This is a genomic window from Sphingomonas sp. S6 (assembly GCF_043498045.1).
Classification (GTDB): Bacteria; Pseudomonadota; Alphaproteobacteria; order Sphingomonadales; family Sphingomonadaceae; genus Sphingomonas.
Genome location: NZ_JBIEOE010000001.1, coordinates 1 through 56,397, shown reverse-complemented (window position 1 = coordinate 56,397; position 56,397 = coordinate 1). Strand labels below are relative to the sequence as shown.

52 protein-coding genes and 2 pseudogenes are annotated in these 56,397 nt (G+C 67.2%); 32 read left to right on the top strand and 22 right to left on the bottom strand.

Annotated features, from left to right (window positions below; genetic code table 11):
* The first annotated feature begins 46 nt into the window (after nt 1-46).
* The gene (locus tag ACGVWT_RS00270; RefSeq protein WP_286165186.1) at nt 47-514 is read left to right on the top strand and encodes a hypothetical protein; all 468 of its coding nucleotides are present in this window, start codon (nt 47-49) and stop codon (nt 512-514) included.
* A gap of 91 nt (nt 515-605) precedes the next feature.
* Here ACGVWT_RS00270 and ACGVWT_RS00265 read toward each other — a convergent pair whose 3' ends face one another.
* The 3 genes from ACGVWT_RS00265 to ACGVWT_RS00255 all read right to left on the bottom strand — a co-directional run bounded on the left by ACGVWT_RS00265 (nt 606) and on the right by ACGVWT_RS00255 (nt 3,920).
* The gene (locus ACGVWT_RS00265; protein ID WP_315462264.1) at nt 606-1,739 is read right to left on the bottom strand and encodes a glycosyltransferase; all 1,134 of its coding nucleotides are present in this window, start codon (nt 1,737-1,739) and stop codon (nt 606-608) included.
* Nucleotides 1,740-1,800: 61 nt separating this feature from the next.
* Nucleotides 1,801-3,066, bottom strand: a complete 1,266-nt coding sequence (locus tag ACGVWT_RS00260) for a DUF418 domain-containing protein (protein ID WP_315462265.1) — start codon at nt 3,064-3,066, stop codon at nt 1,801-1,803.
* Nucleotides 3,063-3,920 (bottom strand): alpha/beta fold hydrolase, encoded by an 858-nt coding sequence (locus tag ACGVWT_RS00255; protein ID WP_315462266.1) that lies wholly within the window; start codon nt 3,918-3,920, stop codon nt 3,063-3,065. The genes ACGVWT_RS00260 and ACGVWT_RS00255 overlap by 4 nt, the downstream gene beginning before the upstream one ends.
* Before the next feature lie 51 nt (nt 3,921-3,971).
* On the opposite strand from ACGVWT_RS00255, the gene ACGVWT_RS00250 reads away from it, so the two are divergent.
* Both ACGVWT_RS00250 and astD read left to right on the top strand, forming a co-directional pair.
* Nucleotides 3,972-5,330 carry a protein adenylyltransferase SelO family protein gene (locus ACGVWT_RS00250; RefSeq protein WP_315462267.1) on the top strand — a complete coding sequence of 453 codons (1,359 nt, stop codon included), beginning with the start codon at nt 3,972-3,974 and terminating at the stop codon, nt 5,328-5,330.
* Between the two features lie 66 nt (nt 5,331-5,396).
* Nucleotides 5,397-6,809, top strand: coding sequence for a succinylglutamate-semialdehyde dehydrogenase (astD, locus tag ACGVWT_RS00245; protein ID WP_017979267.1), 1,413 nt, complete (start codon nt 5,397-5,399; stop codon nt 6,807-6,809).
* A gap of 25 nt (nt 6,810-6,834) precedes the next feature.
* On the opposite strand, the gene ACGVWT_RS00240 is transcribed toward astD, so the two are convergent.
* Nucleotides 6,835-7,548 carry an EAL domain-containing protein gene (locus tag ACGVWT_RS00240; RefSeq protein WP_315462268.1) on the bottom strand — a complete coding sequence of 238 codons (714 nt, stop codon included), beginning with the start codon at nt 7,546-7,548 and terminating at the stop codon, nt 6,835-6,837.
* A 211-nt stretch (nt 7,549-7,759) separates the two neighbouring features.
* Between ACGVWT_RS00240 and cobA the strand changes: the two genes are divergently transcribed.
* The 5 genes from cobA (at nt 7,760) to ACGVWT_RS00215 (ending at nt 11,867) form a co-directional block, all read left to right on the top strand.
* The gene (gene cobA, locus ACGVWT_RS00235; protein WP_315462269.1) at nt 7,760-8,551 is read left to right on the top strand and encodes a uroporphyrinogen-III C-methyltransferase; all 792 of its coding nucleotides are present in this window, start codon (nt 7,760-7,762) and stop codon (nt 8,549-8,551) included.
* Nucleotides 8,548-8,844 carry a DUF2849 domain-containing protein gene (locus ACGVWT_RS00230; protein ID WP_315462270.1) on the top strand — a complete coding sequence of 99 codons (297 nt, stop codon included), beginning with the start codon at nt 8,548-8,550 and terminating at the stop codon, nt 8,842-8,844. The genes cobA and ACGVWT_RS00230 overlap by 4 nt, the downstream gene beginning before the upstream one ends.
* Before the next feature lie 213 nt (nt 8,845-9,057).
* A complete protein-coding gene (locus ACGVWT_RS00225; RefSeq protein ID WP_315462271.1) occupies nt 9,058-10,689 on the top strand; it encodes a nitrite/sulfite reductase in 1,632 nt (543 codons plus the stop codon).
* The gene (locus ACGVWT_RS00220; RefSeq protein ID WP_315462272.1) at nt 10,682-11,116 is read left to right on the top strand and encodes a DUF934 domain-containing protein; all 435 of its coding nucleotides are present in this window, start codon (nt 10,682-10,684) and stop codon (nt 11,114-11,116) included. Before ACGVWT_RS00225 ends, ACGVWT_RS00220 begins: the two co-directional genes overlap by 8 nt.
* Nucleotides 11,109-11,867: a phosphoadenylyl-sulfate reductase gene (locus tag ACGVWT_RS00215; RefSeq protein WP_315462273.1), complete on the top strand. Its 759-nt coding sequence runs from the start codon at nt 11,109-11,111 to the stop codon at nt 11,865-11,867. Before ACGVWT_RS00220 ends, ACGVWT_RS00215 begins: the two co-directional genes overlap by 8 nt.
* A gap of 7 nt (nt 11,868-11,874) precedes the next feature.
* On the opposite strand, the gene ACGVWT_RS00210 is transcribed toward ACGVWT_RS00215, so the two are convergent.
* The 4 genes from ACGVWT_RS00210 to katG all read right to left on the bottom strand — a co-directional run bounded on the left by ACGVWT_RS00210 (nt 11,875) and on the right by katG (nt 19,051).
* A complete protein-coding gene (locus ACGVWT_RS00210) occupies nt 11,875-13,959 on the bottom strand; it encodes a TonB-dependent siderophore receptor (RefSeq protein WP_394425024.1) in 2,085 nt (694 codons plus the stop codon).
* Between the two features lie 65 nt (nt 13,960-14,024).
* Nucleotides 14,025-16,097: a bifunctional diguanylate cyclase/phosphodiesterase gene (locus tag ACGVWT_RS00205; RefSeq protein WP_315462275.1), complete on the bottom strand. Its 2,073-nt coding sequence runs from the start codon at nt 16,095-16,097 to the stop codon at nt 14,025-14,027.
* Nucleotides 16,094-16,603, bottom strand: a complete 510-nt coding sequence (locus ACGVWT_RS00200; protein ID WP_315462276.1) for a GAF domain-containing protein — start codon at nt 16,601-16,603, stop codon at nt 16,094-16,096. The genes ACGVWT_RS00205 and ACGVWT_RS00200 overlap by 4 nt, the downstream gene beginning before the upstream one ends.
* Before the next feature lie 156 nt (nt 16,604-16,759).
* Nucleotides 16,760-19,051, bottom strand: a complete 2,292-nt coding sequence (gene katG / locus ACGVWT_RS00195; protein ID WP_315462306.1) for a catalase/peroxidase HPI — start codon at nt 19,049-19,051, stop codon at nt 16,760-16,762.
* 234 nt (nt 19,052-19,285) lie between these two features.
* Here katG and ACGVWT_RS00190 point away from each other — a divergent pair, with 234 nt between their 5' ends.
* The 6 genes from ACGVWT_RS00190 (at nt 19,286) to fghA (ending at nt 24,789) form a co-directional block, all read left to right on the top strand.
* Nucleotides 19,286-19,996 (top strand): VIT1/CCC1 transporter family protein, encoded by a 711-nt coding sequence (locus ACGVWT_RS00190; protein ID WP_394425021.1) that lies wholly within the window; start codon nt 19,286-19,288, stop codon nt 19,994-19,996.
* A gap of 87 nt (nt 19,997-20,083) precedes the next feature.
* The gene (locus ACGVWT_RS00185; protein ID WP_315462278.1) at nt 20,084-21,328 is read left to right on the top strand and encodes a CaiB/BaiF CoA-transferase family protein; all 1,245 of its coding nucleotides are present in this window, start codon (nt 20,084-20,086) and stop codon (nt 21,326-21,328) included.
* Nucleotides 21,329-21,406: 78 nt separating this feature from the next.
* Nucleotides 21,407-22,519: an S-(hydroxymethyl)glutathione dehydrogenase/class III alcohol dehydrogenase gene (locus ACGVWT_RS00180; RefSeq protein WP_017979280.1), complete on the top strand. Its 1,113-nt coding sequence runs from the start codon at nt 21,407-21,409 to the stop codon at nt 22,517-22,519.
* Between the two features lie 190 nt (nt 22,520-22,709).
* Nucleotides 22,710-23,093 (top strand): VOC family protein, encoded by a 384-nt coding sequence (locus tag ACGVWT_RS00175; protein ID WP_116462323.1) that lies wholly within the window; start codon nt 22,710-22,712, stop codon nt 23,091-23,093.
* Nucleotides 23,090-23,959: a formyltetrahydrofolate deformylase gene (purU, locus tag ACGVWT_RS00170; RefSeq protein WP_315462279.1), complete on the top strand. Its 870-nt coding sequence runs from the start codon at nt 23,090-23,092 to the stop codon at nt 23,957-23,959. Before ACGVWT_RS00175 ends, purU begins: the two co-directional genes overlap by 4 nt.
* Nucleotides 23,956-24,789 carry an S-formylglutathione hydrolase gene (gene fghA, locus ACGVWT_RS00165; protein ID WP_315462280.1) on the top strand — a complete coding sequence of 278 codons (834 nt, stop codon included), beginning with the start codon at nt 23,956-23,958 and terminating at the stop codon, nt 24,787-24,789. The genes purU and fghA overlap by 4 nt, the downstream gene beginning before the upstream one ends.
* A 129-nt stretch (nt 24,790-24,918) precedes the next feature.
* Here the strand turns inward: fghA and ACGVWT_RS00160 are convergent, their stop codons facing one another.
* Nucleotides 24,919-25,233, bottom strand: a complete 315-nt coding sequence (locus ACGVWT_RS00160; protein WP_315462281.1) for a polyhydroxyalkanoic acid system family protein — start codon at nt 25,231-25,233, stop codon at nt 24,919-24,921.
* A 19-nt stretch (nt 25,234-25,252) separates the two neighbouring features.
* Entirely contained in the window at nt 25,253-27,736 is a 2,484-nt protein-coding gene (locus tag ACGVWT_RS00155; protein ID WP_315462282.1) for a TIM-barrel domain-containing protein, read from the bottom strand.
* A 286-nt stretch (nt 27,737-28,022) separates the two neighbouring features.
* Between ACGVWT_RS00155 and purL the strand changes: the two genes are divergently transcribed.
* The 3 genes from purL to bfr all read left to right on the top strand — a co-directional run bounded on the left by purL (nt 28,023) and on the right by bfr (nt 31,269).
* Nucleotides 28,023-30,242 (top strand): phosphoribosylformylglycinamidine synthase subunit PurL, encoded by a 2,220-nt coding sequence (purL, locus tag ACGVWT_RS00150; RefSeq protein ID WP_315462283.1) that lies wholly within the window; start codon nt 28,023-28,025, stop codon nt 30,240-30,242.
* A gap of 232 nt (nt 30,243-30,474) precedes the next feature.
* On the top strand, nt 30,475-30,645 hold the full coding sequence (locus tag ACGVWT_RS00145; protein ID WP_081609139.1) for a bacterioferritin-associated ferredoxin: 171 nt from the start codon (nt 30,475-30,477) through the stop codon (nt 30,643-30,645).
* 111 nt (nt 30,646-30,756) lie between these two features.
* The gene (gene bfr / locus ACGVWT_RS00140) at nt 30,757-31,269 is read left to right on the top strand and encodes a bacterioferritin (RefSeq protein WP_116462328.1); all 513 of its coding nucleotides are present in this window, start codon (nt 30,757-30,759) and stop codon (nt 31,267-31,269) included.
* Nucleotides 31,270-31,310: 41 nt separating this feature from the next.
* On the opposite strand, the gene ACGVWT_RS00135 is transcribed toward bfr, so the two are convergent.
* Nucleotides 31,311-31,685, bottom strand: a complete 375-nt coding sequence (locus tag ACGVWT_RS00135; RefSeq protein ID WP_017979288.1) for a glycine zipper 2TM domain-containing protein — start codon at nt 31,683-31,685, stop codon at nt 31,311-31,313.
* Between the two features lie 63 nt (nt 31,686-31,748).
* A complete protein-coding gene (locus ACGVWT_RS00130; RefSeq protein WP_315462284.1) occupies nt 31,749-32,402 on the bottom strand; it encodes a peptidylprolyl isomerase in 654 nt (217 codons plus the stop codon).
* On the opposite strand from ACGVWT_RS00130, the gene ACGVWT_RS00125 reads away from it, so the two are divergent.
* The 9 genes from ACGVWT_RS00125 (at nt 32,401) to ACGVWT_RS00085 (ending at nt 39,463) form a co-directional block, all read left to right on the top strand.
* The gene (locus ACGVWT_RS00125) at nt 32,401-32,589 is read left to right on the top strand and encodes a hypothetical protein (RefSeq protein ID WP_315462285.1); all 189 of its coding nucleotides are present in this window, start codon (nt 32,401-32,403) and stop codon (nt 32,587-32,589) included. The genes ACGVWT_RS00130 and ACGVWT_RS00125 overlap by 2 nt on opposite strands.
* Before the next feature lie 203 nt (nt 32,590-32,792).
* The gene (locus ACGVWT_RS00120; RefSeq protein WP_315462286.1) at nt 32,793-33,491 is read left to right on the top strand and encodes a type 1 glutamine amidotransferase; all 699 of its coding nucleotides are present in this window, start codon (nt 32,793-32,795) and stop codon (nt 33,489-33,491) included.
* A 46-nt stretch (nt 33,492-33,537) separates the two neighbouring features.
* Complete coding sequence (locus ACGVWT_RS00115; RefSeq protein WP_315462287.1) at nt 33,538-34,071, top strand: GNAT family N-acetyltransferase; 534 nt, start codon at nt 33,538-33,540, stop codon at nt 34,069-34,071.
* Between the two features lie 59 nt (nt 34,072-34,130).
* Nucleotides 34,131-34,478, top strand: coding sequence for an ArsC family reductase (locus tag ACGVWT_RS00110; RefSeq protein ID WP_315462288.1), 348 nt, complete (start codon nt 34,131-34,133; stop codon nt 34,476-34,478).
* A gap of 54 nt (nt 34,479-34,532) precedes the next feature.
* Complete coding sequence (locus ACGVWT_RS00105) at nt 34,533-34,970, top strand: hypothetical protein (RefSeq protein WP_315462289.1); 438 nt, start codon at nt 34,533-34,535, stop codon at nt 34,968-34,970.
* Between the two features lie 25 nt (nt 34,971-34,995).
* Nucleotides 34,996-35,856 (top strand): 3-methyl-2-oxobutanoate hydroxymethyltransferase, encoded by an 861-nt coding sequence (panB, locus tag ACGVWT_RS00100; protein ID WP_116462331.1) that lies wholly within the window; start codon nt 34,996-34,998, stop codon nt 35,854-35,856.
* Nucleotides 35,857-35,961: 105 nt separating this feature from the next.
* A complete protein-coding gene (locus ACGVWT_RS00095) occupies nt 35,962-36,684 on the top strand; it encodes a tetratricopeptide repeat protein (protein WP_315462290.1) in 723 nt (240 codons plus the stop codon).
* A gap of 31 nt (nt 36,685-36,715) precedes the next feature.
* Nucleotides 36,716-38,041, top strand: a complete 1,326-nt coding sequence (locus tag ACGVWT_RS00090) for a PQQ-binding-like beta-propeller repeat protein (protein WP_116462333.1) — start codon at nt 36,716-36,718, stop codon at nt 38,039-38,041.
* A gap of 234 nt (nt 38,042-38,275) precedes the next feature.
* Nucleotides 38,276-39,463 carry a DUF2252 family protein gene (locus ACGVWT_RS00085; protein ID WP_315462291.1) on the top strand — a complete coding sequence of 396 codons (1,188 nt, stop codon included), beginning with the start codon at nt 38,276-38,278 and terminating at the stop codon, nt 39,461-39,463.
* 8 nt (nt 39,464-39,471) lie between these two features.
* On the opposite strand, the gene ACGVWT_RS00080 is transcribed toward ACGVWT_RS00085, so the two are convergent.
* Nucleotides 39,472-41,943 carry a TonB-dependent receptor domain-containing protein gene (locus ACGVWT_RS00080; protein ID WP_315462292.1) on the bottom strand — a complete coding sequence of 824 codons (2,472 nt, stop codon included), beginning with the start codon at nt 41,941-41,943 and terminating at the stop codon, nt 39,472-39,474.
* Between the two features lie 122 nt (nt 41,944-42,065).
* Here ACGVWT_RS00080 and ACGVWT_RS00075 point away from each other — a divergent pair, with 122 nt between their 5' ends.
* Both ACGVWT_RS00075 and ACGVWT_RS00070 read left to right on the top strand, forming a co-directional pair.
* Nucleotides 42,066-42,785 (top strand): response regulator, encoded by a 720-nt coding sequence (locus ACGVWT_RS00075; protein ID WP_315462293.1) that lies wholly within the window; start codon nt 42,066-42,068, stop codon nt 42,783-42,785.
* Complete coding sequence (locus ACGVWT_RS00070; protein ID WP_315462294.1) at nt 42,782-44,155, top strand: HAMP domain-containing sensor histidine kinase; 1,374 nt, start codon at nt 42,782-42,784, stop codon at nt 44,153-44,155. Before ACGVWT_RS00075 ends, ACGVWT_RS00070 begins: the two co-directional genes overlap by 4 nt.
* 124 nt (nt 44,156-44,279) lie before the next feature.
* Here ACGVWT_RS00070 and ACGVWT_RS00065 read toward each other — a convergent pair whose 3' ends face one another.
* The 6 genes from ACGVWT_RS00065 to ACGVWT_RS00040 all read right to left on the bottom strand — a co-directional run bounded on the left by ACGVWT_RS00065 (nt 44,280) and on the right by ACGVWT_RS00040 (nt 50,194).
* A complete protein-coding gene (locus ACGVWT_RS00065; RefSeq protein WP_315462295.1) occupies nt 44,280-44,675 on the bottom strand; it encodes a DUF4189 domain-containing protein in 396 nt (131 codons plus the stop codon).
* A 162-nt stretch (nt 44,676-44,837) separates the two neighbouring features.
* Complete coding sequence (locus tag ACGVWT_RS00060; protein WP_315462296.1) at nt 44,838-45,707, bottom strand: hypothetical protein; 870 nt, start codon at nt 45,705-45,707, stop codon at nt 44,838-44,840.
* Between the two features lie 121 nt (nt 45,708-45,828).
* A complete protein-coding gene (locus tag ACGVWT_RS00055; RefSeq protein ID WP_315462297.1) occupies nt 45,829-46,395 on the bottom strand; it encodes a porin family protein in 567 nt (188 codons plus the stop codon).
* A gap of 84 nt (nt 46,396-46,479) precedes the next feature.
* Nucleotides 46,480-48,753, bottom strand: coding sequence for a TonB-dependent receptor (locus ACGVWT_RS00050; protein WP_315462298.1), 2,274 nt, complete (start codon nt 48,751-48,753; stop codon nt 46,480-46,482).
* The gene (locus ACGVWT_RS00045; RefSeq protein WP_315462299.1) at nt 48,719-49,678 is read right to left on the bottom strand and encodes a FecR domain-containing protein; all 960 of its coding nucleotides are present in this window, start codon (nt 49,676-49,678) and stop codon (nt 48,719-48,721) included. Before ACGVWT_RS00045 ends, ACGVWT_RS00050 begins: the two co-directional genes overlap by 35 nt.
* 3 nt (nt 49,679-49,681) lie before the next feature.
* On the bottom strand, nt 49,682-50,194 hold the full coding sequence (locus ACGVWT_RS00040) for a sigma-70 family RNA polymerase sigma factor (RefSeq protein WP_315462300.1): 513 nt from the start codon (nt 50,192-50,194) through the stop codon (nt 49,682-49,684).
* Nucleotides 50,195-50,476: 282 nt separating this feature from the next.
* On the opposite strand from ACGVWT_RS00040, the gene ACGVWT_RS00035 reads away from it, so the two are divergent.
* Both ACGVWT_RS00035 and ACGVWT_RS00030 read left to right on the top strand, forming a co-directional pair.
* Nucleotides 50,477-51,745 carry an MFS transporter gene (locus ACGVWT_RS00035; RefSeq protein ID WP_315462301.1) on the top strand — a complete coding sequence of 423 codons (1,269 nt, stop codon included), beginning with the start codon at nt 50,477-50,479 and terminating at the stop codon, nt 51,743-51,745.
* A gap of 16 nt (nt 51,746-51,761) precedes the next feature.
* Entirely contained in the window at nt 51,762-52,886 is a 1,125-nt protein-coding gene (locus ACGVWT_RS00030; RefSeq protein WP_315462302.1) for a metallophosphoesterase, read from the top strand.
* Between the two features lie 592 nt (nt 52,887-53,478).
* Here ACGVWT_RS00030 and ACGVWT_RS00025 read toward each other — a convergent pair.
* Both ACGVWT_RS00025 and ACGVWT_RS00020 read right to left on the bottom strand, forming a co-directional pair.
* The gene (locus ACGVWT_RS00025; RefSeq protein WP_315462303.1) at nt 53,479-53,871 is read right to left on the bottom strand and encodes a VOC family protein; all 393 of its coding nucleotides are present in this window, start codon (nt 53,869-53,871) and stop codon (nt 53,479-53,481) included.
* 11 nt (nt 53,872-53,882) lie between these two features.
* Nucleotides 53,883-54,182, bottom strand: coding sequence for a helix-turn-helix transcriptional regulator (locus tag ACGVWT_RS00020; protein ID WP_315462304.1), 300 nt, complete (start codon nt 54,180-54,182; stop codon nt 53,883-53,885).
* Between the two features lie 64 nt (nt 54,183-54,246).
* On the opposite strand from ACGVWT_RS00020, the gene ACGVWT_RS00015 reads away from it, so the two are divergent.
* Both ACGVWT_RS00015 and ACGVWT_RS00010 read left to right on the top strand, forming a co-directional pair.
* Complete coding sequence (locus ACGVWT_RS00015) at nt 54,247-55,134, top strand: PhzF family phenazine biosynthesis protein (RefSeq protein ID WP_315462307.1); 888 nt, start codon at nt 54,247-54,249, stop codon at nt 55,132-55,134.
* Nucleotides 55,052-55,549, top strand: a pseudogene (locus ACGVWT_RS00010) (Rid family detoxifying hydrolase). The gene ACGVWT_RS00015 and the pseudogene ACGVWT_RS00010 overlap by 83 nt, the downstream one beginning before the upstream one ends.
* Before the next feature lie 559 nt (nt 55,550-56,108).
* Here the strand turns inward: ACGVWT_RS00010 and ACGVWT_RS00005 are convergent.
* Nucleotides 56,109-56,297: pseudogene (locus ACGVWT_RS00005) on the bottom strand (LysR substrate-binding domain-containing protein); the annotation flags it as partial.
* Nucleotides 56,298-56,397: the final 100 nt, after the last annotated feature.

The following is a 56,397-nucleotide window of genomic DNA, read 5'->3' as shown; positions in this document are numbered from 1 at the left end:
GAGGCGCGACACGACACGTCTTCTTCTGCCGAGGGATCATCGACCCATGGGGGTTCTCGACACTCTGATCGCGCCCAAGCGCACGCCCCGTTCCCGCAAGCCTGCCCCCATGCCGCTGCCCAGTGGTCCGCTCGACGCCTTGCTGTCGGGCCAGTTCGCCGCCCTGGGCTATGCGGCCGGCGCGGTGCCGCATGGCGGCGCCACCGGATCGGCCTGGTCCCGCGGCTACGTGCTGGGTGCCGCCTGCGCCTCGCTTCAGCACCGCCCGGCCGCCCCGGTCACCGACCGCGAATGCTTCGCCACGGCGCTCGCCGCCTTCGCCAGCGCCTATGGCAAGGATATGGCGCGCGACATTCTCGCCGGCACGGTCGAGGCGGCCGAAGCCCAGGAACCGGAGGTCGAGGACGGGCTGCTCCAGGGCGCGAGCGATCTCGCCCTGCTCGCCCATGGCGAGGCCGATCCCGCCACGCTCGCCTTCGTGACGCGCAACGCGGTGGATCTGACGGAGATTTGACCGTCTGGCGTCTGATCTCATCGATCCGCGCCAGACCTGCCGTCATCCCAGCGCAGGCTGGGGTGACGTTTTGGGGCACGTTGATCGACGTCTAACCCAGTGCGCCGGGCCGCCCCATCGCTTCAGCGTACAGCGTGCGGTAGCGCGCGATCATCGTATCCGCGTCGTAATCGGCGCGCGCCTTCGCCTGATTGGCCGCGCCGACCGCCCGGCGCAATGCCGCATCCGATACGAGGGCCTGCAACGCATCGCGCAGCAGCACCTCGTCGCCACCGGTCACGAAGGGCGCATTCTCCGCCGCGACCATGCGCGGCACGTCCCCCACCGGGGTGCTGACGATCGGCAGCCCCGCTGCCATCCCCTCGACGACGCTGATCGGCAGCTGCTCGCTCTTCGACGACAACGCCATGATGTCGAAATGCCCGACGAAGCGATACGGCCGGTCGAGGAAGCCCGGCAGCACCAGCCGCTCGGCAATCCCCATCGCCTTGGCCGCGGCAAGGATCGCACCGCGTTCGGGCCCTTCGCCGACGATCACCAGCTTGAACCGGCCGCTCAGGCCACCGCATGCCCGCACCAGCAGCGGCAGGTTCTTCACCTCGCGCAGCCCCGCCAGGCTGCCGATCACCACGTCACGCGGATCGCGCAGGAAGCCGGGGATCGCGCGCAATTCGGGCTTTTGCGTGTAGCGTGCCGTATCGATGCCGTTGGCGATGCGGTGCACGCGGCCGGCCGGCTGCTTCCACGTCGTGCGCGCAATGCCCTCCAACACCTCTGACGGGACGACCAGCGCATGCGCCGCGCCCAGCGCCATGCGGCGATAGACGTTGCGTTCGATCTTCAGCCCGCCCGCTTCGTCGGCGTTGAACCCGTCTTCGTGGTGGACCAGCGGCGGCGTGCCCTTGGGGAAGACGCGACGCGCCATCACCCCGTCGATCGCGCCCCAATTATAGGTCAGCACCAGATCGAAGCGCCGCATGTAGCGCGCCAGCGCCTCGTAGCGCGCAACCGATGGCCGCCCGGTCAACGGCGGTGGGTCCTGCGCGATTTCGTAGCGGATGCCCTTGGCGATCTGCGCGCGCGCGCCGAGCTGGTCGGGCATGCCGCTGACGATCGTGTGCCGCGCCGCGTCGCCGAAGGCGTTCATCAGACGCACGGCGCGCGCTTCCTTGCCGCCCAGGCTGAAGCTGGAATGCAGGTGGAGAATATGGACCGGCTGGTGCATCGCGCCGGGCTGTACCCCGTCCGCCTCGCCGACGAAACCACTTTGCCCCGGCGAATCGCGATCAGCGCAGCGGCAGCATCCGCAGTTCGACGATCGACCGCCACGCCCACTCCACCGGCGCGAGGCGGAAGTGACGGACATAGACGTTCGCGCCCCACAGCAGCAGCGCGTTAACGCCAAGCGCCACCGCCATCATCGCCGTCCAGTCGAGCCGACCGTACAGCCCCAGCCCGATCGGCGAGAAGATCAACCACGAAACGATCAGCGTCTGCGCGACATAGAGCGTCAGCGCCGTCCGTCCGGCCGCGACGAACGGCTGCAACAGCCGCCGCCCCCGCGCGCCCTGCACCGCCAGCATCACCGCGGCGAGATGCCCCATCGTCATCGCCAGCCGCGCGGCATCCTCCCACAGCCAGGCGATATCCATCCCGCCTTCCGGGCGCGTCGCCTCCCACCCGCCGTACAGACGCAGCGGTACGGCGATGCCGTATCCCGCGGCGAGCAGCCACCAATACCACCGCCGCGACCAGGCCCCCTGCAACACGCCCCAGCGGAACAGCGCCGCGCCGATGAGCATCGTCGCCGCGGCTTCCCAGACGATCACCACTTCCTCGTTGCGCAGCCGGTCCATCGACACCGCGCGCTGGCCGGCGGTCCATTGCGCCATCGTGCCGTGGCCGAACGCGTCTTCGCGCGCGACCGCCGCGTCGTCCGCCGCCGCGGTACGGGCCGTGCTCGCAGAGGCGGCGGTGGGATCGGCGAGCCGGTGCGAGACGGTGCTCACCCCCAGCGCCATCGTGAACGTGGCATAGGACAGGCCCAGCACCAGCAGCGCCCGCGGCGGCAGCCCACGGAACAGGCACGCGACCATCGCCGCCACCGCATAGCTGTGCAGGATGTCGCCCGGCCACAGCAGCAACAGCATGTGCGCCATGCCGAACGCCCACAGCACCAGATTGCGCCAGCCATAGCGCAACGGAACGCTGAGCGGATCGCTTGATCGCGCGTCGATCCGGTCGGTCAGGATCAGCATGCCCGCGCCGAACAGCATCTGGAGCATCGCGCGCGGCGTACCCTCGATCAGGATCGTGCGCAGCCACCAGACGATCTGGTCGCTCGCGCTCCAGCCGAGATGGTGCAGGTCCGACCAATTGGCGGTCATCGACGCGCCCATCTCGCTGATGTTCATGAACAGGATGGCGAGGATCGCGATGCCGCGCAGGATATCCAGCGTCGCGATGCGCGGCGCACCGTCCGGTTCATTGGCCGGTTCATTGCTTGGTTCGTTGGCCGGCGGAACGGCCGCCGGCATTCCCGCTTCGCTCACGCGCGCGCCTGATCCAGCAGCCGGTCGATGGCATCGCGCAGCGGCTCTTCGGCGAGCGTCGGGGCGTGACCGACACCGGGCAGCGTCACCAGCTCCGCCTGGTCGAGCGCCGCCAGCATCCGCTCCGCGACCGGCTGCGACAGCACGTCGGATCGGCCACCGCGGACGATCAGCGTCGGCGTGTCCCGCAGCGCCGACAGCGCCGCCCACATATCCGCCCCGGCCTCGTTACCCGGCGTACGGAAGGGCTCGGCGATCTTCAGATCGTAATCCAGCACGATGCGGCCGCTGCTGGTCAGGCGGTACAGCCGCTTGGCCATCGCCAGCCAATCCTCGATCTCCCAATCGGGATAGACGTCGCTATTGCCCTCGGCGAGCGTGCGTGCCGCATGCATCCACGTCGGGCAGCTGCTGCCCTTGCCCACATAGCCGCGGATCCGGCTCAACCCCGCCGCCTCGATCTCAGGCCCGACGTCGTTGAGCAGCGCCGCGGCGATCGGTGCACCGGCCTGCGCGAGCAGCATCGTCACGATGCCGCCCAGCGACGTGCCGATGGCGACGAACCGCCCGATCCCCCGCTCGGCCAGCAGCGCCTGGACGTCCGCGACATAGGTCGCCGGCACATAGGTCATCGGGTCCTTGGCATAGTCGCTACGCCCGCGTCCCCGAAACTCGACCGCGATCACCTGCCGCCGTCCGGCAAGCCTTGCGGCGAGCGCATCGTAATCGCGCGCGTTGCGGGTCAGGCCGGGAAAGCACAGCACGGGCAGCAGGCTCTCATCGCCCGGATACAGGCGATAGTGCAGCTTCAGCCCGTCGGCCGACATCCAGTAACCGTCTTCGTACGCAGCCATGCGGAAATCCTCGGGGTTGCGGCCGGGGGGCAGCGCCCTCCATATCCACACATGCCCACCACCCCGCAAGCATACCGCCCCGCCACCGCATTGCTCGATCTCGGCGACACGATAGCGACCCCGGTGGAGGCCGCCGATTTCCCGGAGACCCGGCTGCGCTTCCGCAACGATCGCGCCGCTGCAGAGGTCGGGCTGGCAACGCTGGATGATAGCGAATGGATTCAGGCATTTGGCCGCTTCCAACCACTGCCCGGCACGCTGCCGCAACCGCTCGCGCTGCGCTATCACGGCCATCAATTCCGCCAGTACAACCCCGACATCGGCGATGGCCGCGGTTTCACCTTTGCGCAGATGTATGACGATGCCGGCCGGCTGATGGACCTCGGCACCAAGGGCTCGGGCCAGACGCCCTACAGCCGCTTCGGCGACGGCCGGCTGACGCTGAAGGGCGGCGTGCGCGAGATCCTCGCGACCGAAATGCTGGAGGCGCTCAACGTCCCCACCAGCCGCACGCTGTCGCTGATCGAGACGGGCGAAGAGCTGGTTCGCGGCGACGAGCCCTCCCCCACGCGGTCGGCGGTGCTGGTGCGCCTCAGCCACAGCCATATCCGCATCGGTACCTTCCAGCGCCTCGCCTACGAACGCGACGAGGCGGGCATGCGCGCGCTTGTCCGCTATGTGCTGCACAACCTGTACGGCGAGGAGTCGGACGATCCGATCCGGCTGCTCACCCATGTCGTCGAGCGCACCGCGCGTCTCGCCGCACGCTATATGGCGGCAGGCTTCGTCCACGGCGTCCTCAACAGCGACAATATCAACGTGACGGGCGAAAGCTTCGATTACGGCCCGTGGCGGTTCGCCCCGACGTGGGACCCCGCCTTCACCGCGGCCTATTTCGATCACGCCGGCCTTTACGCCTTCGGTCGCCAGCCCGAGGCGATCCACTGGGACGTCATGCAGCTCGCCGCCTCGCTACGCCTGATCGCCGAGAGCGACCCGCTGATCGCCGCGCTCGAGACATTCCCGACGCACTATCAGCGCGAGATCGCCGATGCGCTGCTCTGGCGGATCGGCGTCACCCCGCGCGGCGGCGACGAGGACCGCGCGCTCGTTCGCATCCTCGAACGCACGATGCGCGCGACCGAGGTGGCAATCGATCGCTTGTTCTTCGACGTGTTCGGCGGCGCTTTGCCGGACAGCTACGGCAGCGAGTGGGATGATCTGCGCGCCGCCCTCGCCCCCTACGCACCGCGCAAGCCGCGTGACCACGCCTTTTGGCAGGGCAGCCCGTGCAGCATGCTCATCGACGAGGTCGAGGCGATCTGGTCCCCCATCGCGGACGCCGACGACTGGTCCCACGTCCACGCCAAGGTCGCTGCGATCCGCGCCATGGGCGACGCCCTCGCCTGAGCGCCACCTTGCCGCCCCGCCGCCATTCGCCTAACCCCGCCCGCAGGAGGGCCGAAGCGCACACGCATGGTTGACGAGATCATCTCCCACGAACCCGCGACCGGGGCAGAGCTCTGGCGCGGCCCGATCGGCAATGCCGATGCCGAGGTGGAGGCCGCGCGCGGCGGTTGGGCCGCCTGGGCCGCGCTGCCGCTGACCGTGCGGATCGAGACGATGCGCCGCTTCGGCAACGTCGTGCGCCAGCGTCACGAACAATTCGCCGACCTGCTCGCCCGCGAAACCGGCAAGCCGCTGTGGGAAGCGCGGACCGAGATCGACACGGTCATCGCCAAGGTCGACATTTCCGTCACCGCTTACGCCGAGCGCACCGCGCAGCGCCGGCTCGATGCACCGATGGGCAGCCGCATGGCGCTGCGCCACAAGCCGCACGGGGTGCTGGCGGTGCTCGGACCCTATAACTTCCCGGCGCACCTGCCCAACGGGCACATCGTGCCCGCGCTGCTCGCCGGCAATGCGGTGGTGTTCAAGCCCTCCGAAAAGACGCCCGCGACTGGCGCCTTCCTGATCGACTGCTACCGCGCCGCCGGCGTGCCCGAGGCATGCGTCCGCTTGCTGCTCGGCGGTCCGGCGGAGGGCAAGGCGCTCGCCGAGCATGCCGATATCGATGGCTTGCTGTTCACCGGATCGGCGCGCACGGGCCTCGCGCTCAACCGCGCCTTTGCGAGCAAACCCGAAAAGATCCTGGCACTGGAGATGGGCGGCAACAACCCGATCATCGTCTGGGACACGCCCGATCTGCATTCGGCCGCCGTCCTGGTGATCCAGTCCGCCTTCACGTCCGCCGGCCAGCGCTGCACCGCCGCGCGCCGCCTGATCGTCGAGGACCGGCTATACGATCCGCTGCTCGAGCAGGTGAATGCGCTCGCCGGGCGGTTGATCGTCGGCGCGCCGCATGACGATCCGCAGCCGTTCATGGGGCCGGTGATCGACAACCATACCGCCGACATGCTGACCGAAAGCTTCCTCGCGCTGTCGATGCGCGGCGGCCGGCCGATCCGGCACATGGAACGGCCGATCGACGACAAACCGTTCCTCAGCCCCGCGATCATCGACATGACCCACGCGACCGAGCGGCCCGATATCGAGCTGTTCGGCCCGATCCTGCAGGTCTATCGCGCTGGCGATTTCGATGAGGCGATCGGCATCGCGAACGACACGCGCTACGGTCTGTCGGCAAGCCTCGTCAGCCACACACCGTCGCTGTACGACCGCTTCTGGGCGGGTATTCGCGCCGGCATCGTCAATTGGAACCGCCCGACCAACGGCGCGTCTTCCGCGGCCCCGTTCGGTGGCATCGGCTGGAGTGGCAACCACCGCCCCAGCGCCTATTACGCCGCCGATTACTGCGCCTATCCGGTCGTCAGCAACGAAGCCGAAAGCGCGCGGGCGAATATCGGGATCGGGTTGCGAGACGCCTGAGGCCGAGAGGGGCGATCGTCGCTCCTCAGGCCACCGCCGCCACCGGGGCCTCCGGCAAGACCGCCACCGGCAGCGTCCGGAACCCCGGTCGCGCCAGCAGATAGCCCTGGATGTAGCGCACGCCGAGGCCGCGCAACGTCTCATATTCGGCGACCGTCTCGATCCCCTCGGCGATCACCGTGATGTCGAGCGACGCGGCGATCCGCACCACGCCCTCGACGATCATCCGTCGTGGCAGGCTGACGTCGATGTCGCGGATCAGCTCCATGTCGAGCTTGATGTAATCAGTCTGGAATCGGGCGAGCAGCCCCAGCCCGGCATGCCCCGCTCCGAAATCGTCGATCGCGGTGCCGAACCCCATGGCGCGGTACGATTCGACGATCGTCTGGACATGGGCGGTGTCCGCCATCTCCTCATTCTCGGTGAATTCGAAGATCAACCGATCGGTCGGCAGCCCCGTCGCCCGCGCGGTTTTCAGCGTCAATTGGATGCAGGCCAGCGGCGAATAGACCGCATTCGGCAGAAAATTGATCGACAATCTGGCACCCGTGTCGAGGATACCTGCCGCCACCGCCCCCTCGATCGCCGCAACCCGGCATTGCTGATCGAAGGCGTAGCGATTGTCGGGCGTCACGCGGGCCAGCACCTCGGCCGCACCCTCGCCGTTCCCCCCGCGCACAAGCGCCTCATAGGCGAAGGGCAGGCCGGTGACCGTATCGACGATGGGCTGGAACGCCATCGCTATGTCGAAGACATGGGCTGGAGAGCGGCAGCCCTGACACCCGACGGGAGCGATGCTTGTCATACATAAGGGTTAGGTCACAAACACTAACGCGACGTGAACCACACACCCGAAATGAGATTGATGTAAATCAGCCACAAGCTTCCCTACCGTGGTCACAAGCATCGCTGCGTTGCCGCACGAGGGCGCAGCAGCCATGTCGGCGATCATGGCTACGCTTCTCGATCCGGGCGCCCGTGGGCGCGTCATCCTCGTCGGCGCCGGACCGGGTGACCCCGGTCTGCTCACCGTTCACGCGGTAGAGGCGTTGCGGACCGCGGATATCCTCGTCCATGACGGGCTGATCGACCCGCGCGTGCTCGATCTGGCGCCACCTTCCGCGCAGCGTATCTCCGTCGCCAAGCGGCGCGCCCGCCACACGCTGCCGCAGGAGGCGATCAACGCGTTGATCGTCGCGCATGTGAAGACCGGCGCGATCGTCGTGCGGCTGAAGGGCGGCGACCCGTTCATCTTCGGACGCGGCGGCGAGGAAGTCGAAGCGGTGCGCGCTGCCGGCCTGCCCGTCGAGGTGATTCCCGGCGTCTCGGCGGCGCTCGGCTGCGCGGCGGAGGCGATGCTGCCGCTCACCCACCGCGATCATAGCAGCGCGGTCAGCTTCGTCGCGGGCCAGTGCAAGGGGCTGGCGGATCAGGACTGGTCCGGCCTCGCCGGTCAGGGCCGGACGCTAGTGATCTACATGGGCGTCGCGACGGCGAACGACATCGCCGATAAACTGATGGCGGACGGCGTGGCGCCCGACATGCCTGTCGCGGTGCTCGAGCGCGGCACGCTCGTCGGCAGCCGCGCGCTCCGCACCCTGCTCGCCGACCTCGGCCCGATGGTCGAGCGTGAGCGCGTGCAAAGCCCGGCGATCATTGTCGTCGGCGAAGTGGTCGAACTCTCGGACGCCGAGGACAAGCTTGCACGCTGGGCGCGGGTCGCCGAAGGAATGAGCGCATGAGGCTCCTGACCGGCAACGACCTTCCCACCGGCGACGTCGTGTGGTGGACCGGCATCGGCTGGTCGCGCCACGTCGAGGATGCGGTCGACGTCGGCCATGAGGGCGAAGGCATTCTGCGGGCCGAGGAAGGCGCCCGCCGCGTCAACGTCCCCTATCTGATTGACGCGATCGCCACGCCCGAAGGCCCCCGCCCCGCGCATATCAAGGATCGCATCCGTGCGCTTGGACCGACCGTGCGGCCGGACCTGACGCTCAAGCCGGCGGACCCCGAGGCCGGGAGCTGGGTGATATGATGAGCGGCCCCACCCTACCCTTCGTCATCCCGGCGAACGCCGGGATCCGCGGACACGATCTCGTCCAGGGCATCGCGCAACCCCTGACTACGACGCAACCATGGATCCTGGCCTTCGCCAGGATGACGAGGGTTGGTGGCGCTGCCCCCCTCTTCTTCTCCGCGTCTCCGCGTCTCCGCGCGAACCAAAACTCCGAAGGCCGGAAAGCCATCCATGTATAAATACGACCAATACGATCAGGCGATCGTCGATGCCCGCGTCGACGAATTTCGCGACCAAGTCGAGCGCCGCCTGTCGGGTCAGTTGACCGAAGACCAGTTCAAGCCGCTGCGGCTGATGAACGGTCTCTACCTTCAGCTCCACGCCTACATGCTGCGCGTCGCCATTCCCTATGGCACACTCGACGCGCGTCAGATGCGCATGCTGGGGTCGATCGCCCGCGATTACGACCGCGGCTACGGCCATTTCACCACGCGTCAGAACCTTCAGTTCAACTGGATCAAGCTCGCCGATACGCCTGATATCCTGGCGAAATTGGCCACGGTGCAGATGCACGCCATCCAGACCAGCGGCAATTGCATCCGCAACATCAGCGCTGACCAATATGCGGGCGCCGCCGCGGACGAGGTGACCGACCCGCGCCCCTGGGCCGAGCTGATCCGCCAGTGGAGCACGTTCCACCCCGAATTCAGCTATCTGCCGCGCAAGTTCAAGATCGCGGTCATCGCCGCGGCTGAGGACCGTGCGGCGATGCGCCTGCATGACATCGGCATCCAGCTGCTGGAGCAGAACGGGGAATTGGGCGCCGCGATCTACGTCGGCGGCGGCATGGGCCGGACGCCGATGGTCAGCCACCTGATCCGCGACTTCATCACCGCCGACGATCTGATGAGCTATCTCGAGGCCTGCCTGCGTGTCTACAATCGCTACGGTCGCCGCGACAACATCTACAAAGCGCGGATCAAGATTCTGCTCCACGAGATCGGCGCGGACGAATACCGCCGTCAGGTCGAGGAGGAATTTGCCCTCGTCAAACAGCTGGGCATCGACCCGCCGCGCGCCGAACTCGACCGCATCACCGCGATGTTCGCGCCTCCTGCGTTCGACACCGGGCCGGCGGCGCATATCGACCGCGGCGATCCCGATTTCGCCGTCTGGCTCGACCAGAACGTGGTTGCGCACAAGCAACCCGGCTACCACATCGTCAACGTCAGCCTGAAGCCCGCCGGCGGCATTCCCGGCGATGCGACGGCCGATCAGATCGATCTGCTGGCCGATCTGGCAGAACGCCTGTCTTTCAATGAGTTACGCGTGACGCACGCGCAAAACATCGTGTTGCCGCATGTGCACGGGCGTGACCTTTGTGACCTTTGGGCCGCGCTGCGCGACGCTGGCCTCGCCGAGCCGAACCTCGATCTCATCACCGATATCATCGCCTGCCCGGGCCTTGATTATTGCAGCCTCGCCAATGCGCGCTCCATCCCGCTGGCGCAGAAGATCGCAAACCGCTTCGCCGACCGCGAACGCCAGCGCGACCTTGGCGAATTGAAGCTCAAGATCAGCGGCTGCATCAACGCCTGCGGCCACCATCATGCCGGCCACATCGGCATCCTCGGCGTCGACAAGAAGGGCACCGAAAACTACCAGCTCTCGCTCGGTGGATCGGGGGCGGAGGACGTGAGCCTCGCCAAGATCACCGGCCCCGGCTTTTCGGAGGACGGCGTGGTCGACGCGATCGAGCGCGTTACCGACCGCTACATCGCGCTGCGTGACGAAGGCGAACGCTTCCTCGACACCTATCGCCGCGTCGGCTTCGAACCGTTCAAGGAGGCGATCTATGGCTGATGCCGACACGCTGCTGCGCTTCCGCGACGACGAGCCGCACGACGAACCCGCCGTCACGCTCGACGCCTTCCTGGGCCAGACCAATGCCACTGCGGTTCGGCTGGAAGCGGGTGAGGACGCCCGCGCGCTGATCCCGCAGCTGGGGCAACTCGCGCTCGTCGAGGTCAGCTTCCCCACCTTCCGCGATGGCCGCGGCTACAGCGCCGCACGCGTATTACGTGAGGCTGGGTATAGCGGCGAACTGCGGGCGGCCGGTGACGTGCTGGTCGATCAGCTGCCCCTGATGCGCCGCTGCGGCTTCGACAGCTTCGCGCCCGAAGCCCCGATCGACGGCAAGGCGCTGACCCGAGCGCTCGACCGCTACGACTATCGCTATCAGGCCGCGGCGGACGCCGTCGCCCCGGTGTGGAAGCTGCGCCATGGCTGAGGCAGCACGTCAGCTCGACACGATCGATGTCGCGCCCGCCTTTACCGCCGCGGACGCAGCCGCAATGCAGATCCGCTTCGCCGGCATGCCCGCGCCCGAGATGCTGCGCGAACTCCTGACCGGCGAACTGGCGGGCCGCATCGCCTCCGTGTCGTCCTATGGCGCCGAATCCGCGGTCCTGCTCCACATGGTGGCGCAGATCGACAAGGACGTGCCGGTCATCTTCACCAACACGCAGAAGATGTTCGGCGAGACCCTCGCCTATCGCGACGAATTGTCTGAACGGCTGGGCCTCACCGACCTGCGTGTCTTCCGCCCCGATCCGCGGTTGCTCGCCTTACGCGACGCGACCGGCATGCGCTGGTCCTACGACCCCGACGGCTGCTGCGAAATCCGCAAGGTCGAACCCCTCCGCCGCGCGCTCGGACCGTTCGACGCGTGGATTTCGGGTCGCAAAGGCTTCCAGGCGGGGACCCGTACCGCGCTCCCCCGCTTCGAGGAGGACGACGGGCGCCTGAAGATCAATCCGCTCGCCGACTGGTCGAAGGATCAGCTCGACGCCTATTTCGCCGAGCACGATCTGCCCCGCCACCCGCTGGAGGCGCAGGGCTATCTGTCGATCGGCTGCGCGCCCTGCACCAGCAAGGTCCGCCCCGGCGAAGACCCGCGCGCCGGCCGCTGGCGCGGTTGGGACAAGGTGGAATGCGGCATCCACGTCTCCACCCTGCCCGGCGAAGACCCGGCATTCTGAGCCGACGTCAGCCGCTGACCCGCAGCGATAGCCGGACGTTGCGCGGCTGCCCCGGATAGATCCACACCCGGCTGTACGAGCTCTGCGCGTAGCGGGCGTCGAATATATTGTCCGCCTCGGCCCGCAGCGTCAGCTGCGGCGATACAGCATATTCGATGGCAGCCTTTGCCTTCAGATAGGCAGGCAGCACCACATAGTCGCGCTCGATCGACCCGGCACGGTCCCCTACGTAGCTCGCCCCGGCACTCACCGAGAATCCACGCCCGTCATCGTCGGTGAACCGCCCCAGCGCAAAGACCGTACCGCTGTGATCGGGCACGTTGAGCGCGCGATCGGTCGGGAAGGCGCCGTCGTCCACCCGTGCGCGGGTCCAGGCGTAATTGCCGACGATCTGCCAGTGTGGTGCAATCCGTACCGATGCGTCCCATTCGATCCCGCGGCTGCGCAGGCTACCGACCGGCGCGTTGAAAGCGGGATCGACGGGGTCGTTGGCGAGGATGCCGCGCTTGCGGATGTCGAACCAGGTCGCGGCGATATCGACATTCGCCCGACGCCCGGCCACGCCGAGCTCATATCCCACGCCACTTTCGGGCGCGAAGCCGTTGCCGTCGCGACCCGTGCCCGAGTTGAGCACGAAGCTTTCGCCCCAGCTGGCATGCACCGCGATCGCATCGGTGGCCTGGTAGCGCGCGCCGAGCCGGTAATGCATCGGCGAGCCCACCGTACGCCCCACCTGCCCCGTGTTGTTGTTTTGGATACGCTGGCGATAGGCGTCGAACCGCGCACCGCCCGACAGCGTCAGCCGGTCGGTCACATCCCACATGTCCTGCACATACACCGTGCCCGACCAGCGCTTTTCACGATTGTTCGTGAAGGGCAGCAGCGTCGGCGGCGTCTGGCCGTAAACGGGCGTGAAGACGTCGATCGCATAGGGATTGCCGCCACGCGCCGGATCGCCCGGATTGCGCCGCATCCAGCGTTCGGCATAGTCCAGCGTATAGCCCTTCAGCCCGATGCTGGGCCGATGCGCGCCGATATGTCCGGCGAGTTCGATCCGCGCGGACAGATCGTCCACCTTGAAATCGCGCGATCGCCGCTGCCGCCACAGCGTTCGCCCGCCGACCAGCCGCGACTGATCGGAGGAGAAGCCTTTCAACGTTCCCGTCCGCCAGGCGACGCCCCCGGTCACCGTCCAGTCGCCGCCCAGGTCGGCCAGCGCCGTCAGCTGGTGACGCTGGTTGCGGAAGCGGGTCTTGCCGTCGTTCGGCTCGCCGTAATAGGCATCGCGCGGCACGGCGTTCGCATTCCCGTCGAGCGCCGGAATCCCGCGATCGAACAGCGTGTCGAAGCGCGTGATCTCGCCGATATAGGTGACGCGCAGCCGCTCGCTGGGCCGCCAGGTCAGCGACGGCATCACCACCTGCCGATCCAGCCCGACGAAGTTGCGCCAGCCGTCCGACGTTTCCGCCGCGACGACGATCCGCGCGGCCAGCGTCCGCGAGACGGGGCCGGTCGCGTCCAGCTCCACCCGGCGCGTTCCGAACGATCCCAGCGTGAACACCGCATTCGCCGCCGGGACGAAATCCGGCGTCTTGCTGACGATGTTGACGCGCCCGGCCGGATCGATGTCGCCAAACAGCGCGCCTGCCGGCCCCTTCCGCAATTCGATCCGTTCGGTGGTCGCGGGATCGCGGGGTGGCCCCATGCCGCGATTGGCGAGGAAGCCATCGACGTAATATTCCCCGCCGCCATCCGGCGTGCCCAGGAAGCCGCGGATCGCGAAATTGTCCATGACGCCGCCGCGGTTGTTCTGGTTGCTGACGCCGCTGACCAGTTCGAGCGCGTCCGACAGGCGATAGGCCCCGGCGGCGGTGAGCAGGTCGCGCTCGATCGATCGGCTCGACTGCGAGAGCGTGCGGGTCGCGATGTCCGACGACAGCGTTCCGTCGCCGCGCGCCCGGCGTGTGCCGAGCACGACGATATCGCCGCTGCCGACGGCGACGTCATCCGTATCCTGCGCGGCGGCGGGCGTGATCGGCAGGCAGGCAATCAGCGGCGACAGGCAGGCGGCAACGCGGGATCGAAGAAGCAAAATACATTCCAGTGATGTTGTAACGTCCCAATGTTGAACCGTGCCGGACCTGTCAACCGTCCTCCTTATGCCGCGTTGGGGGTCGCCGCCTGCTGCCGGAAGTCGACGACAACCGGGGTGGCACCGATCGCCATCGTCCGCCGCACCTCCTGCGGATCCGCCAAAGTGCGCGACGGCCGGCCGACCAGGAACCCCTGCACGCTGGCGCAGCCTTCGCGCGCCACGATGGCGAGCTGCGCCGGCCGCTCGATCCCCTCGGCCAGCACCGGCATCCGCAACAGGCCGCCGAGCGCCGTCACCGATCGCAGGATCGAAATTGCCTGATCGTCATATTCCAGTTCGGCGACGAAGGACGCATCCAGCTTGATGCAGTCGAACGGGAAGGATCGCAGCACGTCGATCGACGAATAGCCCACGCCGAAATCGTCGAGGACGATCGACACGCCCATCGCCTTCAACGCATGCAGCTGTTCGAGCGCGAACCGGCGATCGTGGATGATCGCGCTTTCGGTGAGCTCCAGCACCAGCCGCGTCGGCGACAGACCGCTGTCTTCCAGTGCAGACCGCACCGTCATCACCAGACGCGGGTCGGACAGGTGCTTGGGCGAGAGGTTGACGGACACCGGATACCGATTGGGCCACAGCGCCGCTTCGAAACACGCCTGGCGCAGGATCCAGATGCTCAACGGCACCACCTCGCCGCTTTCCTCCGCCAGTGGGATAAACTCTGCCGGCGGGACCATGCCGCGCAGGGGATGGTTCCAGCGCACCAGCGCCTCATATCCCTTGATCTCGCCCGTCTCGGTCGACGCCTGCACCTGGAAGTGCAGCTCGAATGCGCCCTTGTCGAGCGCACGCCGCATATCGACGACCAGCTCACGCCGGGCGCGCACCGCATCGTCCATCTGCGCATCGTAGAAACACGGTTCGCTGGAATGGATCGACTTGGCGCGGTACATGGCGAGATCCGCCTTCGCCAGCAGCGCGTCGGCATCCCATCCGTCGCGGACCGCGAGCGCCACGCCGATGTTCGTGCCGATCGAGGCGGTGAAACGGTCGAAGACGAAGGGCGCGTCAAAGATCGCGCGCAGCCGATCGAGAAAGTCGGTCAGCTCCTCGGCCAGATCGTAGGAGATCACCGCCGCAAATTCGTCGCCGCCCAGACGGCTGATACATTCGTTCGGCCCCAGCGTCGCGGTCATCCGCGCCGCCAGTGCCATCAACAGCTGATCACCCGCCAAATGGCCATAGGTGTCGTTCACCACCTTGAACCGCGACAGGTCCATCATGACGACGGCCATGCACAGATGCCCGCCCTTGCGGTTGAACCGCCGGTCCAGCTCCTCGTTGAAGCTCATGCGGTTGGGCAGGTCGGTGAGCCCGTCGTACAGCGCCATGCGACGCAGCCGGCGGTAGGATTCACCCTTCGTATGCCCGTCGATCAACGCGCTGATCGCGGCGCACCCCACGATGATGAGCGATGCGACCGCGGTCGCCACCGCCAGCGCGTTCATGGTCGGTAGCGACAGACCGTCGCCCAAACGGATGACGGTGATATGCATCGCCGCCATCCCGCTGAAATGCAGCGCCACAACGCCCAGCGCGAGCAGGCTCATCGTCCGCAGCGCACCCGCACGCCCGGCTTGCCGCGCGCGTGCGAAGGCGGCGGCGCTCAGCCCGACCGACAGCAGCACCGACAGTGCGACCACCGGCCAGGTCCAGGTGACGATGCCGTCGACATGATAGGCCGACATGCCGAGATAGTGCATCAGCGCGATCGCCCCGCCGATGACGCCGCCGCCCATTATTCCCGCGCCACGCCGGGCCGAAGCAGCCAGCGCCAGCCCCGGCGCCGCCATGCCGATCGCGACGAGCAACGAACTGAGCGTCTGCATCGGATCGAGCACCACCGGCACCGACGCGCGATAGGCCATCATTGCGACGAAATGGGTCGCCCAGACCATCGTGCCGGTCGCGACCGCAGCCAGCATCACCCAGCCCGCCCGGCTGTAGCCGTCCGCCGAACGGATACAGTGGAAAAGCTGCACGCTGGCCGCCGCGCCGACCAGGCAGACGAGCACCGCCAGCAGGACGAGGCGCAGGTCGTGCTGCGCGAAGCATAAGGCGACGTCGGTCATGCGGCCCTCACCCCCCGTGCGCCGCGGCGCCCTTCCATCACCAGCGAGACCTGTCGAGCCAGGCCGACGAGATAGGCCTTCTGATCCGCCGATGCGGGCGGACGCGGCTTGACGTCAGCGACGCAGAGCGCGCCGATCTCGATACCGCCGATCAGGCGAAGCGGCGTGCCGATATAGTAACGGATGAACGGTGCCCCGATCACCGGGGGTAAATTGGCGAAGCGCGGATCGGCGGCGGCGTCGCAGCATTCCAGCACGTCCGAGACGTCCAGCGTCAGGGTACAAAATCCGTCGCGTCGCGGCAGACAGCCGACGTCGACGCCGCGGGCCGTATGGATCGCCTGAATATCGTCGTAGATCAGTGACAGGGCCGCGATGGGGGCGGCAAAGCCCTGCTGCGCAGCTTCGACGTGGCGATCGAGCGCCGAGGCCGTCGCCTCATCCCCGCCGGTCAGGCCGCGTACGGCGCGCGAACGGAGGCGTTCACGGAAGAGGTTCGTCAGCATCGATTGTCGGGCGCTCGGTGGGTCATCTGTCCGTGCGCATGTGGGCCCTAAAGGGTTAAGATGACGTCAGCGTAAAGCACCCGTAATGGATTGGATTATCCTCTGTTTTGAGGCGATTATCGGGGGCAGGCAGCCCACCCCCGATCACCGGCCACGTTATTGATGCACGTCGTACCGATCGAGCATCATCACCTTGTCCCACACCGCCACGAAATCGCGGACGAAGCGTGCCTGGCCATCGGCCGCCGCATAGACTTCGGCGATCGCGCGCAATTGCGAATTGGCGCCGAAGATTAGGTCGCAGCGCGTCGCTTCGAACCGGGCATCGCCGCCGTCGCGGGTGACCAAGCTGAAGCGCGCTCCCTGCTCGTCCGCCTTCTTCCATTCATAGTCCATGCTGGTCAGCACGGTGAAGAAATCGTTGGTCAGCACGCCGACGCGATCGGTGAAGATGCCGTCGGACGATCCGTCCCAATTGGCGCCCAGCGCGCGCAGGCCGCCGGTCAGCACCACCCATTCGGGCGCGGACAGCGCAAGCAGGTCTGCCCGGTCTAGGAATAGCTGTTCGGGCGACAGGTCGGCGACGTTCACCGCGTCGAAGTTCGGATCGACATAGTTTCGGAAGCCATCGACCACCGGACGCAGCCATTCGAAGCTGTCGGCGTCGGTCAGCGCGTCCGTTGTGTCCATCCGACCGGGGGTGAACGGAACCTCGACAGCCGCGCCGGCTGCCGTCGCCGCCTGCTCGACCGCGACGCAGCCGGCGAGCACGATCAGGTCGGCGAGCGAGACCGCCTTGCCGCCCGAGGCACCGTCGGCGAAGTCCGTCGCGACGCGTTTCAGGCTGTCGATCACCGGACGGGTGCGCGCGTTGATCGCCCAATCCTTCTGCGGCGCGAGCGCGATACGCGCGCCGTTGGCGCCGCCGCGCTTGTCGCTGTGCCGGAAGGTCGACGCCGCGGAAAAGGCGGTGAAGGCCAGGTCCGACACCGAATGTCCCGCCGCCAGGATCGCCTGCTTTAGCGCGGCGATGTCGGCGGCATCGACCAGGGGATGGTCGACCGGCGGGATCGGATCCTGCCACAGCAGATCGTCCTCGATCGTCCGCTCTTCGCCCAGGTAACGCTCCTTTGGCCCCATGTCGCGATGGGTCAGCTTGTACCAGGCCTTGGAGAATTGCTCGGTGAAATAGGCGAAATCGGTCAGGAAGCGCTCGCAAATCGGGCGATAGACGGGGTCGACCTTCAGCGCGATGTCGCTGGTCATCATCATCAACGGGTGCGTCTTGCCCGCGATATGCGCGTCGGGGGTGTGCGGCGCGCTCTTATCGACCGGAGTCCATTGCAGCGCGCCCGCCGGGCTACGCGTCTGTTCCCATTCGAACTTGAACAGGTTTTCGAGGTAGCTGTTGTCCCATTGCGTCGGGTCGGGCGTCCAGCTGCCCTCGATGCCGTTGGTCATCGTGAACTCGCCGACGCCGGTACCTTCGGGATTGTGCCAGCCGAGGCCCATCTGCTCGATCGGCGCCATTTCGGGCGGCGCGCCGATGCGGTCGGCCTTCACCATGCCGTGGCTCTTGCCGAAGGCATGGCCGCCCGCGATCAGCGCTACCGTCTCCTCATCGTTCATCGCCATGCGGGTGAAGGCGATGCGGATGTCGCGCGCCGACGCCATCGGGTCGCCGCTGGCGTAAGGGCCTTCGGGATTCACGTAGATCAGCGACTGGTGCGTCGCGGCGAGCGGCTGTTCCAGGTCGTAATCGGCATCGCCGTTCTGCCCGCGCCAGCGCTTGTCGCGATTGACCATCTCGTCGAACGACTTGACCGTCGTCATGTCGACGACCTCGGGCCCCCAATAGGTCGCGTCGTCCGCTTCCCACGCGTCATGCCGGCCGCCGGCGAAGCCGTAGGTGGGGAAACCCATGATCTCCAGCGCGCAATTGCCGGTCAGCACCATCAGGTCCGCCCAGGACAGCGCGGCGCCGTATTTCTGCTTGATCGGCCAGATCAGCCGGCGCGACTTGTCGGTGTTGCCATTGTCCCACCAGCTGTCGATCGGGGCGAAGCGCTGCATCGCCTCGCCCGCGCCGCCGCGCCCGTCGGCGATGCGATAGGTGCCGGCCGAGTGCCACGCCATGCGGATCATCTGCGGGCCGTAATTGCCATAGTCCGAGGGCCACCACGCGACCGAGCTGGTCAGGAACGCCTTGATCTCCGCCTTCAGCGCCGGAAGGTCGATCGCCTCGAACGCAGCCTTATAGTCGAAGTCCGCATCCAGTGGATTGGCGCGCGGGCCGTTGCGGTGCAGCTGTTCGACGCGCAGGCGGTTGGGATACCAGTCCTGCAACGTCGGCTTGCTGGTCTGCGCGCCCCCGATCCGGTCGCCGCCAAAGGGACATTTGCCGGCAAGAACATCCTTATAATCTTCCATGAACACGCGCTCCAGCATCCGCCATTGGGTGAAACAGGAGCGCAGCCGGGCGATGCGAGGAACCCGACGTGCCACAGGTCGAGCCTGATCCACATCAAGCCGAAACGAGGAAGTCGCCGCGCCGTTGCCTGAAATTTAATTTAGATTTGTCCGCCCCCGCCTCTGCTATCGGCTGATGTCTCAACAGATTGGCTCGACGCTGTGACGGCGCTGTCCGTATAACCGTCATCGTTTAACCGAGGTGCCTGCCCGATGACCGACATGCCGCATGCCCCCAGCGAACATCACTTGGTCCACCGCACCGGCTGGCTGCGCGCGGCGGTGCTGGGCGCCAATGACGGCATCATTTCGGTATCGAGTCTGGTCGTCGGCGTTGCCGCCGCGCCGGGCGCTAGCGCCGCGACGATCCTGCTCGCCGGCGCGGCGGCGCTGGTCGGCGGCGCACTGTCGATGGCGGCGGGCGAATATGTCTCGGTCAGCTCGCAGGCCGATACCGAACATGCCGATTTGACACGTGAAGCGGCCGAGCTGCACCGCAATCCGGAAGCCGAAACCCGGGAACTCGCCGCCATCTACGTCGGCCGCGGCGTCGCGCCCGCGCTGGCGCAGACGGTGGCCGAACAGATGATGGCGCATGACGGGTTGGGGGCGCATCGCCGTGACGAACTGGGGCTTGCCGACGACGGCGGATCGCGCCCCGTCCAGGCCGCGGTCTTTTCCGCCGCCGCCTTCACCTCTGGCGCGATCCTACCGGTGGTGATCGCCGCGCTGGCGCCCCGTCACCTTGCGGTGATGGTCGTGCCGGTGGTGGCGATCGTGCTGCTCGCCATCCTGGGGGCGATCGGCGCCAAGGCCGGTGGTGCTCCGCAGGTTCGCGCGGTGGTGCGCGTCACGGCGCTCGGTGCGCTGGCGATGGCCGCGACGGCGTTGCTGGGGCATCTGCTCCCCGTGGGCGCGCTCTAACCCTTTGCAGCACGACGCGCGGTCGCTAGCGCTTCCCCGATACATCGCCGGCACCGAACCGGCGGAGGGACGCGAGAGGACCGCCACATGGGTGCGCTGACGGGATTGAGGGTGCTCGACATGAGCCGCGTGCTGGCGGGGCCATGGTGTGCGCAGACGCTGGCGGATCTCGGCGCGGAGGTCATCAAGATCGAACACCCCCGACGGGGCGACGATACGCGCGAATGGGGGCCGCCCTGGATGGCGGACGCGGATGGCATGCCGACGCGCGAAGCCTCGTATTTCCAGTCGGCGAACCGCGGCAAACAGTCGGTCGCGATCGATATCGCCTCCCCGCAAGGACAGGCGCTGATCCGCGCGATGGTGCCGCAGTGCGACGTGTTGATCGAGAATTACAAGGCGGGATCGCTGGCGAAATACGGCCTCGATTATGACAGCCTGCGCGCGCTCCACCCCGGCCTGATCTATTGTTCGGTGACCGGCTTCGGCCAGACCGGCCCCCGTGCCGCCGAGCCGGGCTATGACTTCATCATCCAGGGCCTCGGCGGACTGATGAGCATCACCGGCGAGCGCGACGATCTGCCCGGCGGCGGCCCGCAGAAGGTCGGTGTCGCGGTGTCGGACCTGATGACCGGCCTGTATTCGGTCATCGCGATCCAGGCCGCGCTGCTGCACCGTGCGACGACGGGCCTCGGCCAGCATATCGATATGGCGCTGCTCGACGTGCAGGTTGCGATGCTGTGCAACCAGAGCCAGAATTACCTGACAACGGGCAAGGCGCCCGGCCGGTATGGCAACGCCCACGCCAATATCGTGCCCTATCAGGTGTTCCACGCCGCCGACCGCGACTTCGTGATCGCCTGCGGCAATGACTCGCAGTTCGTCGCGCTGTGCGATGCGATCGGCCTGCCGGATCTTCCACGCGATCCGCGCTTCGCGCGCAACCCCGATCGGGTCGCGAATCGGGACGCAGTGGTCGAACGGCTCGCCGCCCATTTCCTGACCGACAGCGCCGATGCGTGGATCGCGCGCATCCATCCCCGCGGCGTGCCGGTCGGCGCGATCAATAGCATCGCGCAGGCGCTCGACGAACCGCAGGTCGCGGCGCGCAACATGCGCGTCACCATCCCGCACCCGCGCAACCCCGACTTCGAAACGATCGGCAGTCCGATCAAATTGTCCGGCACGCCAGTGACCTACGATAGGCCGCCACCGATGCTGGGCGAGCACACAGCCGCGGTGCTGGAGCGGCTGGCAGGCGTCGACGCCGCGACCCTGGCCGCGCTGACCGCCGCTGGCGTCGTCGCGGTGCCGGCGGACCCGATGGCCTGAGCCCTGCCCTTTCGCTTGCTCCCGCCGCCTGTCCCGCGATAACCCCGCCGCGATCAATCCCTCCGGAGCAATAGCCCCATGAAAACCCGCGCCGCCGTCGCCTTCGAAGCGAAGAAGCCTCTCGAGATCGTCGAGCTCGACCTCGAAGGCCCGAAGGCGGGCGAAGTCCTCGTCGAAATCATGGCGACCGGCATCTGCCACACCGACGCCTATACGCTCGACGGCCTCGACAGTGAGGGGCTGTTCCCCAGCGTGCTGGGCCATGAAGGCGCCGGCATCGTCCGCGAACTGGGCGCGGGCGTGACCAGCGTCGAGGTCGGCGACCATGTCATCCCGCTCTACACGCCCGAATGCCGCCAGTGTAAATCGTGCCTCAGCCAGAAGACCAACCTGTGTACCGCGATCCGCGCGACGCAGGGCAAGGGGCTGATGCCCGACGGCACGACGCGCTTCAGCTACAAGGGCCAGCCGATCTTCCATTACATGGGCTGTTCCACCTTCTCGAACTTCACCGTGCTGCCCGAGATTGCGGTCGCCAAGATCCGCAAGGACGCGCCATTCGACACCAGCTGCTACGTCGGCTGCGGCGTGACGACGGGCGTCGGCGCGGTCGTCAACACCGCCAAGGTGCAGGTCGGCGACAATGTCGTCGTCTTCGGCCTGGGTGGCATCGGCCTCAACGTCATTCAGGGCGCGAAGCTGGCCGGCGCCAAGATGATCGTCGGCGTCGACATCAACCCGGATCGCGAAGAGTGGGGCCGTCGGTTCGGCATGACCCACTTCCTCAACACGAAGGGCATGAACCGCGAGGCGATCGTCGCGAAGGTGGCGGAGCTGACTGATGGCGGCGCCGACTATAGCTTCGATGCGACCGGCAATACCGAGGTGATGCGCACCGCACTGGAATGCTGCCACCGCGGCTGGGGCACCAGCATCGTCATCGGCGTCGCCGAGGCGGGCAAGGAGATCAGCACGCGCCCGTTCCAGCTGGTCACGGGCCGCAACTGGCGCGGCACCGCCTTCGGCGGCGCGCGTGGGCGGACGGATACGCCCAAGATCGTCGACTGGTATATGGACGGTATGATCCAGATCGATCCGATGATCACCCACCGCCTGACACTGGACGAGATCAACAAGGGGTTCGACCTGATGCACGCCGGCGAAAGCATCCGCAGCGTGGTGATTTATTGAGCCCCACTGCAGCCAACACTCCGTCACCCCGGACTTGTTCCGGGGTCCACTCATCCGCGGGGGCTAGGCAGGAAACGCAGGCCGCCCCCCTCGCCGCGGAGTGGATCCCGGAACAAGTCCGGGATGACGGGGACGAAGAAGGCCGCGGCACCAGCCCCCACCAATCAAGCAGAGAGAGAGGAAAACCATCATGTTCAGCCACGTCATGCTCGGCGCCAACGATATCGACGCTTCCAAGGCCTTCTACGACGCGACGCTCGGCGCGCTCGGTATCGCGCCCGGCCGCGTCGATCCAAAGGGGCGCGTGCTCTACATGCACCCGGGCGGCATGTTCCTGCTGACCAAGCCGATCGATGGCGAACCCGCCTGCCACGCCAATGGCGGCACGATCGGCTTTGCGGCGAGCAGCCCGGAACAGGCCGATGCCTGGCACGCCGCGGGTGTCGCCAATGGCGGCACTGCGATCGAGGATGCGCCGGGCGTGCGTGAAGCGCCGTTTGGCAAGCTCTACCTCGCCTATCTGCGCGATCCCGCGGGCAACAAGGTGTGCGCGCTGCACCGCGTCGCGGCATGACGGAGCGCCGCGCGGTCCAGATCCTCACCTTGGTGTGTCAGGACCGCGTCGGCATCGTCGCGGCGGTATCGGGGGCGCTCGCCGGGATCGACGGCTTCATCCTCGACAGCCAGCAATATGCCGATCTGGACACGGGGCGGTTCTTCATGCGCGTCGCCTTCGTCCGCGGCGGCGACCGTTACCCGGCGGAGGCCGAAGCGCTGCGGGCGGCATTCGCGCCCGTGGCGGAGACGTTCGGCTTCGACTGGAGCCTGGATGCCGCAGATGCGCGCCCGCGTGTGCTGATCGCAGTGTCGAAGGGCTCGCACTGCCTGAACGACCTGTTGCATCGCTGGCGAACGAAGACGCTGCCGGTCGACATCGCCGGCGTCGTTTCGAACCACGACAGCTTGCGCCCGCTGGTCGAATGGCACGGCCTGCCCTGGCACCATTTGCCCGTCGATGACGCGAGCCGCGATGCGCAGGAGGCCGCGATCCTGGCGCTGATGGCGGAGGCGCGGGCGGATTACCTGATCCTCGCGCGCTACATGCAGGTGCTCGGCCCCCGCCTCGTCGAGGGGCTGGAGGGACGCTGCATCAACATCCATCACAGCTTTCTGCCCGGTTTCAAGGGCGCACAACCCTATCACCGCGCGCATGCCCGCGGCGTCAAGCTGATCGGCGCGACCGCACATTTCGTCACCACCGACCTCGACGAAGGGCCGATCATCGAACAGGCGGTGGAGCGTGTCGACCATCGCGCCAGCGTCGATGAGCTGATCCGCATCGGCCGCGATATCGAGGCGCAGGTGCTCGCGCGCGCGGTCGCCTGGGTGGGCGAGCGGCGCGTCTTCCTCAACGGCAACAGGACGGTGATCTTCCGATGACTTTACAGACGGTGTCGACCGCCAAGGCGTTCGGCGGCACGCAGGGTGTCTATACGCACGCGTCCGCCACGACGGGCACGCCGATGACCTTTTCGGTCTATGTGCCCCCGCATGACGATGGCGCGACGCTGCCCGTCGTCTGGTATCTGTCGGGCCTGACCTGCACGCACGCGAACGTGACCGACAAGGGTGAGTATCGCCGCGCTTGCGCCGAGCTGGGGCTGATCTTCGTTGCGCCCGACACCTCGCCCCGCGGCGACGATGTCGCGGACGACGACGCCTATGACTTCGGCAAGGGGGCAGGCTTTTACGTCGATGCGACCGAGGCACCCTGGGCGCCGCATTTCCGCATGTGGTCCTATGTCACCGAGGAGCTGCCGGCGCTGATCGGCGCGCATTTCCCGGCCGACATGACGCGCCAGTCGATCATGGGCCATTCGATGGGCGGCCATGGTGCGCTGACGATCGGGCTTCGCCACGCGGACCGGTTCAAGGCGGTGTCGGCGTTCGCGCCGATCGTCGCCCCGTCGCAGGTGCCGTGGGGCGAGCAGGCGCTGGGCGGCTATCTGGGGGCGGATCGCGCGGCCTGGCGCGCGCATGACGCGGTTGCGTTGATCGAGGATGGCGCGCGGGTGCCGGCGTTGCTGGTCGATCAGGGTGATGCGGACCAGTTCCTCGTCGAGCAGCTGAAGCCGGAACTGCTGGCCACGGCGTGCGCGGCGGCGGGGGTCGACCTGACGCTCCGGATGCAGCCGGGGTACGACCACAGTTATTATTTCATCTCGACCTTCATGGCCGATCATCTCGCCTGGCACGCGGCGCGGCTGTAGGCCGAAGCTGCCTCAATACCCCGTCACCCCGGACTTGATCCGGGGTCCCGCTTTTCAACTGCCCGCGGACGAAGCGGGACCCCGGCTCGAGGCCGGGGTGACGGCGTGGTGGGATTAGATCCCGCGACGTTACGCCGCAGGCTTCGCCAGCATCTTCTCCGCGCTCGTCTTCACGAATTCGGCGATCGGGCCGGACATCATGCTGAGCATCATCGGCACCTTCACCGTGCCGGCGATCCGCGCATCCTCGATGTCCATCTTCGCCTCGACGCTCTGCCCCATTGCGATGATCGTTAGCGTCAGCGCGTCGGTGCCCGTCCAGTGATCGGATACGGTGCCGCCGCCGGGGATATGCTGCGCGAGCTTGGGCAGGCCCGCCTGGATGCGCGCGCGCGCCTCGTCGCGGCCGAGGCTGTGGGGGATGTCGAAGGGGATGGTGGCCATGGATGCTCTCTCGTGACGGTCAGCGGCGGGCGATCGTGACTTCGGCCGCCCGACGCTGATCGGGCAGGACGAAGCTGAGCGTACCCGCCGTCGCGTCCGACTGCGCTGCGATGGTCCGGCGTGCAAGCGAAACCGCGCCATCCCCCTGCCAGCCGTGGACGACGACGCGCAGCTGCTTCCACCATGGCGCATAGCGGCCCTGCCGTGCGCCGAAGCCCAACGTCAGGCCGTTGGGCGTCATGGTGCAGGTCATGCCCTGCCGCAGGAAGACGCCGCGCGTGAAGGCCATCGAATGGCCGTCGTCGGCATACAGGTCGCCGCGGCAATCGGCGCCCGGATAGACGTCGAGCTGGAGCGGGCCGGACGGCGTTTCCGCCGTGCTCTGCACGAGTGGCTGGCGCGGCAAGATGGTGCCGGCGCGCACGAAGACGGGCAGCGTCTCGATCCGCGGCGTCACGCGCACCTTGTCGCCATGTTCGGTCGCCTGCCCCGTCGCCTGCGTCGCCGACTGGATCGGGCCGGCATCCGCCGCTTCGGGCGTGCCTGCCCGCTGCCCCGTCCAGTAATCGTACCAGCCACCCGCGGGCAGGCAGACGTCATAGGCCTGCGGCTGGTCGGGATGCGGCGCGGGCGCGACGAGCAGCGAGCGCCCCACGGTGAACGCCCACGACTGGTCGCACGACATCCGCATCGCCGAGGGATAGTCGTAGAACACCGGGCGCAGGATCGGATCGCCGGCGCGCGCATTCTGTTCGGCGAGCGCGTACAGATACGGCATCAGCCGGTAGCGTTCCTCGACGAAGCGACGGCGGATCGCGAGGTGATCGGGTCCATCGACCCAGGGCTCGGCGCGCGGCGTGCCCTTGGCGGCATGGTCGCGGAAGACCGGGTAGAAGGCGCCGATCTGGAACCAGCGGGTGAGCAGCTCGGGGCTCGGCCCGCCCGCGAAACCGCCGACGTCGGCCGCGCCATAGGAAAAGCCCGACAGCCCGAGGTTGATGATCTGCTGGATCGACAGCTTCAGGTGATCCCAGGTCGCGAGATTGTCGCCCGTCCAGGTCACCGCATAGCGCTGCCCCCCGGCATAGCTCGCCCGCGTCATCACGAGGGCGCGCTCGTCGGGCAACAGCTTGCGCAGGCCGTCATAGGTCGCGCGCGTGTTCTGCATGCCGTAGACATTGTGGATCTCGGCATGCGTAGCGGTGCGCGGCATGAAGCCGTCGCTGTCGATGCGGTGCACGACGTCCGTTGGCATCGTCTTGGTCGGCGTGTTGAAGATCGCCGGTTCGTTCATGTCGTTCCACGCGCCCGCGACGCCCATCTTGACCTGATCGGCGAACAGCGTGCCGTACCAGTCGCGCACCTTGGTCTGCGTGAAATCCGGGAATACCGACGGCCCCGGCCAGACCGGCCCAACGTAGACGGAGCCGTCGGCACGGTGGACGAAGGCATCGCGCTTGGCGCCCTCGTCATAGGGGCGATAGCCCTGGTCGGGCGCCTGAGCGACGTGCAGGTCGGTGATCGTCACCACCTTGAACCCGTCGCGCTTCAGGTCGGACAGCAGCCCCTTCATGTCCGGGAACGCCTTGGTATCGACGGTGAAGGGCCGGTTGCGATCCTGCCAGTCAATGTCGAGCCACAGCACGTCGGTCGGCACGCGCTCCTGCCGCAGCCGCGCAGCGACGCCGCGCAATTCGTCCGCCGTCATGTAGCTGTAGCGCGACTGCTGATAGCCCAGCGCCCATTGCGGCACGAGCGGCGCCTTGCCGGTCAGGTCGGTGTAGCGGCGCACGACCTCTGCCGTGGTCGGGCCGGCGATCAGATAATAGTCGATGGGACCGTCCGGCGCGCCAAAGGCCAGCCGCGTGTCGTCGCGATGGCCGAAATCGAACCAGGCGCGCGTCGTGTTGTCGAGGAACAGGCCATAGCTGCCCCCCACTCCGCCGACGCCGATGAAGAACGGGATCGATTTGTAGATGGGGTCGTCGCCGCTGCCGAAGCCGAACGCGTCGGTATTCCAGTCGACGAAGCTCTTGCCGCGGCGATCGAGCCCGCCGGTCTTGTCGCCCATCCCAAAATAATGCTCGGCCTGCGGCATCGTCTTGGCGAGTGCGAAGCCCTTGCCGTCGAAAGAGACGGGTGCGGCGTCTTCGGAGATGAGGTTGCCGGCGAGATCCTCGACGCGCAGGCGACCGTCGGCGCGGAAGCGGACGCGTAGAGCCTTGGTCGTGAAGCCATCCGCGGCGGGGGTGACCGCGACATGCTGCGCGCGCGTCTTGGCATCGACGGCCCAGCTCGCATCCTCGGGCATCGCCGCCCCGCGACCGACGCGGATGCGCAGGATCGAATCGGTCAGCGCTACGACCCGGATCGTGGCGCCAGCGATGGCGACATCGGCACCGTCTGCGCGCGCAGTTACGGCAGGCGCCGCCTGTGCGAAGGCGGTGGCCGGCACGGTCGCGGTCGCAAGGGCGGTCAGGGCCAGCAACATCGTGGCGCGCATGTCAGATCTCTCCCGGTATTATGCGCAAGGCTGTGCGCAGTGGCGCGTCGCGAGGTCAACCATTCGACCGAAGGCATACGTATGCAGCCCCCCCCTCCGTCACCCCGGACGTGTTCCGGGTCCACCGGGCCACGAGGGAAGGGCAAGAGGCTCAGGCCAATCCCCTCGCCGCAGAATGGACCCCGGAACAAGTCCGGGGTGACGGAGGATGTAGGGTCACGTTCCTCCACACTTCCCCTGCCTCAGGAGGTGACGAACCTCCCCCATCCCGCTAAGGGCGCGGGCCATGACCGAGATCACGCCCCAGATCGTCGCCGACCATGGCTTGTCCGAGGAAGAATATGAGCGCGTCCTGCACGCGCTGGGCCGCGAGCCCAACCTCGTGGAGCTCGGCATCTTTTCGGTCATGTGGTCCGAGCATTGCTCGTATAAATCCAGCCGTATCCACCTGAAGAAGCTGCCGACCGAAGGCCCGCAGGTGATCTGCGGCCCGGGCGAGAATGCCGGCGTCATCGATATCGGCGACGGTCAGGCTGCGATCTTCAAGATGGAATCGCACAACCACCCCTCGTACATCGAGCCGTATCAGGGCGCAGCGACCGGCGTCGGCGGCATCCTGCGCGATGTGTTCACGATGGGCGCGCGCCCCGTCGCCAACATGAACGCGCTGCGCTTCGGCCGGCCCGATCATCCCAAGATGCGCCACCTGATCAGCGGCGTCGTCCACGGCATCGGCGGCTACGGCAATTGCGTGGGGGTGCCGACGGTCGGCGGCGAAGTGAATTTCCACCCGGCCTATGACGGCAACATCCTGGTCAATGCGATGACCGTTGGCATCGCCGATCAGGACAAGATCTTCTATTCGGCCGCCAGCGGCGTCGGCAATCCGATCGTCTATGTCGGGTCAAAGACCGGCCGCGACGGCATCCACGGCGCGACGATGGCGAGCGCGGACTTCGGCGAGGATGCCGACGCCAAGCGCCCGACCGTGCAGGTCGGCGATCCCTTCACCGAAAAGCTGCTGATCGAGGCGTGCCTGGAGCTGATGGCGACCGACGTGATCGTCGCGATCCAAGACATGGGCGCGGCCGGCCTCACCTCGTCGTCGGTCGAGATGGCGTCAAAGGGCGGCGTCGGCATCGAGCTGGTCATGGACGACGTGCCGCAGCGCGAGACGGGGATGACCCCGTACGAGATGATGCTCTCCGAATCGCAGGAGCGCATGCTGATGGTGCTGAAGCCCGGCCGCGAGGCCGAGGCGGAAGCGATCTTCCGCAAGTGGGAACTGGACTTCGCTGTCATCGGCCACGTCACCGACACCGAGCGCATGGTCCTGAAGTTCAAGGGCGAGACGGTCTGCGATATCCCGCTCGGCCCGCTCGCCGACGAAGCGCCGCTATATGACCGCCCGCACGTGCCGACGCCCAAACCCGCGCCGCTCGCCGACGCTCCCGAAAGCGACGACATCGCGCGCGACCTGCTGACGTTGATGGCCTCGCCCGACATCGCCAGCCGCCGCTGGATCTGGGAGCAGTACGACCACATGGTCGGCGCCGATACGGTGCAGGCGCCGGGCGGCGATTCGGCGGTGGTCCGCGTCCATGGCACCGACAAGGCGCTGGCGATCACCACCGATTGCACGCCGCGCTATTGCTTCGCCGACCCGGTCGAGGGCGGCAAGCAGGCGGTCGCCGAAGCGTGGCGCAACCTGACTGCAGTCGGCGCGACGCCGCTCGCGATCACCAACTGCCTGAACTTCGCCAATCCGCAGCGGCCCGAAATCATGGGCCAGATCGTCGGCTGCCTCGAGGGCATGGGTGATGCCTGCCGCGCATTGGACTTCCCGATCGTGTCGGGCAACGTCTCGCTCTACAACGAATCGAAGGCGACCGGCGGCGGTTCGGCGATCCTGCCGACCCCGGCGATCGGCGGCGTCGGTCTGCTGAAGGACTGGACGAAGAACGCGACGATCGCGTTCAAGGGCATCGGCGACGTCATCCTCGTCATCGGTACGCGCGGCGGTCATCTCGGCCAGTCGGTGTGGCTGCGCGAATGCCATGGCCGCGAAGAGGGCCCGCCCCCGCCCGTCGACCTCGTTGCTGAGCGCAAGACCGGCGACCTGATCCGCGACGGCATCATTAACGGCCAGCTCTCTGCGGTGCACGACGTGTCCGACGGCGGCATTGCGGTGACGCTCGCCGAAATGGCGCTGGCCGGCAACATCGGCGCGATGATCGACCGCAAGCAGCCGTTCGGCTGCGCGGCGTCGTTCTTCGCCGAAGACCAGGGCGTCTATGTCGTCACCGTCCACGATCATGCGCTGCTCGACTTCCTGGGCGCGGCGCACGCGGCCGGCGTCGAGGCCGAGCCGTTGGGCCGGACCGGCGGCAAGCGCCTGATCTTCGAACGCCCGGACCGCGACGACGTGGTGGCGATCGACGATCTGCGCAGCGCGCATGAGGGCTTCTTCCCCAAGCTGATGGGCGCGGACGCCGTGCTGGCGTAACTCCGCTTCATACCGTCATTGCGAGCGCAGCGAAGCAATTCAGAGCCGGATCAGGACGCCCTGGTTTGCTTCGCTGCGCTCGCAATGAGGGCGAGCTCCCCGTCGGCAAAACCGACTGCCCACCGACACAAATTGCGACGAACCGAAGCCCAGCGACTGCGAATCACTCGCAGACAGACTTGCGACCGTTTCGCATTAGCCCTATCCAAGGGGCGAAAGCGAAGGAGCGTCCATGGTCGTCTGCGTTTGCAATGCCATACGGGAATCCCAGGTCCGCGACGCGGCCCGCAACGGGTGCCGTACCGCGTGCCAGGCGTATCGGTCGCTCGGCTGCCAAGCGAAGTGCGGGCAATGCGTGATGGTAGCGCGAGCCATTATCGACACCGAGCGCGCTGCTGCCTGACGTTCGCAGCGGCAAAAACCGCAGATTTCCGCCATTTTTTGCCTTGCCGTATCCGCCATACGGCGCCTACACCCCCGCCCACGACGTTAGCGGAAGGCGAAGGATATGGCAGTGAAAGGCGACCCCAAGGTCATCGAATTTCTGAACGAGGCGCTCAAGAACGAGCTGACCGCGATCAACCAATATTGGCTCCATTACCGAATGCTCGACCATTGGGGCGTCTACAAGCTCGCCCAGTACGAGCGGATGGAATCGATCGATGAGATGAAGCATGCCGACTGGCTGTCGGAGCGCATCTTGTTCCTCGATGGTCTGCCCAACTTCCAGCTTCTGGGTCGCCTGCGCATTGGCGAGACCGTGGAAGAAGTGCTGAAGTCCGACCTCGCCATGGAAATGGAAGCGGTCGAGCAGCTCAAAGGCGCGATCGCTTATTGCGAGCAGGTCAAGGATTACGTCAGCCGCGATCTCTTCACGCGTATTCTCGCCAGTGAAGAAGAGCATGTCGATACGCTGGAGCGGCAGTTCGACATGATTGAGCGGATGGGTATTCACAATTACGTGCAGCTCAACTCGATCAGCGAGCATGATTCGCCCAAATCGGGCGCGGCACCGCATCTCGGCTGAGCGCGTTCGGGGCGGGCATCGCGCCCGCCCCGTCCGTTACTTTAGCGGCACTTCACGTTGCCGCGGTCGATCGAGCGGCCGAGCACCGCGCCGCCACCGGCGCCGAGCAGCGTGCCGAGCGTGCCGCCGCCGACCAGATTGCCGAGCACGCCGCCACCGACTGCGCCGACCACCAAACCGGTCGTGCCGTCGCTGCGCCGGCAATAGGCGCGACCGTCACGCCCGCGATAGATGCGGTCGTTGCGGCCCAGGCGCCGTTCGCGATACCGGCCTTCGCGATAATGATCGGCGGGTTCCCACCGGCCGTCCCGATCGCCGTTCCAGCGATAGTCGCCGCGCTGCGCGATCGCCGCGCCCGTCGTCACCGGCGCCACCATCGTCACCGCGGCCAGCGCCGCAAGCCATGCCGTCTTCATCGTCAACCTCCTGCAAGACAAGGCGGATCAAGCGCTTGGGCGGTCGGATGGTTGCGTGCGCGGCTACTTGCGACGGGCGGGATCGGCTTGGGTCTTCACCAGCCACGGCTTGACGATACCGGTCGGACGCGGCGTGCCGGTCAGGCGTACCGCGCGAACCAGCTTGACCGGGCGGAGCAGCAATTGCCCGCCCATGCCGCCGCCGGTGGGCTGCGCCAGGATCCGCTTCAGCACGGGCATACCCGACACGACATGGCCGAAGGCGGCATAGCCCTGATAGCTGCCCTTGGCGTCCATGCTGGGCATCGCGCCGATCGTGATGAAGAAATTCCCGCCTGCCGACCCGGCATCCGCGCGCCGCGCCATCGAGATCGTGCCGTCGGTATGCTTGATCCCCGTCATCGCCGTCGTCTCGAGCGGAAACGGCGGCAGGATGCGGCGCGCGTCGGTGCGAATCCCACCCTGGACGAAGCCGTAAGTCGGCGCCTGCCGGTTCCGTGCCGATCGATAGAAGGTCATGCCGTCGAATCGCCCGTCGTCGACATAGCCCATGAAATTGGCGACCGTGCGGGGCGCGTGCCGCGCATCGAGCGCCAGCACGACCGGGCCATAAGCGGTTTCCAGCCGGACACGCACGATCGCCGGTTCGCGCGGCGGTGCAGCGGAGCCGGCCGACGCGAGCGCTGCGACTGCGAGAAGAGCATGGAGAAAGCGCATGATAAACCCTGCTTTGCAATGGTCGGCCGAGGCGGGATCAGCCACCATCGCCTATGTGATACCGATAACGATTGCGCGATACAAAAGCGCGATTGCACGTTTTGCACTTGCGACAATCCGTGCTGCGATGCACAAAGACCGTGCCTTTCAGGCATCCTCTCCTAAAAACTTTCCGGCCGGTCTCTGACCGGCCTTTTTTTTGGCCGCGATCCGGCGTACGGGTGCTGCGCCTCAACCGCGCCGTCAATGAGATATACGGAGCGGAGCCAGCCGGTAAAACCGGCACCGGTGTGGTCGGGGTGCGGGGGATCGAGTCCAACCGGCGTATCCGGACTCTCCCCCGCCCTTCCTTTTCCCAGCAAGCGATGCGCTGTTGCGGGAGCGACTGCCATGCATATCGGCATCCTCGAAACCGGCGCACCGCCGGGCGATCTCGCCGCGGAGCACGGCACGTACGCCATGATGATGGCCGCGCTGCTGGGGCCGACGCACCGTTACACGCGCTACGACGTCCGCGGCGGTGACTTGCCCGGTTCACCGGACGCCTGCGATGCCTATGTCGTCACCGGATCGGCGGCGGGGGTGAACGACGGCCATGGCTGGTTCGAATCGCTTGCCCAGTTCCTGCGCACCGCGCGTGGCAAGGCACGGTTGATCGGCATCTGTTTCGGCCATCAGGCGATCGCGCATGCCTTCGGCGGCCGAGTGGTGAAGGCACCGCAAGGCTGGGGGCTAGGCCTGCCCCGCTATGACCTTGTAACGCCGATCGCGCGCCTGGGGGACAGCGTAACCGCCATGGCCTCGCATCAGGATCAGGTCGTGACACCGCCGGAAGGTGCCGATGTGCTCGCATGCACGCCGTTTACGCCGTGCGCTGCCCTATCCTACGCCGACGGCGATGCGCTGACGCTGCAATTCCACCCCGAGTTCGACGCCGCCTACGCCCGTGCGCTGATCGCCGCCCACACCGCGCCCGATATCGATGCGACCTTGCGCAACCGGGCGACACGCTCGCTGGACGGCCCCAGCGACAATGCCGCGATCGGCGCGTGGCTCAACCGCTATCTGGCGAGCGGATGCGCCGCCTGACGGCGACAGGCTGGCCGCTTTTTCCAAAAGATTATACGGCCGGACGATGGACACACGCCCCCTTCCCGATCGGCCCCTGCTCGTCACTGCGCGCCTGGTCCTGCGCCACCCGCAGCACCGCGACACGGATGCGATCGTCGCGGCGATCGGCGATCGGGATGTCGCGCGCCGATTGGCGCGCGTGCCGCATCCTTATGGGCCCGAGGATGCCGCCTTTTTCCTGGACCGGATCGTCCCGCATGAATGGGTGTGGGCGATCACCCGCAAGCACGATGACACGCTGATCGGCGCCATCGGCCTGACGCCGTCCCCGACGCCGGATGTCGCCGAACTGGGCTATTGGCTCGGCCGTCCGCACTGGGGGTCGGGACTGGCGACCGAGGCCGCGCGGGCGGTCCTTGCGTTCGGGTTCGACACCCTCGCGCTGCGGACGATCACATCGGGATATTTCCTGTCGAACCCCGCCTCCGGCCGGGTTCTGGAAAAGCTGGGGTTCGTCGAGACGGGCCCGGCCATGCGCCCGTGTCTGGTCGAGGGCGGCGACGTGCCATCGATGGAGGTACGGCTGTCGCCACACTGACGGCTTCCGCTCCGCGACCGACACTGGCAAAGGCCGGGCCGACCACGATGGAGACGACGTTGCCCCTTATCCTCTACGGCATCCCCAATTGCGACACCGTGAAGAAAGCGCGCGTCTGGCTGGATCAGGCGGGCGTGTCGTATCGCTTCCACAATTACAAAACCGACGGGGTCGATGAGGGCCGACTGCGGCACTGGGTTGATACGCTTGGCTGGGAAATCCTGCTCAATCGGGCGGGAACGACGTTCCGCAAACTGCCCGACGCCGACCGCGCCGACCTGGATGCGGACAAGGCGGTGGCGCTGATGATCGCGCAGCCCTCGATGATCAAACGGCCCGTGCTGGAGGGCGACGGCGTGCTGCTGGTCGGCTTCAAGCCCGATGCGTGGGCCGCCGCGCTGGGGTGACGTTGCGTCGGAGGGCTTGGCGCGGCATCCTGCTTTCAAAAGAGGGGGGATGCGATGACGCGCGGCAAACCGACGATACCTGTGTGGTTCACCATCGTTGCGATGGTCCTGGTCATCTGGGGCGCGGTGGGCGTGTTCGCCTGCGTCCAGCAGATCCGCCTCGGCGCGGAGGCGATGGGGCCGGCGGACGCCTATTACCGACGGCTCTATGCGAGCTTCCCGAGCTGGTACAATGGCGTCTACGCCATTGCGACCGGCAGCGGCCTTGCCGCCGCGCTCGCGCTGGTGCTGCGGTCGGCGCTGGCCCGGCCGCTGTTCCTCGTGTCGCTGGTCGCGGTGATCGTGCAGTTCGGCTGGCTGTTCGTCGCGACCGACATCATCGCGGTGCGCGGCGCGGCGCAGGTCGTCCCCTTCCCCGTCTTCATCGCCGCCGTGGCGCTGTTCGGCGTCTGGCTGTCGGGTCATGCGCGCCGGCGGGGATGGATCGGTTGAGCCAAGGCGCGTAAGGCGTGCTGCCATGTCCACGACCTACACGATCGACACCGCGACCAGTCGCGCGAATCCGACGCCGGCGCTGCGCAAGCGCCTGACCGTCCCCGCGATCCGCCAGCGGAAGGGGGCTGAGCCGCTGGTGATGCTGACCGCCTATACGGTGCGCACCGCACAGTTGCTCGACGCGCATTGCGACATGCTGCTGGTCGGCGACAGCTTGGGCCAGGTGATCTACGGCCTGCCCTCCACCGTGCCCGTCACGCTCGAGATGATGGCGGCACATGGCGCGGCCGTGGTGCGCGGCAGCGCGCATGCGGTGGTCGTCATCGACATGCCCTTCGGCAGCTACGAAGCCTCGCCCGAAAAGGCGTTCGAAAGCGCCGCGTGGCTGCTCAAGCAGACCGGCGCGGCTGCAGTGAAGCTGGAAGGCGGCGCGGCGATGGCGTCCACCGTCCGCTTCCTGTCCGAACGCGGCATTCCGGTGATGGGCCATGTCGGCCTGACGCCGCAGGCGGTGAACGTACTGGGCGGCTATGGCGCGCGGGGGCGGACCGAGGCGGAGGCGGAGAAGATCGTCGGCGATGCCGTCGCCGTCGCCGAAGCGGGCGCCTTCGCCGTAGTGATCGAGGGCGTGATGGAACCGATCGCGATTCGCATCACGCAAGAGATCGCCTGCCCGACGATCGGCATCGGTGCGTCGGCGCAATGCGACGGGCAGGTACTGGTCGCCGAGGACATGCTGGGCCTGTTCGAACGCACCGCGCGCTTCGTGAAGCGCTACGACGACATGGCCGGCCGCATTTCCGCCGCAGCCGAAGCCTATGCCGGCGAGGTACGGGCGCGCAGCTTCCCCGGCCCTGAGCAGATCTATCCCGCCAAGGGATGATCGACGCGCAGGCCGACAGCCTGCGTGACCTTTTGTTTCCCGGCGGGCGTCGCTAAGAGTGCGCGCCAGTCTTTATCGTCCGCCCTTTATCGTCCGGAGCCCTCCTTGGCCCTTACGCCGCAAAACAATGATGCGTTCCTTCGCGAAGTCGACGACGAACTGCGCCGCGACCAACTGCTTACCTTCTGGGAACGCTATGGCCGCTGGACCATCGTGGCGATCGTCGCCGCCCTCGCGGCGTTCGGCAGCTTCCTATATTGGCAACACCGCCAGACCGAAGCGGCGGGCGTGCAGGGAGAACAATTGCAGGCCGCCTACGACCAGCTCGGCAACGGCCAGCCCGATGCCGCCGCCAAGGCGCTGGCGCCGATCGCGCAGACCGGCCGTCCCGGCTATCGCGCGCTGGCACAGATGACCGAGGCGGACATCCTGCTGTCCAAGAAGCAGGACAAGGCCGCCGCCGCCAAGTTCGCCGCAATCGCCGCCGACGCTAGCGTCGCGCAGCCGTTCCGCGATCTTGCGCTGATCCGCCAGACTGTCGCCGAATATGACACGCTGAAGCCGCAGGTGGTGATCGAACGGCTGCGGCCGATCGCCGTGCCGGCCAACGCCTATTTCGGCAGCGCGGGCGAACTGGTCGCGATGGCCTATCTCGACAGCGGGCGCCGCGACCTTGCCGGCCAGATGTTCAGCCAGCTCGGCAGCACCGACAGCGTGCCCGAGACGATCCGTCAACGCGCGGTTCAGATGGCCGGATCGATGGGGGTGGATACATCCGCCGCCAAGGTTCGCGTCGTCACCCCCGCCAGCGCCGCGACCGCGCAATAACCCGCCGCACGATAGAGAAGGCCTCGCGCAGATGAAGACCACCATTCGTGCCTCGGTTGGCATTGCGGCCCTGATGGCGTTGTCCGCCTGCGGCGTGTTCAAGGGCGCGCCCAAGAAGACGCCGACCGTCGGCCAGCGCGTGCCGATCCTGACGTCGGAGAACGGCATCGAGGCCGATCCGTCGATCGCCGACATTCAGGTGACGCTGCCCGCCCCCGCCGCCAACGCCAGCTGGTCGCAGCCGGGCGGCAATGCGGCCAAGTCGATGGGTCAGCTCGCGCTCGCCGAAACCCCGTCGCGTGCCTGGGAAAGCCGGATCGACGGTGGCTCGGTGCGTGAACGGCTCGCCGCCGCGCCGGTGATCGTCGACAACAAGCTGTATATCGTCGACGTACAGGCACAGCTGCATGCCTTTGCTGCCGATACGGGTGCCAAGCTGTGGAGCGCGAGCGTCGCGAGCGGCGATGCAAACCGCCCCGCGCGCTTCGGCGGCGGTGCCAGCGTCGAGGGCGGCCGCGTGTTCGCCACCGACGGCCTGGGCGACGTGGTTGCGTTCAACGCTGCGGACGGCAAGGAAATCTGGCGCGCCAAGCCCGGCGGCCCGCTGCGCGGCGCGCCGACGCTGGCCAACGGTTCGGTCTATGTGCTGAGCCAGGACAATCAGATCTTCGCGATCGACCAGAACGACGGCAAGGTGCAGTGGGCGCAGTCCGGCACGCTGGAGACGCAGGGCGTGTTCGGCGTCGCGGCCCCCGCGGCAAGCCAGGGCACGATCGTCGCCGGCTTCTCGAGCGGTGAGCTCAACGCCTATCGCTACGAAAACGGCCGCGTCCTGTGGGGCGACGCGCTGTCGCGCACATCGATCACCACCTCGGTGTCGAGCCTGTCGGACATCGACGCCGATCCGGTGATCGACAACGGCCGCATCTTCGCGGTTGGCCAGGGCGGCCGTATGGTCAGTCTCGACCTCGCGACCGGCCAGCGGTTGTGGGAACAGAATTTCGCCGGCATCTCGACGCCGTGGATCGCGGGCGACTGGCTGTTCGTCGTCACCGACAACGGCCGCCTCGTCTGCCTCGCCCGCTCGAACGGCAAGGCGCGCTGGATCGCGCAGTTGCAGCGGTTCAAGAACACCAAGAAGCAGAAGGGCCCGCAGGTCATCTGGTTCGGCCCGGTGCTGGCCGGCAACCGCCTGATCCTGACCAATTCCCTCGGCCAGATCGTCTTCACCTCGCCTACCGATGGCAGCATCGTGAACACGATCGACACCAAGGACAGCTTCGCGCTGCCGCCGGTGGTGGCGAACGGCACGCTCTATACGGTCGGCCAGTCGGGCAAGGTGACGGCGTTCAAATAAGCGCTGCCTCCCGGCGACGGGCGCATGGAATGACAGGGACGCCGCGGCCGCCAGAGGCCCGGCGTCCTTTGTCTGTCTAGCGAGACCATAAAGGATGCGCCGCAGCATCGCTCCCATGGCGCGCATTCGCATCCGGAACTGCTAAAAGCACCAAATCGGGCCAGCAATCTTTTGTCACTTTCGGGCGCGCCCGGCGTTGTGATGGGGTCTTCCCTGTCGAGGTCCTATCCGTCCATGCCGCATCCCTCTGATCGCACTGCCGTTCTCGAATCCCGACGGACGTTGAAGATGGCGCGATCGGCCCATGCCTATGTGCGGGGCAATACGGCGAAATTCTACGAATGGCTGGCGGCGTCCGATGCGGCGCGGCGCGTGCCCGAAGGGCCGGCGGTGTGGATCTGCGGCGACTGCCACCTCGGCAATCTGGGGCCGATCGCCAGCGGCGACGGATCGGTCGCCATCCAGATCCGCGATCTCGACCAGGCGGTGATCGGCAACCCCGCGCACGATCTGATCCGCCTTGGCCTGTCGTTGGCGACGGCCGCCCGCGGCTCGGATCTGCCGGGTGTCGTCACGATGCGGATGATGGAAGCAATGGTCGATGGCTATGCCGCAGCGATCCACGATCCGACCAGCGGCGACCCCGGCGTCGAATCCGACACCGTCCGCAGCGTCGAACGTGAGGCCCTGGGCCGGCGTTGGCGCCATTTGGCAAAGGAACGGCTGGATGCGGTGGAGCCACGTATCCCGCTCGGCAAGAAGTTCTGGGAGCTGGCGCCCGAGGAACGCGAGGCGCTGACCGCGCTGTTCGCCGACGAGCGCGTCGCGGCGATGATCCTCTCGCTGAAGGGCAAGCCGAAGGATCGCGAGGTCCGGCTGGTCGATGCCGCTTATTGGATGAAGGGGTGCAGCTCGCTGGGCCTGCTGCGCTATGCGGCGATCGTCGCGCTCCGGACGCGCAAGGGTAATTGGTCCTATGCGCTGGTCGACCTGAAAGAAGCGACCGCCCCCGTCGCCCCGGCGGCGCGCGGTGCGGCGATGCCGCGCGACCCGGGCGAGCGGGTCGCCACGGCCGCCCGCCACCTGTCGCCCTATCTCGGCGCGCGGATGATGCCGGTCCGGATGCTTGACCGGTCACTGTTCATCCGCGAATTGACCCCGCACGATCTGAAGCTGGAGGTCGAACAGTTCAGCCGCAGCGAGGCGATCCGCGCCGCCCGCCATCTCGCCTTCGTCGTCGGCACGGCCCACGCCCGCCAGATGGACGCCGCCGCGCGCGCAAACTGGATCGCCCAGCTCGGATCGAGCCGGCATGGGCAGCTCGACGCGCCCTCATGGCTGTGGGAAAGCGTCGTCTCGCTCTCCGGCAGCCATGAGGCGGGCTACCTCGACCACTGCCGGCGGTACGCGCTGGCGGCGTAGCCGATCGCCTATAGCGTCTTGCGCAGGCTGAAGCTGACCGTCCGCCCCAGCGGGTCGAGATAGGTCGGCTGGTAGCTGAGCGGTGTCGCGCCCAGCCGATCGCGGACCTGCGGCCGGGTGTTGAACAGGTTCGTCACCCCCAGCGAGGCGCGCGTCCCCTTCAGCCACGCCGGCGCATTCTTCCCACCGAACCGATCGGCGAGATTGGCGAACAGATTGACGTTTACCGTGGCGAAGCTCGGGAACCGCAGATCGCCCGCGCTGCCCGCCCCCTGCAATGTCGTGCCGCTCTGCCACGTTGCCGTGACCCGCGCCCCCAGCCCCCGCTTGAACACCCCCGCCTGTGCCTCGACTTCGTGGCGGCGGCGCCCGCCGCGCAGGTCGATCGCACCGCCATCCAGCAAATTGAGCGTCGGCAGCCGGTCGTTCAGCACGATCGCATCCTGCAGATACCAATTGTGGTACAGGCTGACGAACAGCCGGCTCCGCAGATTGTCTCCGGCGCGGGCCATGGCGCTGCCCGGCTCCGCGCGCGTCATGATGGCGCCCGGGTTCGCCCGCATCGCCTCCGCCTCGCTGCTGTACACCCGCATCCGGGCCGCCTGGAATCCGGAAGGCACCGCACCGAGCGGGCGCGTGAAATTGATGCCCCAGCGCAATTGCCGTTGGCGGGATTCGGCGAAATTGAGCGGCCGCCCGTCAATCCCGGTCAGCCGGCCGCGATCGTCGCGGGTGAACCGCCCGGGAAAGGCCGCCTCGATATCGGGCGTCACGATCGGAAAGGCGGCGATGGGACGATCGATCCGCGTCGCGACATAATCCACGCTGAAGGTCAGATCCTTCTGCGCCAGGGGGCGGACGTTGACGCCCAGCCGGACGACGTGGCGGTCGTCGCTGCGCAGGGCAGGATTGCCGCCCGACACGCGGGTGACGTCCACCACCTCCCGCCGCCCGAGGTCGAATATCCGGATGTTGGGCGTGACGAGCGTGGGGCCGCCGAGCTGCTCCAGCGTCGGCGCGCCCTCCTCATGCGTGGCGGATGCGATCATGCTCACCGCGGGCACGGGTGACCATGCGAGGCCATAGCCGAACGTCCGCAGCGTCCCGACGTCCGACAACCGCTCCAGCGCGACATTGGCGTTGAGGCTGAGCGTACCCAAGGGCGACGGCGAATCCGGCTTTCGACTGAAAACCGGCAGGGCGATGTCGATCTGCGCTGCCCCCCGGTTGCGCGCAAGATCGCCGATCTGCGTGACGCCGCCGATCGACGACCAGCTGTCTAGCCCCCGGAAGGCGACGCCCGCCTGCACGCTGGCCGACAGCGGCCCCGCCGGAAGCTCTGCGATCGGACCGTTCAGCAGCAGGTCGACACCGGCGAGCGTATCCACGAACCGCGCCGAATCACGCCGCCCCATGCCGCCGGCGACATCGGTGCGGAGGATGCTGCCGATGCGATCGTACGTGCCGGTGACGGTCCATTGCCACTGCCCTTCCCGACCGCCCAGCGTCGTGCCGAGATGCGCGACCGACCGATCGCCATCCCGCCGCAGCACCCCGTCACCGTCCCGTCCCAACAGGCTGAGGCTCTGGCTCGACTCGAAGCGGCCGTTCAGCGTCGCGGTCGAATCGCCCGACATCCGGCCACTGATCAGGCCGTTGACCGCAACCTGTTCGGTTTCGGGCAGCTGGGTCCGCACCCGACCCAGGTCGGACACGCCACCGATCTGGACGATACCCCGATCGCTTTCGCGCAGCATCGCGGCGCGATTGTACGTCGCCCCCAGGCTGACGCGCGTATCGCCGCGCAGCGCCAGATAGTCGGCACTGCCGATCGCACTGTCGCGGCCGCCCTCGGTCGGCGCGACATAGCCGAGCTGCCCCACGCGCGACCGGAAGTTCGCGAAGGTCACGATGTTCACGACCTTCTGGTCGGCGCGATAGCCATATTGGAGCGCGAGTTCCTCGGGGAACACCTCCATTCGCTCGATCGCCTCGGTGGGAATGCGCGCGATTTCCGAAAAGTCGGAGATGCGCCGGCCATTGAGCAAGGTCACCGGCGTGCCGTCGCCGCGCCCACGGTTGCTCGTCACCTGCGGCCCCAGCGCCTCGAGCAGCGCGCCGATCGAATCCGCACCATAGGCCCGCAGATCGACCGGGCTGAACGTGCGCTCCGGGGGCAAGTTGCCGACCACGGAGCCCCGCGGCTTTTGCGCAGCGACGACGATATCGTCCGGCGCATGCGCCGGCGGTTTGTTGAACCCGGGCGGCGGGTTCTTGCGGAACCGTTCCTCCAACTCCCGCTGGAGTTCCGGCGGAAGCGGCTTGCCGTCCGCGCCCCGAAACTCGATCCGCGGCCCCGCCTTGGTCGCGGGCTTCGCCTCTTGCGCGGGCGTGGGCGGCACAGGCGCCTCCTGTGCCGCGACACCGCTTGCCGCCCCCCCCGTCAGCAGCATCGCCGCCCATCCGTGCCGAACCGTCACACCGTTCCTCCCTCGCTGGTGTCGTGGAGCGGCATGGAAGCGGACGTACGTAGCGTGGCGATGGCGGGCCGGTAGCCGCGGCTGATACGCAAATGCTACACAGCGCTGCTACGACGGTCGGCATGGAGTCCGCGGCCATCGCCCCCAGTACGATCCTCGTCGTCGATGACGACGCCAGCATTCGCGATGCGATCGCCGACTTTCTGGGCGGCCATGGCTATGCGGTGCGCACCGCGCGCAATGCCGCGGCCTGCGATCACGAACTGGCCCAGGCGCCCGTCGATCTGATCGTGCTCGACGTGATGATGCCGGGCGAGGACGGTCTGTCGCTCTGCCGCCGCCTTGCCCCGGCGGGAACGGCGATCCTGATGCTCAGCGCGTTGGATGCGGTCACCGACCGGATCGTCGGGCTGGAGGTGGGCGCGTGGGACTATCTGACCAAGCCGTTCGAGCCGCGCGAGCTGCTGGCACGAGTCCGCGCGCTCTTGCGCCGTCCGGGTGCGGAGCGCGCCGATGCCGGTACGAACGACGGTGTCAGCTTCGCCGGCTGGTGGCTGGACATGGAGCAGCGGCGACTGCGCGATCCAGCCGGACGCCCGCTGGCACTCAGCGAGGGCGAACATGCCTTGCTGGCGGCATTCGTCCGCCGTCCCGGCCGCATCCTGACGCGCGATGCACTGCTGGATCTGGCCCGTGGCCTCGACGCGACGTCCTATGATCGTGCGATCGACATTGCGGTCAGCCGCTTGCGCCGTAAGCTGGGGGATGCCGATCCTGCGCCCCTGATCGAAACGGTGCGCGGCGTCGGCTACCGGTTTCTGCCCACGGTGCGGCCGGCGTGAAGCGACCGCTCAGCGCACTTGTCTCGATCGGCGGGTTCGGCGTCGCGGTGGCGACACTGAGCGTCGCGACGACCGCGGCGATCGTCATCCTCGCGCCGCAACCGCCCGCACCGCGGTTCAGTGCGGCCGAGGCGGTCGCCGCGTTGCGCCGGCCGATGCCCGGCTTTGACCGACGCTGGCGTGGCGACCCGCCGTCGGGCACGCGCGTGCCGATGCTGGAAGGGCTGATCGCCAGCGAGCTGGGCCGATCGCCGGGCGATATCCGGGTAACCTGGCCCGATGGTACGCGCCGGTCGAACATCATCGTCCAGCGGACGACCGTCACGCACGTCCCCCCGCCCGGGGCGACGACGATACCGCCGTCCATCGTCCTGCTGCGGCGGGGCGGTACGCGGTTCGAAATGGTGACGCCCGCGGCGGCGAGCGGAGTGGTACGCGCCGCGCTGATCGGCATGCCGATGACGGCCTTCGCGGCGAGCGTGAGACAGGCCGACGGACGCTGGCTGACCGTATCGGCGACGCAGCCGTTACTCGGCGGCTGGCAGAGGAACATCCTCATCGCGCTGGGCGTCAGCCTGCTGCTGCTGGCCCCCCTCGCCTGGATTTTCGCCCGGCGGATGACGCGGCCGTTTCGTATATTGGCCCGTGCGATCGATCATGACGATACGATCGCACGCCTGCCCGGCGGCCCCCGCGAGTTGCAAGAGGCGGCGGCGGCAATCACCTCGATGCGCAACCGGCTCGCCATCGAAGCGGCCGAGCGCGCGCGGATGCTGACCGCGATCGCGCACGACCTGCGGACCCCCCTCACCGGGCTGCGCCTGCGCGTCGAAATCGCGCCCGAGCCACAGCGATCGCGCATGGTCGCCGATGTCGATCGCATGCAATCGATGATCGGTGAGGTGCTGGCCTTCGCCCGCGACGCCGCCGCCCCCGCCGAGATCGTCGAGGTGCGCTCATTGGTCGCCGGGATCGTCGCGGACGCGCGCGACGCCGGAGCGAGCCTCCGCCTGCTGCCCGGCGACGATGCCTGGGTACGCCTACCCGAACCGGCCTTTCGTCGCGCGGTCGAAAATCTGGTGCGCAACGCGGCCGATTATGCGGGCGGCGGCGATGTCGCGGTGCGGCAGGCCGGCGCCGCCGTGCTCGTGTCGGTCACGGACACAGGCCCCGGCATTCCCGTGGCAGATCGCGAGCGCCTGCTGCTGCCCTTCGAACGGGGCGATGCCTCGCGCAATCGCGGCACGGGCGGGGCGGGCCTCGGCCTCAGCATCGTCCACGACTTCGCCGCGCAGCACCGCGGCACCTTCACGCTGGACGAGGGCCCGGACGGCGGCACGATCGCGACGCTGCGACTGCCCTCCGCCTGAGCTGTGCCGCCGCCGCCCTGCTCGACGCCCCGATCGCGGCGAGAGAGACGGCGCCATCCGGGGCATCAGACGTGGTACAGCGCTCGCCCGACGGCACTAGCCGGCAGCCGCCACGCCACCGCGCTCAATCGTCGTAGACCCACTCAGACCATTTGACGACATTGTGGTGGCTGCAATTGACCAGCTGGACCGTGCATTGCTTCGTGTTCCAGTCGGATTCGCACGAATGGCGGACATGGGCGATCGCTTCGTCCTGCGTGCTGCCGGTATCGACGCTGTCATGCCCCACCACCGGCCGGCCGGCCTCCACGGCGCGGGCGACCGCCGCGCATTGGTTTGTGTACGACAGCATCAGCTGACACGCCGACCCGCCATTCTGCCGGCAATTGTCGAGCACCCCGTCCTGCGCCTCGCGCTTCGAGGGATATTGATAGCTGCCGAACCACACGCCCTTGCCCTTGTCATAGGCGATGGCGCCGAACGCGCGGTCGATCCGGTGGAAGCCTTGCAGGCGCGGCACGGGCGGTCCGCAGTTCGGACTCCCCTGGGGGACACCGTTGCAGATGAAGGGCGGCCGCACCTGCGCGTCGACCCGTGATATCGGCGACAGACCGAGAGCGATCGCCGGCACCGCCAAGGCCATCGTCCCCCAGAGCACAGCACGGCGTTGGGCTAGCATGTCCTACAGCCCCAGCGCGTTGCGTAGCCCGCCAAGGCTCCGCTTCTTCGGCTTCTCGGGCGGCGTATCGGTGGCGGCGTTGCTTTCGATCTGGGCGCCGGGGCCGCAGCGATGCTGCTTGTCCAGTTCGGCCCCCACGACACCGCCGGCCGCGCTGGCGGCGACCGCACCCTGCCCGCCCCCGCCGATCTTGCTGCCGAGCAGCCCGCCCAGAGCCATGCCATAGGCCGCCTTCATGCCGCCGTTGACGGTCTTGGAACAGTCGGTGACGTCGCGCGCCTTGGAGGTGTGAACCTTTGGTCCCGTCCCGCCGGCGGCGGACGCGGTCGCCTCGCCCGTCGCCGCCCCGGCCGCGCTCTTATCGACAGTCACTTCGTAAATCGTCGTGCGGTCCGGCCCCTCGAACAGATGGAGCATCACCCAATCGTCCCCGCGCTGGGCGACGATGACGCGCATCCGGTTGCCGAACAGGCCGTCGGCGAACCCGTCAGGCGCGACGCGATCGGACAGGAAGATCAGCCGACCCATGTCCTTGCCGCAGGCCACGCTGCCGGTGCAGTCGAACACGGTGCGATAGCCGGCGCGCTGCAACAGGCCGGTGTAATAGCGCCCCACCGCCAGCGTCGGCACCGCCGTGGGCGTCGCATAGTCGATATGGGTGACCCGCCCCTCGAGCGTCCGCACGCTCCGCGTCGTCGTCGCATCGTCGATACGGGCGATCGGCAGGACCACCTGATCCTCCGCCGGCGGCCGGTAGTTCTTGATCGCGGCGCCGGCATAGCGCGGCAACAGCGGATGATCCTCGCCGGGCACATCGGCCCAGGCGGTCGAGGCCGTTGCGGCCAGTACGAGGGCGATAGGAATGAACCGCATTCTGATCTCCTGCGTCAGGAATGGACCAAATGGCTGTGTTGCCCGTATAGGACGGATTGATCCAGATCAACTGCCGATGTGGCCTTAAAAGCAGCGCGTCCGCTCACCGGACGGAACGGCATCAGAACCGGAAGCCGAGGCCGACCACCGCCTGATGCCGGTCGTAGCCGCCATCGTAGTTGGCGTAGCGATATTCGGCCTTCAGCGTCGTCCGATCGCTGACGTGATGCTCGACGCCTGCGCCAAGGCGGAACCCGTCGACCGTGCCGCTCGTCGTCTGGCGCGCCGCGAATGTCTGCTCGACATTGGTATAGCCCACCTTGCCATACAGCAAAGTCGCAGCGCCGATCGGCGTTCCGACACGCCCTCCAACATAAGCGTCCCGCCCCGCCTTCACGCACAGGCTGCTATTGCCGCCGCTCGTCGAATAGCTGACGTTGCATTGGCGGTTCGACGACCCGGTCAATTCCCCCTCGACGCCGACGACCAGACCGTCCCGCTGCCAGTCATAGCCGATCTGGCCGCCATAGACCGCACCGGCGCTCCAGTCGCTGTAGCGGTTGGCGCCATCGACGCCGGCGATCAGCGTGACGCTGCCCCCCTCGAAAGGCCGGGCCACGCGATCCTGCGCGGCGGCAGGCACCGCGCCGATCAGGGCCAGAATCGAAAGGGCGGCAGTTAATCGCATCGTCATTCCTTCGTGTTGATCGTCTCGCACGATCGCATCGACGGGCTGACGCGAAGGAACCGCAGTCCGGGTCGCGAATTTTTTCTATAAGCGCCGGTTGGCCGAAAGGGTCAGGGTGCGCGGACGATAAGGCGTATAGTAGCGCGCGGTCGTCGCGGCGAAGGGATTGCCGAAGGCCAAGGTATCGGCTCGCACGCCGGTCAGATTGTCGACGTCGAGCGCCAACGTCAGCCGGTGAGACTGGCCGACCACACCGAACCGCCCGATGACGCGGGGTGGCATCCGCCGGTCGCCGGGGCGATCCAGCCCCAAATGCGTGGCGCTAGTCAGCTCGGCGGACAGACGCGGCACGACCTGCCATCCGCCCAAGGTCTGCACCCGAGACACCGCCAGCCGCGCCGACAGATCGGGAACCAGCGGCAGATAGCGGGAGGGGTCGTCGCGGCGCCGCGGGCGCTGCGCAACCCCGCCCGCCGCGATCCGCCAGCCCTTCATAGCCTGCCAGTCGACGCTCGCGTCCAGGCCGACGATGCTGGCGCGCCCCGCGTTGCGCGTACCGATCCAGCCTTCGGGACGCAGATAATCGGACTGGATATCGCTCCACCGGGTCAGGAAGAGATTGCCGTCGATGCCCAGCCGCCCGCCGAGCAGTCGCATCCGGCCGCCGAGGTCGAGCGCGCGCACCCGATCTGCCGCGTAGCGCCGCGTCGCACCGTCGTCGGTGTTCAACCCGCCCGGACGATAGGCCGTGGCAAACCGGGCATAGACGATCCGCCCCGGATCGGGGGTGTAGGATAGTGAGACGTTGGGCGTCACCCCGATCTCAGCCGGTGCGCGGCCGACCGCGCGATCGATCCCGAAACTGTCGTTGCGTGTTCCCGCTCGAAAGACCCGGACGCCAAGCCCCAATTGCCAATGCTTCATCAGCGTCGCCGACCCGTCGGCGAACACCGCCGCCTCAGTCACCTCGCGGCTGGCGGCACCGCGGCGCGTGACGATCCCGTTGCGCGCCAGCCCGACCAGATCGCCTTCGGTCCGTGTCGACAGGAACGCGGCACCCGCCACCCAGACGAGCCTCCCGCTCTCCGCCGAGTTGACGCGGATTTCCTGATCGACCACGCGCAGCATCCGGTCGTTGTAGATCGCGACGGGCACACCGGGGGCGAGGACGCCACCGTCGTATCGCTGGCTTTGGCTCTGCGTCGTCAGCCCGGTCGCGACGGTCAGCCGCAGAGGTCCGATCGGGCCCGTGATGGCCCCTTGGTAATGGGACAGGCGCGCCTGATACGGCTCCGCGGTCGGCACGTTGCGGCGATACGCGTCGGCGCGATCAACATAGGACGTATCGCGGGCATCGATCGCCTGACGCGCCGCGCTGGCGTCGATCAACCATCCCCCGAAGGGAGCCACGCGAAACGCGATCCGCGCGCCGCGTGTCGACGTCCGGTTGAGATTGCGGCGACCATCGTCATCGTCGATCCAGCCGGGATCGACCGCGCCATAACCGACGATGCGCAACCCCAGCCGATCGCGGATCAGCGGCACATCGACGACGCTTTGCCCGAACGGCCCGATGCCGCCGCCCGCGACCCCGGACAGGCCGACGCCCACGTCCGCTTCCACCCTATTCAGCACCGGCCGGTTGGTAACGATCCGATACACGCCGCCCAGCGCGCCGGTCCCATATAGCGGCCCCTGCGGCCCCTTGAGTATCTCGACGCGCGCGACATCGACCAGCCGCAGGGCGGGATCGGCACCATCGAAGGCGATGCGCGCATCGTCCAGCTGGACACTGACCGGCGACTGGCTGAAGCCGTTGAAGACGCTGTCGGCGATACCGCGCAGGAATAGCCGGTCCGCGCCTGGCCCCGCCCCCGTCAGCGTCAGGCCGTCCACCGCACGTGCGACGTCACGCGTCGTGCCGACCACGCCGCCCCCCACCATGCCCGGGCGCAGGATTGCAACCGGGGCCGGAATGGTGGACATGCCCTCGTCGCGCTTGCGGCCGGTCACGACGATGTCGGGCGGCGGCGCTTCCTCGACGGGCGCCGTCGCAACCGGCACCGCGCGGGGGCGCAAGCGATAGGCCTGCGGCGCCACGCGCACCGCTTCCCACCCGAGCGGATCGAGCAACCGCGCCAAGGCGTCCTCTGCGGTCATCCGGCCGCGCACCCGCACCGGCGCCAGACGTGGCAGCGCACCATCGCGCGCGATCGAGATCTGCGCCTGCTCCGACAGCTGCGTCAGCGCCGCGGTCAGATCGCGCGCGTCGATATTTAGCCGATAGCGTCCGCTCTGCGCCGATACCGGCGCGGCGGCGATGCTAACGAGTAGTGCGATCGGCCAAATGTATCGCATCACCGTCCACCCGCAGTGCCAGCCCCGTCAGCGCCGCGAGAGACTGCGCCATCCTCCGCCCGTCGCCTTGCGCGATCACCCCCGAAAAGCGGCGCTCTGCCACGGCGCCGTCGACCGTCACCGCCGTTCCGCTCGCCCGCGCGATATCCGCGACGACGAGGCCCAGCGGGACGTCGTCGTACACCAGCGGCCCGCTCCGCCATCCGCCGACCGTACCCATGTCGATCGATCGTAGCACGCCGCGATCCTGACCCTGGATTGTCAGCGCACGGCCCGCCACCACCGCCGTCGCGTCGCCGCGATCGGGCGACGATACCGCAACCTCCCCCTCGGCCACTGCGACCCGCACCACCCCCTCGCCCATCGCGATATCGAACCGCGTGCCGACGTCGCGGATCGTGTAGCGGCCCGCTCGAACGGTCAGCGGCCGGCCGGCATCGTGGCGGACATCGAAAAACGCGCTCCCGTCCAACGTCAGCGCCTGCTCGCGCGATGCCGGCACGCGAAGCAGGCTGCCGGGCGCCAGGATGGCGCGCGACCCATCGGCCAAATGGATCGTCCGCACCTGTCCGGGACCGGTGCGATAGGCGATGACCGCCGGCTCGCCGCCTCGCCGCCCCTGGTAGAGCAGGAGCACGACTGCCGCGATCACGACGGCAGCGATCGCGCTCCAGGCGCCCCAGCGCGGCATACGCCGCCCCAGCGTCTGATCGGCCGGCCGAGGATGCAGCGCCGATCCCGCCGCGTCGATGCGATCATCCAGCAGTGCCATGGCATCATAGGCATCGCGATGCCGCGGATCGGCCTCCAGCCACTCGGTGAAGGCCGACCAGTCCATGTCGTCATCGGCTTGCGCCAGATGCCAGCGCGCCGCCGCTTCGTCGATGTCCGCGCTCATGTCGTCCAGACGCCGCCCGTCCACCATTCCTCAGTCCTTCAGGGCGCGGCGCAAATGCACCATCGCCACCGCAATGTGTTTTTCGACCCCGCTCCGGCTGATCCCCAGCCGCGCGGCGATCTCCGCATGGCTCAGCCCGTCAAACTTATGCATCCGAAAGGCCCGCCCCGCCGCCTCGGGCAGCGCGGCGATCGCCGCGGCGAGCCGCGCCGTCTCTTCCCGTTCCACAATCTGTTGGTCCACGCCGGGGGTCGGGTCGACCGGCTCGTCTCCCGTGCCGCCACGCTCTACCGCCCACGCGCCATCGCGCACGATGCGCCGCCGCCGTGTCCGGATGATGTCGAGCGCGACGTTCTGGGCCGCGCGATACAGATAGGCGCGGGGATTGGCGATGGGGCCGGTCGCGCCGCCATCCAGTCGCAACCACAATTCCTGCATCGCGTCCTCCGCCAGCGCCGGTTCGCCCAGGCGAGCCGTCAGGAAACGCAGCAACTCGGGCCGAAGCGACGTATAGACGTGGAGTAGCCCGGAACTGGGAAGCAAGCCGATACCATCTTCGTTGCGATTGTGCCGCGACGGGCATGGACCACCGTGATCCGCAGCAACCGCGCCGTTCATCGCCGCACCGGCGACGCTATGCAACCCTGCGGCTTGGTGACCGGCCACTTCGTGCGGCGCCGCCGCAGCCGATGGGTCATGACACTCCGGCATGCCGCGGCGCGTACTGCTGCGCCTGCTCCAGCCATTGTTATCTGATCTAAATCATGTCCGACGCGGATATTTCAAAGTGTTGCTGTGTTGGGGCCGCACGATCTGGAGGCGGCGATGGCAACGACGGCAGGTACGATTACAACGCCCTCCAGTGACGGCGCAGCCGATCGCAAGCGCGCGACAGGCGCGCTGGCGGCACTCAATTTCTTCATGGCGGACATGCAGGCGGGCATCGGCCCGTTCCTCGGGGTCTTCCTGCAACAGCGCGGCTGGCAGTCGGGGCCGATCGGCACCGTCATGACCGCCGGCGGTGTCGCGGGCATGCTGTTCACTGCGCCAGCGGGCGCGTTCATCGATCATACGACGAAGAAGCGGCTGGTCGTCGTCGTCACCGGCATCTGTACCGTTCTCGCGTCCTTCCTCATCCTCTGGTCGCAGGCCTGGGCGGTCGTGACGGTCAGCCAGGTGGCGACCGCGATCGCCGGCGCTGCGATCGGCCCGGCGGTCGCAGGGATGACGCTGGGCGTCGTCCGGCAAAAGGGCTTCAACGCGCAAAACGGCCGCAACCAGGCGTTCAACCACGCCGGCAACATGATCGGCGCCGGCCTGTCGGGGTGGCTGGGGTGGAAGTTCGGCATGCCCGCGATCTTCTACCTGTCGGCCGCCTTCGGCGTGCTCGCGATCATCTCCGTCCTCTCGATCCCCGAACGGGCGATCGACCATCAGGCGGCGCGTGGCCTGGAAAAGGGCGACGAAGGGCAGGATGGCGGCAAGGCCGAAGGCTTCAAGGTGCTGATGCGCAACAAGCCGATGCTGATCCTGGCGCTGGCACTCGCCTGTTTCCACCTCGGCAACGGCGGGATGCTGCCGCTGTATACGCTGGCGGTCGTCGGTGCGGGCCAGGGCAATCCGGCACTCTTCACCGCGACCACGGTCGTCGTCGCGCAGGCGGTGATGATCGCCGCCAGCATCGTCGCGATGAAGGTCGCGGCGGGACGCGGTTATTGGCTCGTCCTGCTGATTTCGTTCGCGGCGCTGCCGCTGCGCGGGTTCCTTGCAGGCACGGTCATCCAGCACTGGGGCGTCTGGCCCGTGCAGGCGCTCGACGGCATCGGTGCAGGTTTGCAGAGCGTGGCGGTGCCGGGCCTCGTCGCCTGCCTTCTTAAAGGCACCGGCCGCGTCAACGTCGGCCAGGGCGCGGTGATGACCGTGCAGGGTGTCGGCGCCAGCCTGTCGCCCGCGATCGGCGGGTGGATCGCGCAGGCCTTCGGCTATCGCGCCTGTTTCTTCATTCTCGGCAGCTTCGCGATCGCCAGCCTTGCGCTGTGGATCGGCTTTGCCGCCACACTGCGCCCGGCCTGCGCCGGCACCGATCAGGACTAGGCGAAAGGACGATCCGATGGGCAATTCAATCTGCTGGGCGCATATCGGCGACCTGCACCTCGATGAGGCCGACGACTGGCAGGGCCTCGGCCGGCTGGAGGGGATCGTCGATCAGGTTAATCGCGTCGCCGACGGGATCGACTTCGTCTTCGTTCCCGGCGACAACGCCAACCACGGCACGCCCGACCAATATGCGCGCATGATGGCCGCGCTGGCCCCGCTCCGTACGCCATGGCGGATCATTCCGGGCGACCATGATTTTGAGCCCGGCGATCTTACCCATTACGACGCCGCCATCCCCGCCGCTAATCGCCCGGAGGCGGAGACGATCGCGGGCTATCGCTGCCTGTTCCTCGACGTCATATCGGCCGGTGCGGGCGGCCCCGACTTCCGCGTAACCATGCACCACCGCAACCGCCTGGCCGAGGAACTCGCGCGGGCCGAGGCGGCCGATCAGGTACCGCTGGTCTTCATGCACGCCTATCCCGGCGACCTGGCCGCCGATGGCGATAGCATCGCGCGCACCTTCGCCGACGCGCGTGTCGCCTTCGTCGATACCGGCCACACGCATTACAACGAACTGCTGAACGACGGCCGCGTCATTTACGGCGCGACCCGTTCGACCGCGCAGATCGAGGAGGATGCCGGCCGCGCGGGCTTTGCGATCGTGTGCGTCCATGGCCGGGTGCCCAGTTGGCGCTTCCGTCGTCTCGACGCCGCTTGGCCGCATGTCCAGATCGTCAGCCCATGCGACGCGCGGCTGGTGACGCGGCCCGCCGATCCGCATCAGGTGCCACGCCCCGGCGCAGTCACCGTCGTCGCGCGCATACTGGGCGCGACCGCCGATGCGACGGTCGAGGTGCGCATCGACGACGGCGCCCCCGTCCCCATGCATCGCGCCGACGACGGACTATGGCAGGCGACCGTTTCAGTCGAAGAGGCCGGCGCGCACGCCGTAACCGTGATCTGCGGCGACCGTCACGACCGGATCGACCTCCTCGTCCGCAGCGAACAGGACATCCCCAAACGCCGCCTCCACGCAGGCCTCGGCACCGACGCCCACGCCATCGGCGCATGGCCGATCGCCGGCATCGACGGTCTACAGTTGGGTCCTAACAAAAACGGCGGACCACCGGACTGATGAGGTGTTCTACCGAGACGGCATGAAAGGTGGTCGAACATTATCGGCGAAAGTAGAGATTAATGGCGGAGAGGCAGGGACGACAATTCTATCGCCAAGCAAAACAGACGTTGATGCTTTTATATAGATTTTAAAGAGCAGCCCACATGCCGGCCCACAGCGCGCTGATGTTTCTATGAGTGGCCACCTTCCGCCGCGCGCATCCAAGTCGCATGGTCCAGAAAGGAAAACACTTTTATGATAGGTTAGCCGGAGGAAAAGGTAGCATGCAAACCCTTACGCAGAAAATAGATCTGCTGAAACACTTCCGGGATTCGGCCGCTCGTGGATGTGAAAGCGCTTAGATGGCTAAACGGCGCATCACCGGCACGAAAACGGCGGCAATTGCGACAAATCCGCCATCTACCGAGGCCAAGCCAAACGGCGGGGCAATGGGCGTTTCGATCGGTTTGTCGATTGTCGGTCTTGTTTGGATGAAGAGAAGTCGTGGCCGTTGCGCTTAAACTAGCGGACTCTGCCGAGGGCTTCGGCACCCCTTATCAAAATTCCCACTCCCGATCGCGAAAAGCGAAAGCAAACCGATTCGCAAAACTCACCCGCGATGCACGACATGAACCTTGTTACCGTCGGGATCGCGCAGGTAGGCACCGAAATAGTTGGGGCCATAGTTTGGGCGCGGACCCGGCGGCCCTTCGTCCGCGCCGCCCTGTCGCAGCCCGCCGGCATAGGCATCTTCGACGGCTTTGGGCGAAGGAGCCAGGAACGCCACCATACCGCCGTTGGCGGCGGAGCAGGGACGGCCGTCGTACGGCCGATAGGTGTAGAAGCGGGGAAGGTTCACGCCCGGTATATGCCAGCATCGCGACGGCGGTCCCCCATCCGGCACTACGTCTCGCTGAACCAGTCCTAACGGTGCCAGCACCGCATCGTAGAAGGCTGCGGCGCGATCGAGATCGCTCACCCCGACCGTGACATGGCTGAACATCGACACCCCTTTCAGATCGTGCTCCCGATCGACGCAATCGTGGCGAGCTTTTCATCGTTGCGTCGGAAGAAGGTCCATTGCCGGATGCGCTTGGCAGTCACGAGGGCGCTCGCCTGTAGCACTCGCATATGCTCGCTTAGCGTCGAGGCGCTCACGCCCAGCTTGTCCGTGATGAACTGACCGCACACGCCATCCTCCACCAGATCGCCGTCGCGCTGCGGTAGGAATTGCGCGACCGGATTACGCACCCACCGGAGGATTTGCAGGCGGCGTTCGTTGCCGAGGGCCCAAAAAAGATCGGCGTCGCTCATTGATCGTCGGTTTGCCAATCAACGAATGGCTGTCAATCATGTGGCGAATCGTAGCAGGACCGCCATGCCTACCTTGCCCTTCTTCACCGCCGACGTGTTCACGACGACCCGCTTCGGCGGCAACCCGCTGGCGGTGGTTATGGGCGGCGAGACGCTGGACACGGCGACGATGCAGGCGGTCGCGGCCGAGTTCAATCTGAGCGAGACCACTTTCGTCCTGCCGCCCTCCGATCCGGCGCACACGGCGCATGTCCGCATCTTCAACCGGACTGCCGAGATGACGTTTGCCGGGCATCCGATGGTCGGCACGGCCTTCGTCCTCGCCCGTCGCGATCCCACCTTGGACGAGGCGACGTTCGAGATCGCGGCCGGACTCGTTCGCATACGGATTGCGCGGGACGAAGCCGGCACCGCAATCGGCGCGGCCATCACGACGCCGCAGCCGCTGACGATCGGTGAAACGTTGCCGCCCGAGCTGATCGCCGGCGTCCTGCGGCTCGATCCCGGCGATGTGGTGACGACGACCCACCCGCCGATCGCCGCCTCGAACGGCAACACCTACGTTATCGCCGAACTGACTGCCCACGCCTTGGCCCGTTGCTCGCCGGACATCGACGCCTTCCGGGCAGCACTGTCGGCGCATCCGCAGCAAGGCAATCGATTCTCAGTCCACGTCTATAGCCGTGAAGGTGATACGCTGCGCGCCCGCATGTTCGCGCCGCTGGTTGGCACATGGGAAGACCCGGCGACCGGCAGCGCCAACGCCCCGCTCGCTTGCCTGCTGCTGTCCCTCGACGCTGCGAGGGAAGCGGCGACGTTCACCATCCATCAGGGGGTAGAAATGGGGCGGCCCAGCCTTCTCGAGGTCGATGCACAGCGCACGGCGGCCGGGATCATGGCGACGCTGCACGGCTCTTGCGTGCCCGTCATGGCGGGAGAGATCAGCCTGTGACGACGTATCGGATCGAGCCCATATCGCTTCGCGACAATCGAACAATCGGCCCTATTCCGACACCGTGAGGATCGGCAATCTGCGGTTCCTGTCGGGCAGGATTGGGCTGGACTATAGCAATATGACGTTGGTCGAGGGCAACATCGCCGCCCAGACCCGCCAGTGCCTCGCCAACATCGCGGACGTTTGATCGCTAACAGGCAGCTGCCTCGATCGCGTCATCAAAACGACGATGTTCCTGACCACGATGACCGACTTTGCAGCTATGAACGAGGTGTATGCCGAAGTCTTCGCAGAGCGGAGGCCGGCACGCTCGACGGTAGCGGTCGCGGGCTTGCCAATGGGAGCAGAAGTCGAAATCGAGATTGTTGCCGGCGTTGGTTCCCGATTAACAACCGCCATCGAGACCACATGAGCGTCCTCGGAATCGATCGACTTCGGAAATCTGGTTCGATCTCGCATTTGGCCGGAAATGATGCAGGTCGCTATACAGTGCCATGACCAACTGCCGCGGCGCCCTTGCCAATGTTTGCCATTGCTGAGACGCCGGAAGAGTGGATCTCGCCGCTGAGGCAATCGCCGAAGCGGGGCGTCGAAGCGTCCAGATCGTCTGTTTTGCAGAGTGCTACATCCCCGGTTACCGCTGGCGGACGGATACGTTACCTCCGCTTCTCTGCCGTTTCTCGCAGACGCGTGGGAGAGGGTCGGCGCTGCGGCAAGATCGGCGGGTATCTCGGTCATCTTGGGCGCTGAGCGGCCCACCGAACAGGCTGGTAGCCCCGCTGTATTGGCGCATTGCGGTGCTTGGGCAGTGCGCAAGTCGCAAATATCTTGAAAACCTGACGCAGGTAATCGTCTGAGGTCTCAGCGTCAGCAAATCGGACCCAATTCTTACGGTTCAACAGTATGTTTGAGGCATCTTAATCTAGACATTCGTTCCCCACTCCACGAGACGGCATGCCACAGTAATTTTTTCAGCCGACTTCGCGCGCCAAGTCGATCAGGGCCTTGAATGCGGCGGAGGGATTACGCCTGCTGGGATAATATAGGCTCAAGCGCGCGAGCGGCGGCGTCCACTCCTGAAGAATTCGGACAAGCCGGCCCGCTTCAATGTCGGCGCGCACGTCGGACTCCATGAAATAGCCGATCCCCACTCCCTCCAGATGTCAATCGGCGTCCAAAAAGGACCCCCTATCGGCGTGCAAAAGGGACCCCCTTCGTCGAGCAGCGTAACGGGTATGACGGGCGCACTGTTCGTGCTGG

Coding starts and splice junctions, on each gene's coding strand:
- ACGVWT_RS00270 (WP_286165186.1), top strand. CDS start 47: ATGGGGGTTCTCGACACTCTGATCGCGCCCAAGCGCACGCCCCGTTCC.
- ACGVWT_RS00265 (WP_315462264.1), bottom strand. CDS start 1,739: ATGCACCAGCCGGTCCATATTCTCCACCTGCATTCCAGCTTCAGCCTG.
- ACGVWT_RS00255 (WP_315462266.1), bottom strand. CDS start 3,920: ATGGCTGCGTACGAAGACGGTTACTGGATGTCGGCCGACGGGCTGAAG.
- ACGVWT_RS00250 (WP_315462267.1), top strand. CDS start 3,972: ATGCCCACCACCCCGCAAGCATACCGCCCCGCCACCGCATTGCTCGAT.
- astD (WP_017979267.1), top strand. CDS start 5,397: ATGGTTGACGAGATCATCTCCCACGAACCCGCGACCGGGGCAGAGCTC.
- ACGVWT_RS00240 (WP_315462268.1), bottom strand. CDS start 7,548: ATGGCGTTCCAGCCCATCGTCGATACGGTCACCGGCCTGCCCTTCGCC.
- cobA (WP_315462269.1), top strand. CDS start 7,760: ATGGCTACGCTTCTCGATCCGGGCGCCCGTGGGCGCGTCATCCTCGTC.
- ACGVWT_RS00230 (WP_315462270.1), top strand. CDS start 8,548: ATGAGGCTCCTGACCGGCAACGACCTTCCCACCGGCGACGTCGTGTGG.
- ACGVWT_RS00225 (WP_315462271.1), top strand. CDS start 9,058: ATGTATAAATACGACCAATACGATCAGGCGATCGTCGATGCCCGCGTC.
- ACGVWT_RS00220 (WP_315462272.1), top strand. CDS start 10,682: ATGGCTGATGCCGACACGCTGCTGCGCTTCCGCGACGACGAGCCGCAC.
- ACGVWT_RS00215 (WP_315462273.1), top strand. CDS start 11,109: ATGGCTGAGGCAGCACGTCAGCTCGACACGATCGATGTCGCGCCCGCC.
- ACGVWT_RS00205 (WP_315462275.1), bottom strand. CDS start 16,097: ATGACCGACGTCGCCTTATGCTTCGCGCAGCACGACCTGCGCCTCGTC.
- ACGVWT_RS00200 (WP_315462276.1), bottom strand. CDS start 16,603: ATGCTGACGAACCTCTTCCGTGAACGCCTCCGTTCGCGCGCCGTACGC.
- katG (WP_315462306.1), bottom strand. CDS start 19,051: ATGCTGGAGCGCGTGTTCATGGAAGATTATAAGGATGTTCTTGCCGGC.
- ACGVWT_RS00190 (WP_394425021.1), top strand. CDS start 19,286: ATGACCGACATGCCGCATGCCCCCAGCGAACATCACTTGGTCCACCGC.
- ACGVWT_RS00185 (WP_315462278.1), top strand. CDS start 20,084: ATGGGTGCGCTGACGGGATTGAGGGTGCTCGACATGAGCCGCGTGCTG.
- ACGVWT_RS00180 (WP_017979280.1), top strand. CDS start 21,407: ATGAAAACCCGCGCCGCCGTCGCCTTCGAAGCGAAGAAGCCTCTCGAG.
- ACGVWT_RS00175 (WP_116462323.1), top strand. CDS start 22,710: ATGTTCAGCCACGTCATGCTCGGCGCCAACGATATCGACGCTTCCAAG.
- purU (WP_315462279.1), top strand. CDS start 23,090: ATGACGGAGCGCCGCGCGGTCCAGATCCTCACCTTGGTGTGTCAGGAC.
- fghA (WP_315462280.1), top strand. CDS start 23,956: ATGACTTTACAGACGGTGTCGACCGCCAAGGCGTTCGGCGGCACGCAG.
- ACGVWT_RS00160 (WP_315462281.1), bottom strand. CDS start 25,233: ATGGCCACCATCCCCTTCGACATCCCCCACAGCCTCGGCCGCGACGAG.
- ACGVWT_RS00155 (WP_315462282.1), bottom strand. CDS start 27,736: ATGCGCGCCACGATGTTGCTGGCCCTGACCGCCCTTGCGACCGCGACC.
- purL (WP_315462283.1), top strand. CDS start 28,023: ATGACCGAGATCACGCCCCAGATCGTCGCCGACCATGGCTTGTCCGAG.
- ACGVWT_RS00145 (WP_081609139.1), top strand. CDS start 30,475: ATGGTCGTCTGCGTTTGCAATGCCATACGGGAATCCCAGGTCCGCGAC.
- ACGVWT_RS00135 (WP_017979288.1), bottom strand. CDS start 31,685: ATGAAGACGGCATGGCTTGCGGCGCTGGCCGCGGTGACGATGGTGGCG.
- ACGVWT_RS00125 (WP_315462285.1), top strand. CDS start 32,401: ATGATAAACCCTGCTTTGCAATGGTCGGCCGAGGCGGGATCAGCCACC.
- ACGVWT_RS00130 (WP_315462284.1), bottom strand. CDS start 32,402: ATGCGCTTTCTCCATGCTCTTCTCGCAGTCGCAGCGCTCGCGTCGGCC.
- ACGVWT_RS00120 (WP_315462286.1), top strand. CDS start 32,793: ATGCATATCGGCATCCTCGAAACCGGCGCACCGCCGGGCGATCTCGCC.
- ACGVWT_RS00115 (WP_315462287.1), top strand. CDS start 33,538: ATGGACACACGCCCCCTTCCCGATCGGCCCCTGCTCGTCACTGCGCGC.
- ACGVWT_RS00105 (WP_315462289.1), top strand. CDS start 34,533: ATGACGCGCGGCAAACCGACGATACCTGTGTGGTTCACCATCGTTGCG.
- panB (WP_116462331.1), top strand. CDS start 34,996: ATGTCCACGACCTACACGATCGACACCGCGACCAGTCGCGCGAATCCG.
- ACGVWT_RS00090 (WP_116462333.1), top strand. CDS start 36,716: ATGAAGACCACCATTCGTGCCTCGGTTGGCATTGCGGCCCTGATGGCG.
- ACGVWT_RS00085 (WP_315462291.1), top strand. CDS start 38,276: ATGCCGCATCCCTCTGATCGCACTGCCGTTCTCGAATCCCGACGGACG.
- ACGVWT_RS00075 (WP_315462293.1), top strand. CDS start 42,066: ATGGAGTCCGCGGCCATCGCCCCCAGTACGATCCTCGTCGTCGATGAC.
- ACGVWT_RS00060 (WP_315462296.1), bottom strand. CDS start 45,707: ATGCGGTTCATTCCTATCGCCCTCGTACTGGCCGCAACGGCCTCGACC.
- ACGVWT_RS00055 (WP_315462297.1), bottom strand. CDS start 46,395: ATGCGATTAACTGCCGCCCTTTCGATTCTGGCCCTGATCGGCGCGGTG.
- ACGVWT_RS00050 (WP_315462298.1), bottom strand. CDS start 48,753: ATGCGATACATTTGGCCGATCGCACTACTCGTTAGCATCGCCGCCGCG.
- ACGVWT_RS00045 (WP_315462299.1), bottom strand. CDS start 49,678: ATGGTGGACGGGCGGCGTCTGGACGACATGAGCGCGGACATCGACGAA.
- ACGVWT_RS00035 (WP_315462301.1), top strand. CDS start 50,477: ATGGCAACGACGGCAGGTACGATTACAACGCCCTCCAGTGACGGCGCA.
- ACGVWT_RS00030 (WP_315462302.1), top strand. CDS start 51,762: ATGGGCAATTCAATCTGCTGGGCGCATATCGGCGACCTGCACCTCGAT.
- ACGVWT_RS00025 (WP_315462303.1), bottom strand. CDS start 53,871: ATGTTCAGCCATGTCACGGTCGGGGTGAGCGATCTCGATCGCGCCGCA.
- ACGVWT_RS00020 (WP_315462304.1), bottom strand. CDS start 54,182: ATGAGCGACGCCGATCTTTTTTGGGCCCTCGGCAACGAACGCCGCCTG.
- ACGVWT_RS00015 (WP_315462307.1), top strand. CDS start 54,247: ATGCCTACCTTGCCCTTCTTCACCGCCGACGTGTTCACGACGACCCGC.